53 protein-coding genes, 1 tRNA gene and 3 pseudogenes (1 of these 57 only partly in view) are annotated in these 57,671 nt (G+C 33.9%); 43 read left to right on the top strand and 14 right to left on the bottom strand.

Going from position 1 to position 57,671, the window contains the following annotated elements:
- Nucleotides 1–601: the 5' portion of a CPBP family intramembrane glutamic endopeptidase gene (locus FP435_RS08260; RefSeq protein WP_265483801.1), read on the bottom strand. Its footprint begins 59 nt before the window's first position; only the first 601 of its 660 coding nucleotides appear in the window; it begins with the start codon at nucleotides 599–601; the stop codon falls past the left edge of the window.
- Between the two features lie 95 nt (nucleotides 602–696).
- On the opposite strand from FP435_RS08260, the gene FP435_RS08255 reads away from it, so the two are divergent.
- The 26 genes and pseudogenes from FP435_RS08255 to FP435_RS08130 all read left to right on the top strand — a co-directional run bounded on the left by FP435_RS08255 (nucleotide 697) and on the right by FP435_RS08130 (nucleotide 25,525).
- A complete protein-coding gene (locus tag FP435_RS08255; RefSeq protein WP_416209749.1) occupies nucleotides 697–1,782 on the top strand; it encodes a YdcF family protein in 1,086 nt (361 codons plus the stop codon).
- Nucleotides 1,783–1,821: 39 nt separating this feature from the next.
- Nucleotides 1,822–4,153, top strand: a pseudogene (locus FP435_RS08250) (ATP-binding cassette domain-containing protein).
- A gap of 70 nt (nucleotides 4,154–4,223) precedes the next feature.
- On the top strand, nucleotides 4,224–5,261 hold the full coding sequence (locus FP435_RS08245; protein ID WP_265483799.1) for a BMP family ABC transporter substrate-binding protein: 1,038 nt from the start codon (nucleotides 4,224–4,226) through the stop codon (nucleotides 5,259–5,261).
- Between the two features lie 70 nt (nucleotides 5,262–5,331).
- A complete protein-coding gene (locus FP435_RS08240; protein ID WP_265484662.1) occupies nucleotides 5,332–6,054 on the top strand; it encodes a glucosamine-6-phosphate deaminase in 723 nt (240 codons plus the stop codon).
- A 148-nt stretch (nucleotides 6,055–6,202) separates the two neighbouring features.
- Nucleotides 6,203–6,850: a deoxynucleoside kinase gene (locus FP435_RS08235; protein ID WP_265483798.1), complete on the top strand. Its 648-nt coding sequence runs from the start codon at nucleotides 6,203–6,205 to the stop codon at nucleotides 6,848–6,850.
- A gap of 19 nt (nucleotides 6,851–6,869) precedes the next feature.
- Complete coding sequence (locus FP435_RS08230) at nucleotides 6,870–7,556, top strand: deoxynucleoside kinase (RefSeq protein ID WP_265483797.1); 687 nt, start codon at nucleotides 6,870–6,872, stop codon at nucleotides 7,554–7,556.
- Nucleotides 7,557–7,688: 132 nt separating this feature from the next.
- Nucleotides 7,689–8,999: an NCS2 family permease gene (locus FP435_RS08225; protein ID WP_265483796.1), complete on the top strand. Its 1,311-nt coding sequence runs from the start codon at nucleotides 7,689–7,691 to the stop codon at nucleotides 8,997–8,999.
- Between the two features lie 233 nt (nucleotides 9,000–9,232).
- Nucleotides 9,233–9,829 (top strand): annotated as a pseudogene (ribB, locus tag FP435_RS08220) (3,4-dihydroxy-2-butanone-4-phosphate synthase); the annotation flags it as partial.
- 166 nt (nucleotides 9,830–9,995) lie between these two features.
- Nucleotides 9,996–11,309, top strand: coding sequence for an NCS2 family permease (locus tag FP435_RS08215; RefSeq protein ID WP_265483795.1), 1,314 nt, complete (start codon nucleotides 9,996–9,998; stop codon nucleotides 11,307–11,309).
- A 17-nt stretch (nucleotides 11,310–11,326) separates the two neighbouring features.
- Entirely contained in the window at nucleotides 11,327–11,740 is a 414-nt protein-coding gene (locus FP435_RS08210; protein ID WP_265483794.1) for a peptide deformylase, read from the top strand.
- 263 nt (nucleotides 11,741–12,003) lie between these two features.
- Nucleotides 12,004–12,519, top strand: a complete 516-nt coding sequence (locus FP435_RS08205; RefSeq protein WP_265483793.1) for a hypothetical protein — start codon at nucleotides 12,004–12,006, stop codon at nucleotides 12,517–12,519.
- 28 nt (nucleotides 12,520–12,547) lie between these two features.
- The gene (locus tag FP435_RS08200; protein WP_265483792.1) at nucleotides 12,548–12,787 is read left to right on the top strand and encodes a hypothetical protein; all 240 of its coding nucleotides are present in this window, start codon (nucleotides 12,548–12,550) and stop codon (nucleotides 12,785–12,787) included.
- 321 nt (nucleotides 12,788–13,108) lie between these two features.
- Entirely contained in the window at nucleotides 13,109–14,365 is a 1,257-nt protein-coding gene (locus tag FP435_RS08195; RefSeq protein ID WP_265483791.1) for a GHKL domain-containing protein, read from the top strand.
- A 13-nt stretch (nucleotides 14,366–14,378) separates the two neighbouring features.
- On the top strand, nucleotides 14,379–15,134 hold the full coding sequence (locus FP435_RS08190) for a LytR/AlgR family response regulator transcription factor (protein ID WP_265483790.1): 756 nt from the start codon (nucleotides 14,379–14,381) through the stop codon (nucleotides 15,132–15,134).
- A 296-nt stretch (nucleotides 15,135–15,430) separates the two neighbouring features.
- Nucleotides 15,431–16,135, top strand: coding sequence for a hypothetical protein (locus tag FP435_RS08185; RefSeq protein ID WP_265483789.1), 705 nt, complete (start codon nucleotides 15,431–15,433; stop codon nucleotides 16,133–16,135).
- Nucleotides 16,122–16,691 carry a hypothetical protein gene (locus FP435_RS08180; protein ID WP_265483788.1) on the top strand — a complete coding sequence of 190 codons (570 nt, stop codon included), beginning with the start codon at nucleotides 16,122–16,124 and terminating at the stop codon, nucleotides 16,689–16,691. Before FP435_RS08185 ends, FP435_RS08180 begins: the two co-directional genes overlap by 14 nt.
- A 14-nt stretch (nucleotides 16,692–16,705) precedes the next feature.
- Nucleotides 16,706–17,296 (top strand): ATP-binding cassette domain-containing protein, encoded by a 591-nt coding sequence (locus FP435_RS08175; RefSeq protein ID WP_265483787.1) that lies wholly within the window; start codon nucleotides 16,706–16,708, stop codon nucleotides 17,294–17,296.
- Complete coding sequence (locus FP435_RS08170) at nucleotides 17,286–17,777, top strand: hypothetical protein (protein WP_265483786.1); 492 nt, start codon at nucleotides 17,286–17,288, stop codon at nucleotides 17,775–17,777. Before FP435_RS08175 ends, FP435_RS08170 begins: the two co-directional genes overlap by 11 nt.
- 286 nt (nucleotides 17,778–18,063) lie before the next feature.
- Entirely contained in the window at nucleotides 18,064–18,531 is a 468-nt protein-coding gene (locus FP435_RS08165; protein WP_265483785.1) for a hypothetical protein, read from the top strand.
- Between the two features lie 54 nt (nucleotides 18,532–18,585).
- Nucleotides 18,586–20,661, top strand: a complete 2,076-nt coding sequence (locus tag FP435_RS08160; protein ID WP_265483784.1) for a hypothetical protein — start codon at nucleotides 18,586–18,588, stop codon at nucleotides 20,659–20,661.
- Nucleotides 20,654–21,313: an ATP-binding cassette domain-containing protein gene (locus tag FP435_RS08155; protein ID WP_265483783.1), complete on the top strand. Its 660-nt coding sequence runs from the start codon at nucleotides 20,654–20,656 to the stop codon at nucleotides 21,311–21,313. Before FP435_RS08160 ends, FP435_RS08155 begins: the two co-directional genes overlap by 8 nt.
- Nucleotides 21,314–21,522: 209 nt before the next feature.
- A complete protein-coding gene (locus tag FP435_RS08150; protein ID WP_265483782.1) occupies nucleotides 21,523–21,939 on the top strand; it encodes a CopY/TcrY family copper transport repressor in 417 nt (138 codons plus the stop codon).
- A 10-nt stretch (nucleotides 21,940–21,949) separates the two neighbouring features.
- Nucleotides 21,950–22,327 carry a cupredoxin domain-containing protein gene (locus tag FP435_RS08145; protein ID WP_265483781.1) on the top strand — a complete coding sequence of 126 codons (378 nt, stop codon included), beginning with the start codon at nucleotides 21,950–21,952 and terminating at the stop codon, nucleotides 22,325–22,327.
- Entirely contained in the window at nucleotides 22,324–22,611 is a 288-nt protein-coding gene (locus FP435_RS08140; protein ID WP_265483780.1) for a cupredoxin domain-containing protein, read from the top strand. Before FP435_RS08145 ends, FP435_RS08140 begins: the two co-directional genes overlap by 4 nt.
- Nucleotides 22,611–24,530 carry a copper-translocating P-type ATPase gene (locus FP435_RS08135; RefSeq protein WP_265483779.1) on the top strand — a complete coding sequence of 640 codons (1,920 nt, stop codon included), beginning with the start codon at nucleotides 22,611–22,613 and terminating at the stop codon, nucleotides 24,528–24,530. The genes FP435_RS08140 and FP435_RS08135 overlap by 1 nt, the downstream gene beginning before the upstream one ends.
- 125 nt (nucleotides 24,531–24,655) lie before the next feature.
- On the top strand, nucleotides 24,656–25,525 hold the full coding sequence (locus tag FP435_RS08130) for an SLAP domain-containing protein (RefSeq protein WP_265483778.1): 870 nt from the start codon (nucleotides 24,656–24,658) through the stop codon (nucleotides 25,523–25,525).
- Between the two features lie 99 nt (nucleotides 25,526–25,624).
- Here the strand turns inward: FP435_RS08130 and FP435_RS08125 are convergent, their stop codons facing one another.
- The gene (locus FP435_RS08125; protein WP_265483777.1) at nucleotides 25,625–26,266 is read right to left on the bottom strand and encodes a Crp/Fnr family transcriptional regulator; all 642 of its coding nucleotides are present in this window, start codon (nucleotides 26,264–26,266) and stop codon (nucleotides 25,625–25,627) included.
- A 90-nt stretch (nucleotides 26,267–26,356) separates the two neighbouring features.
- Between FP435_RS08125 and FP435_RS08120 the strand changes: the two genes are divergently transcribed.
- Nucleotides 26,357–26,917 carry a hypothetical protein gene (locus FP435_RS08120; protein ID WP_265483776.1) on the top strand — a complete coding sequence of 187 codons (561 nt, stop codon included), beginning with the start codon at nucleotides 26,357–26,359 and terminating at the stop codon, nucleotides 26,915–26,917.
- A 148-nt stretch (nucleotides 26,918–27,065) separates the two neighbouring features.
- Here the strand turns inward: FP435_RS08120 and FP435_RS08115 are convergent, their stop codons facing one another.
- Nucleotides 27,066–27,209: a hypothetical protein gene (locus tag FP435_RS08115; protein ID WP_265483775.1), complete on the bottom strand. Its 144-nt coding sequence runs from the start codon at nucleotides 27,207–27,209 to the stop codon at nucleotides 27,066–27,068.
- A 125-nt stretch (nucleotides 27,210–27,334) separates the two neighbouring features.
- Nucleotides 27,335–28,972 carry a malolactic enzyme gene (locus FP435_RS08110; protein WP_265483774.1) on the bottom strand — a complete coding sequence of 546 codons (1,638 nt, stop codon included), beginning with the start codon at nucleotides 28,970–28,972 and terminating at the stop codon, nucleotides 27,335–27,337.
- Between the two features lie 154 nt (nucleotides 28,973–29,126).
- Between FP435_RS08110 and FP435_RS08105 the strand changes: the two genes are divergently transcribed.
- Entirely contained in the window at nucleotides 29,127–30,005 is an 879-nt protein-coding gene (locus tag FP435_RS08105; RefSeq protein ID WP_265483773.1) for a LysR family transcriptional regulator, read from the top strand.
- Nucleotides 30,006–30,047: 42 nt separating this feature from the next.
- Here FP435_RS08105 and FP435_RS08100 read toward each other — a convergent pair whose 3' ends face one another.
- The 8 genes from FP435_RS08100 to rpmH all read right to left on the bottom strand — a co-directional run bounded on the left by FP435_RS08100 (nucleotide 30,048) and on the right by rpmH (nucleotide 39,082).
- Complete coding sequence (locus FP435_RS08100; protein ID WP_265483772.1) at nucleotides 30,048–31,016, bottom strand: AEC family transporter; 969 nt, start codon at nucleotides 31,014–31,016, stop codon at nucleotides 30,048–30,050.
- 118 nt (nucleotides 31,017–31,134) lie between these two features.
- Nucleotides 31,135–32,688 carry a ClC family H(+)/Cl(-) exchange transporter gene (locus tag FP435_RS08095; RefSeq protein ID WP_265483771.1) on the bottom strand — a complete coding sequence of 518 codons (1,554 nt, stop codon included), beginning with the start codon at nucleotides 32,686–32,688 and terminating at the stop codon, nucleotides 31,135–31,137.
- A gap of 92 nt (nucleotides 32,689–32,780) precedes the next feature.
- Nucleotides 32,781–34,169: an NADP-dependent phosphogluconate dehydrogenase gene (gene gndA, locus FP435_RS08090; protein WP_265483770.1), complete on the bottom strand. Its 1,389-nt coding sequence runs from the start codon at nucleotides 34,167–34,169 to the stop codon at nucleotides 32,781–32,783.
- A 70-nt stretch (nucleotides 34,170–34,239) separates the two neighbouring features.
- Nucleotides 34,240–36,147 (bottom strand): tRNA uridine-5-carboxymethylaminomethyl(34) synthesis enzyme MnmG, encoded by a 1,908-nt coding sequence (gene mnmG / locus FP435_RS08085; protein WP_265483769.1) that lies wholly within the window; start codon nucleotides 36,145–36,147, stop codon nucleotides 34,240–34,242.
- Nucleotides 36,148–36,155: 8 nt separating this feature from the next.
- Nucleotides 36,156–37,541, bottom strand: a complete 1,386-nt coding sequence (gene mnmE / locus FP435_RS08080) for a tRNA uridine-5-carboxymethylaminomethyl(34) synthesis GTPase MnmE (RefSeq protein WP_265483768.1) — start codon at nucleotides 37,539–37,541, stop codon at nucleotides 36,156–36,158.
- Nucleotides 37,542–37,646: 105 nt separating this feature from the next.
- The gene (locus FP435_RS08075) at nucleotides 37,647–38,522 is read right to left on the bottom strand and encodes a YidC/Oxa1 family membrane protein insertase (protein WP_265483767.1); all 876 of its coding nucleotides are present in this window, start codon (nucleotides 38,520–38,522) and stop codon (nucleotides 37,647–37,649) included.
- A gap of 2 nt (nucleotides 38,523–38,524) precedes the next feature.
- Nucleotides 38,525–38,893, bottom strand: coding sequence for a ribonuclease P protein component (rnpA, locus tag FP435_RS08070; protein WP_265483766.1), 369 nt, complete (start codon nucleotides 38,891–38,893; stop codon nucleotides 38,525–38,527).
- Nucleotides 38,894–38,941: 48 nt separating this feature from the next.
- A complete protein-coding gene (gene rpmH, locus FP435_RS08065; RefSeq protein ID WP_117118249.1) occupies nucleotides 38,942–39,082 on the bottom strand; it encodes a 50S ribosomal protein L34 in 141 nt (46 codons plus the stop codon).
- 518 nt (nucleotides 39,083–39,600) lie between these two features.
- Between rpmH and dnaA the strand changes: the two genes are divergently transcribed.
- From dnaA to FP435_RS07995, 14 genes and pseudogenes are all read left to right on the top strand, one after another.
- A complete protein-coding gene (dnaA, locus tag FP435_RS08060) occupies nucleotides 39,601–40,926 on the top strand; it encodes a chromosomal replication initiator protein DnaA (RefSeq protein WP_265484661.1) in 1,326 nt (441 codons plus the stop codon).
- A 165-nt stretch (nucleotides 40,927–41,091) separates the two neighbouring features.
- Complete coding sequence (gene dnaN / locus FP435_RS08055; RefSeq protein WP_265483765.1) at nucleotides 41,092–42,222, top strand: DNA polymerase III subunit beta; 1,131 nt, start codon at nucleotides 41,092–41,094, stop codon at nucleotides 42,220–42,222.
- 164 nt (nucleotides 42,223–42,386) lie between these two features.
- Complete coding sequence (yaaA, locus tag FP435_RS08050) at nucleotides 42,387–42,605, top strand: S4 domain-containing protein YaaA (protein WP_265484660.1); 219 nt, start codon at nucleotides 42,387–42,389, stop codon at nucleotides 42,603–42,605.
- 3 nt (nucleotides 42,606–42,608) lie between these two features.
- Complete coding sequence (gene recF, locus FP435_RS08045) at nucleotides 42,609–43,739, top strand: DNA replication/repair protein RecF (RefSeq protein ID WP_265483764.1); 1,131 nt, start codon at nucleotides 42,609–42,611, stop codon at nucleotides 43,737–43,739.
- Nucleotides 43,740–45,701, top strand: coding sequence for a DNA topoisomerase (ATP-hydrolyzing) subunit B (gyrB, locus tag FP435_RS08040; RefSeq protein WP_265483763.1), 1,962 nt, complete (start codon nucleotides 43,740–43,742; stop codon nucleotides 45,699–45,701).
- Nucleotides 45,702–45,710: 9 nt separating this feature from the next.
- A complete protein-coding gene (gene gyrA / locus FP435_RS08035; protein WP_265483762.1) occupies nucleotides 45,711–48,173 on the top strand; it encodes a DNA gyrase subunit A in 2,463 nt (820 codons plus the stop codon).
- A gap of 174 nt (nucleotides 48,174–48,347) precedes the next feature.
- Nucleotides 48,348–48,644 carry a 30S ribosomal protein S6 gene (rpsF, locus tag FP435_RS08030; RefSeq protein WP_265483761.1) on the top strand — a complete coding sequence of 99 codons (297 nt, stop codon included), beginning with the start codon at nucleotides 48,348–48,350 and terminating at the stop codon, nucleotides 48,642–48,644.
- Nucleotides 48,645–48,677: 33 nt separating this feature from the next.
- A complete protein-coding gene (gene ssb / locus FP435_RS08025; protein ID WP_265483760.1) occupies nucleotides 48,678–49,196 on the top strand; it encodes a single-stranded DNA-binding protein in 519 nt (172 codons plus the stop codon).
- 23 nt (nucleotides 49,197–49,219) lie between these two features.
- A complete protein-coding gene (gene rpsR / locus FP435_RS08020; RefSeq protein ID WP_008471430.1) occupies nucleotides 49,220–49,456 on the top strand; it encodes a 30S ribosomal protein S18 in 237 nt (78 codons plus the stop codon).
- A gap of 101 nt (nucleotides 49,457–49,557) precedes the next feature.
- Nucleotides 49,558–50,475, top strand: coding sequence for a magnesium transporter CorA family protein (locus FP435_RS08015; protein ID WP_265483759.1), 918 nt, complete (start codon nucleotides 49,558–49,560; stop codon nucleotides 50,473–50,475).
- A gap of 72 nt (nucleotides 50,476–50,547) precedes the next feature.
- Nucleotides 50,548–52,577 (top strand): annotated as a pseudogene (locus FP435_RS08010) (DHH family phosphoesterase).
- 2 nt (nucleotides 52,578–52,579) lie between these two features.
- Nucleotides 52,580–53,035, top strand: coding sequence for a 50S ribosomal protein L9 (rplI, locus tag FP435_RS08005; RefSeq protein WP_265483758.1), 456 nt, complete (start codon nucleotides 52,580–52,582; stop codon nucleotides 53,033–53,035).
- 5 nt (nucleotides 53,036–53,040) lie between these two features.
- Complete coding sequence (dnaB, locus tag FP435_RS08000; RefSeq protein WP_265483757.1) at nucleotides 53,041–54,417, top strand: replicative DNA helicase; 1,377 nt, start codon at nucleotides 53,041–53,043, stop codon at nucleotides 54,415–54,417.
- 71 nt (nucleotides 54,418–54,488) lie between these two features.
- Nucleotides 54,489–55,367, top strand: coding sequence for an ROK family protein (locus FP435_RS07995; RefSeq protein WP_265483756.1), 879 nt, complete (start codon nucleotides 54,489–54,491; stop codon nucleotides 55,365–55,367).
- Nucleotides 55,368–55,417: 50 nt separating this feature from the next.
- On the opposite strand, the gene FP435_RS07990 is transcribed toward FP435_RS07995, so the two are convergent.
- Both FP435_RS07990 and FP435_RS07985 read right to left on the bottom strand, forming a co-directional pair.
- A complete protein-coding gene (locus tag FP435_RS07990; protein WP_265483755.1) occupies nucleotides 55,418–56,569 on the bottom strand; it encodes an Mbeg1-like protein in 1,152 nt (383 codons plus the stop codon).
- A 142-nt stretch (nucleotides 56,570–56,711) separates the two neighbouring features.
- Nucleotides 56,712–57,395, bottom strand: a complete 684-nt coding sequence (locus tag FP435_RS07985) for an MgtC/SapB family protein (protein ID WP_265484659.1) — start codon at nucleotides 57,393–57,395, stop codon at nucleotides 56,712–56,714.
- A gap of 189 nt (nucleotides 57,396–57,584) precedes the next feature.
- Here FP435_RS07985 and FP435_RS07980 point away from each other — a divergent pair.
- Nucleotides 57,585–57,657, top strand: a tRNA-Thr gene (locus FP435_RS07980).
- Nucleotides 57,658–57,671 lie beyond the last annotated feature (14 nt).

The raw sequence follows: 57,671 nt of genomic DNA, 5'->3' as shown, positions 1-57,671 counted from the left end.
TTGTTAAAACATAAGTCCACGCAAGTATTGAACCCATCATCCAGTATAAATAGATAAATTTTGAAAAAGTTGGATCATGCATAAACCCAAAAACAAATCCACTGGCTAAAACACCTAAAACCTTAGTCCATTTATTTTCGATCGGGAAAAATGTATTGAAAAACATCCCTCTAAAAATTATTTCTTCACAGATTGGGGCAACAATCACTAATAAAACATTATAAATCGGATTAGCTAAACTTGAAATTTTATTTAATTCCTGCTGGTTATGTGACGTTACTCCACCCTTAGCAAACAATTGAATAAAAGCGATTTGAAGAATCGTCATCAAAAAAAACATTCCAATTGCAATAAAAATTCTCTGAGCATTCCAGTGAGGCTTTTCATTAAAATCCCAGTTATTTTCTTGTTTTAATTGGTATTTATACAAAGCAAACATTGCCCAGATTGCCATAACGGTTATTATACCTATTCCAACCTCATTCCATATTGGTAAAGCAGTCTTATTCGGAATTACATACATCCATTGAATAAAACTGTAACCAATAAAAGCAATAATGATAATTCCTACATTTCCAAGAAATCGTAAAAAACTTTTCACAGATTTACACCACTTTTCTTAAAATATTCCAGCTAGTTACTTATAATTTATAATAAAGAAAAGAATGAAAATATACAAATGGAGTGAGTTTGTTGATAATCCGAATCCTTAATTTTAGTTTACATAATCAAGTTAGTCTACTAACTTTTTTAGTTTATTTAACTTTTGCAATTTTTATTATTTCCTGGCTAATAGAACCTCGTCGTTCTATTAATGCGGTTTTCTTTACCGCCTTTGTCCTTTCATTTGCTCTTTGGTGTGGGAAACTTTTATTTTCTCAAAAAAACACCTTTCTAACTTGGAGCTTTGGCTTAATTGTATTAGGGATGTTTATTTTAATATTTATCTTAGTAATTTTTTCTTGGGCATTTTTTCTTTGGAATGCTTATTTCGTTTGGAAGTATGAATCACATACCCTGCCTAACTTATTAACTCTATTTTCAGGAATTGGATTAATGCTAATCTGGATTTTAATTCGCCTCCATGTCTTTAAGAATGTGCCAGACTGGGTCAATATTCTCTTGTCTGGTATAGTCGTTTTAGCATTTTATTTGTTAATTATAATGTATAATTTTTTAATTAATTTGACCTTATATCAATTTGTTCCCCGTCACTACAAACAAGACTATTTAATTGTGCTAGGTGCAGGCTTAGTAAATGGTAAAAAAGTATCTCGCCTTTTAGGAGCGCGCATTGATCGTGCGATTGCTTTTTCATACACCCAATACGATAAGGGACATCCCCATCCTAAATTTATTATGTCTGGTGGAAAAGGAAGCGATGAAAAAGTTTCAGAAGCCAGTGCAATGCGTGATTATGCAATTAATCGTGGAATTGCTGCTGAAGACATTTTATTAGAAGATAGATCAAAAAATACCTATGAAAATATGCTCTATTCTAAAGAAGTTGCCATTAAAGACTTTGGTAGCAAAAAATTTCATGCAAAGTTTTTTACTAATAATTATCACCTCTTTCGCGCTGGACTCTATGCTAAAAAGGCGCATTTACATGCTAATGGCGTTGGTGCGCCAACACGCTTATACTATCTACCAAATGCGATTATTCGAGAATTTGTTGGCATCTTTGTCATGCACAAACAACGTCATTTTGTGATTATGGGAGTTATTACTTTAATTTTTGTTCTCTTGGCTATTTTATCTGGAATCGGATACATAAAATAAGTTATAATGGTATAACTATTATGTTAGAAAGGATCTTTTATGCTACAGCTAGAACATTTAATGAAGACATATCACATTGGTGGCGTTACAACCCATGCACTAGATGATGTCTCTATTAACTTCCGTAATCACGAATTTGTTGCTATTTTAGGACCTAGTGGCTCTGGGAAAACTACCTTATTAAATGTTATTGGAGGATTAGATCGTTATGATAGTGGTGACATAATCATTAACGGTAAATCGACCAAAAACTTTACCACTACCGACTGGGATGCATATCGTAATAATACAGTTGGTTTTATTTTTCAAAATTATAATCTAATTCCCCATCTTTCCATCATAGAAAATGTAGAACTAGGAATGATGCTCTCAGGAGTCGACAGCAAAACTCAACATGAAAAAGCAATTGCAGCCTTAAAACGTGTTGGACTTGGTGACCATCTCGCCAAAAAGCCAAATCAACTTTCTGGAGGACAAATGCAGCGTGTTGCAATTGCCCGGGCAATTGCAAATGACCCTGATATTTTACTCTGTGATGAACCTACAGGAGCATTAGATACTAAAACTAGTGAAAGTATCATGCAACTTATTAAAGAGCTAAGTAAAGATAAGTTAGTAATCATGGTTACTCACAATCCTGAATTAGCAAAAGAATACGCTAGTCGTATCGTCCATTTCCAAGACGGAAAAATCCTTAGCGACTCTAATCCTTTTACTCCTAAACATAAGGTCAAAGATACTTTTAAACTTATCAAAACTAAAATGTCTTACTGGAATGCCTTAAAGTTAAGTTTCACTAATATCATGACCAAAAAAGGGCGAACTTTTTTAACGGCCTTTGCTTCTAGTATTGGAATAATTGGAATTGCAATTGTTTTGGCACTTTCCCATGGTTTTCAGCATCAAATTGATGAAACCCAAACCAAAACATTGGCTCAATTTCCAATTTCTATTTCCAGTGTTGCAAATGATTTATCACCCACTACCAAAAAGACTCTGATACCAACCAAAAAAACAATGGATATTTAGTAGCTAGTAAGCCTGCAAATGAACAAAATACACACAATAATCATATCACTCAAAAATATGTGGATTATGTAAATAAAATTAATCCCACTTATGCTAATAACATTACCTATATCCGTGGAGCACAATTAAATCTTTTAACTAAAGCTAATAATAAATTAAGCAAGTTGAATTCTCAAATAATAATTCTAGTGGTAATTCTCTCGCCAACGCCCAAACTCAAGGAATGGCTACTATGGGAATTAACACCAATGTTTTCCCTACCACTTTGGATAAGAAAAAAGGAAACTTTTTAAGAACCAACTATCAACTTCTTGCTGGAACCTGGCCAACTTCAGAAAATCAAGTAGTTTTAGTCCTAAATAATAAAAATCAAGCTAATATCAATGCCCTTAAAAATATCGGCATTAATGTCAAAAATGGTCAAAAAATCAATTTAAAGTCCTTAATCGGGAAGAAATTTAAACTAATTTCAAATAATAATTACTATCAAGAACTTCCTACTGGAAACTTTGTTCCTAAGAGTCCGAGTTCTTCTATGTATAACTCTGGCAAAACCATTACTTTATCAGCAGTTATTCAAGGAAAAAATAATTCTCAAATGGCACTTTTAGACAATGGAATTGCTTATAGCGATGCTTTGAGTAAAGAAGTAGTTAACGAAAACCAAAACTCTGCAATTGTTAAGGCGCAAAAAGCAAGCTCTAAAAATGTTATGACAAATCAACCTTTAACCAGTACAGCTAAAACGCAGTTTTTAGCTACTCTTGGTGGGAGCACCCTTCCAACTGGTATCTTAATTTACCCAACTTCATTTGATTACAAGGACAAAGTTCTTGATTATCTAGCTCAATGGAATAAGGGTAAAACTAAATCTAATCAGATTCTCTATACCGATATGTCTGGTACAGTAACCAAATTAACTGGAGGCTTAATTGGAGGTATTACTGATGTTTTAGTAGCCTTTGCTGGAATTTCCTTGATTACATCAATGATTATGATTGGAATTCTTACTTACACATCTGTTTTGGAAAGAACTAAAGAAATCGGAATTTTAAAAGCTCTTGGTGCACGTAAACGTGATATTACCCGGGTATTTGATGCCGAAACTTTTATTCTAGGACTCTTCTCCGGAATTCTGGGAATTTTTATTGCCTACTTATGTACTTTCCCAATTAATTTTGTTTTATACAAAATTACTGATATGAGCAACTTGGCACAACTTGATCCAATGCAAGCACTTATCTTAGTAATTATTTCCACTATTTTAACTATGATTGGTGGGCACTTACCTGCTCGATTAGCTGCTAAAAAAGATGCTGCCATTGCTCTTCGAAGTGAATAAAAAAGACGGCTTTTAATGCCGTCTTTTTTAGTGCTAAAATTTAGGTAAACTCACTGTAAAGGAATTTTTTATGTTAAAAAAACTATTCTTAACTACTTTATTTACATTTTCACTTTTTTTAGGTGGGTGTAGACACTCTGACCACAAAACTGTTCATCATTCTGCTAATCCTAGCATTGCGCTAGTAACGAACGCCCCTGACGATGGAACTAATCCCTATATTGAAGCCGGTAAAGAAGGCCTTAAAAATTACGCTCAGCAACATCATTTAAGTACAGGAAAAAATGGCTATCAAATCTTTAGTCCCAATTACACTAAAGAAGACTACAGCTTAATTGACCAAGCAGCGCAAAAAAACTTTCATACTATTATTGCTTTAGGAGCTAGTTTTAAAAATGCTGTAGATGATACTGCCAGTCTTTATCCTCACAATAATTTTGTTTTAATCGATGGTAAAGCTAAATCGGCTGCAAACGTCACTAGCATTACTTTCAATAGCTGGCAGATGGGGTATTTAGCCGGTGTAGCGGCTGCAAGCTCTAGTAAAACGCACACTGTCGGAATTTTAAGCCAACCAGCTTCTTCTTTACTAAAGGGATATTTAGCTGGCATTAATTATTATTCCAAATATTATCATGTAAAAACCAAAATTTTAGCAAAAACAATTTCTTCTGCTCCTAACAAAGAACAAGCGCAAAACTTAACTCAACAAATTTATCTGAAGAGAGCCGATATTATTTTTTCTGCCGTCGGCCAAAATAGCCAAGGGGTCTTTTCAGCGGCTAAGGCAATCAATCAGACTCAACCTGTTAATCAAAAAGTTTGGGTAATTGGGGTTGATAATGATCAAAGCAGTGCTGGAAAATATCAAGCTAAAGGTGGGCAGCCCTCTAATTTTACTCTAACCTCAGTTATTAAAAATATTCCCCAGGCCATTGAAAACGTTAGTGAAGAAAGTTTCAACAATGCCTTCCCTGCTCGTCAGCTTCTAAATTATGATTTAAAAAATAATGGCGTCACCCTTATTCATTCTACTAATCTCTCTTATTCTAGCTGGATTGCTATTCAAAAAGCACGTACTTACCTTATTCAAAAAAATGCTAAGTGACTTTTCTTGACGGTCTATACCAGTTAATTATATAATGGACTAGACCAATAAGAGAGGGGTAATTATTATGATGAAAATTATTGTTACCAAAGATAATATTGAAGGTGGCACTAAAGCTTTTGAAATTATCAAAAATGGCATGGCTAATGGTGCTAAAGTATTGGGTTTAGCAACGGGTTCTTCCCCAATTTCCTTATATAGTGATATGTGCAATAGCGACCTTGATTTTAGTGAAATGACTAGTATCAATTTAGATGAATATTATGGCATCAGTCCTGAAAATCCCCAAAGCTACCATTACTTCATGCAAAAACATCTTTTTGATCAAAAACCTTTCAAAAAATCTTATATTCCAAATGGCTTAGCAAAGAATATTGATGAAGAAGTAGAAAATTATAATCAAATTATTCAAGAAAATCCTATCGATATTCAAATTTTAGGGATTGGACACAATGGCCACATCGCTTTTAATGAGCCCGGTACTCCTTTTGGAAGTTTAACTCATAAAGTCACTTTGGCAGAAAGTACGATCAAAGCAAATTCTAGATTTTTTAACAATGAAAAAGAAGTTCCACGCCAAGCAATTTGCATGGGAATTAGATCAATTATGCAAGGGAAAAAAATTGTACTTTTAGCTTACGGTGCTTCAAAACAAGACGCTTTAAAGGCATTAGTTGAAGGTCCTGTTATTGAAAAAGTACCTGCTTCAATTTTACAAGACCATCCAGATGTTACCATTATTTGTGATCAAATTGCTGCTAAAAAAATTAATCCTAAATACTTTACTATCTAGAGATATTAAGCTTTTACAGGATTTATTTCTCAAAAAAAGCCAAGCTACTGCTTGACTTTTTTGTGTGGAACATTTTTTAAAAACCACTTGCACAACCACAAGATATTGTTCTAAACTGGTAAAGCAAACAACATATTGTAGAAAGAATGTGATTCCAGTTATTGTTTTAAGCGGGCCTATTGGAGCCGGAAAATCCAGTTTAACCAGTATTTTATCTGAGCATTTAGGAAGTAAAGGTTTTTATGAAGGTGTAGATAATAATCCCATTCTTCCCCTTTACTATCAAGATATGGCACATTATACCTTTTTATTAAATATCTATCTTCTAAATCACCGTTTAGATCAAATTAACGAAGCTATTTTAGAGCCTAATAATGTTTCAGATCGCTCAATTTATGAAGATGCGCTCTTTTTCAAGATGAATGTAGACAGTGGGAAGGCCGATCCAACCGAGTTTAATATCTACAATAGTCTTTTACATAATATGATGGCTGATGCTCCAGGTAATCCAAGTAAAAAACCAGATTTATTGATCTATATTCACGTTTCATTGGATACAATGCTTAAACGAATCCAAAAGCGTGGTCGTTCTTTTGAACAACTCTCTACTGATCCTGAATTGAAGAACTACTATGCCCGTTTAATTCAATACTATGAACCATGGTTCGAAGCCTATGATGCTTCTCCAAAAATGAAAATTGATGGAGATAAATATGACTTTGTGGTTGATGAGAACGCACGCAAGGAAGTTATTGCACTTATCGACCAGAAGTTAAATGAAGTGGGTAATCTGTAAGAATTAAAGAAGGAATGTGATGACAGTTATTGTTTTAAGTGGACCTATTGGAGCCGGAAAGTCTAGTTTAACAGGAATTTTATCAGACTATTTAGAAACTAAGCCTTTTTATGAAAGTGTGGATGACAATCCTGTCCTTCCTCTCTTTTATGAAAATCCTAAAAAATATGCTTTTTTACTTCAAGTTTATTTTCTAAATACACGCTTTCAAAGTATCAAAAAAGCACTAACTGATGATAATAATGTGCTTGACCGTTCAATCTATGAAGATGCACTCTTTTTCCAAATGAATGCTGATATTGGACGAGCTACCCCTGAAGAAGTTGACACATATTACGATCTTTTAAATAATATGATGAATGAATTAGACCATATGCCAAAGAAAAATCCTGATTTACTTGTGCATATTAAAGTTTCTTATGACACTATGCTCAAGCGAATTCAAAAACGTGGTCGTAATTACGAACAACTCAGCTATGATCCAACTTTGGAAGACTACTACAAGCGTTTATTACGTTACTATGAACCTTGGTATGATCGTTACGACTATTCTCCAAAGATGATTATTGATGGCGATAAATACGATTTTATGGCAAATGATAATGACCGTAGTATTGTCTTAGCACAAATTGTAACTAAATTAAAAGAAGTAGGTAAATTGCCAGAAAATTGGGATAAATCTACTAATATTAGTCTTGAAGCTTAAGTCCTAAAATTAGGGCTTTTTATTTTTTGCTTTATTATTTATAATTCGGGTTTACAAGAATATAATTGCTTGATACACTATTAAAGTAATGCTTTTAATTGTTAAACACGAACATTCACAATGGAGGTTAAGATGAACTTCGTAAAACAATATTTTAAATTGGATAGCCTCGGGACCAATATTCAAACCGAGTTTTTGGCAGGACTCACCACTTTCATTAGTATGTCCTATATCCTTTTCGTTAATCCCTCTGTTTTAGGAGCAAGCGGCATGAATACCGGTGCCGTATTTACTGCTACTGCTCTTTCAGCAGCCTTAGGTACTGCAATCATGGGAATCGTTGCCAATTATCCTATTGGAGAAGCACCAGCTCTGGGAATTAACGCATTTTTTGCTTATACGGTTTGTATTGGAATGCACGTTTCTTGGCAAACAGCTTTAGCTAGTGTATTTGTCGCTTCCATAATTTTCATTTTAATTACCCTCTTTAAATTACGCGAAAAAATTATCGATTCAATTCCAGCTGATTTAAAATTTGCAATTTCTTCAGGTATTGGTCTTTTTATTGCCTTTCTAGGTTTTCAAAATGGTGGCTTAATTGTTGCTAATAAATCAACTTTAGTTGGGCTTGGTTCTCTTCATAACCCACTTGTTTGGATTACAATTGTTGGATTATTTATTACAATTATCCTAATGATTTTAGGAGTTCCAGGAGCAATTTTTATTGGAATGATTGGTGCTTCAATTTTCGGAATATGCACTGGACAAATTTCACTTCCTCATAAATTTATTTCTTTCGCTCCAAGCTTAGCGCCAACTTTTGGCCAAGCAATTTTTCACTTAAAAGATATTAATACTCTACAAATGTGGGTAGTTGTTTTAACCTTCCTATTAGTTACTTTCTTTGATACAGCTGGAACATTAATTGGGTTAGCACAACAAGCAGGCTTTATGAAAAATAATAAAATGCCTCGTGTGGGAAAAGCGTTGGCTGCTGATTCTACTGCAATGCTATTTGGATCAATTTTCGGAACTTCTCCTGTTGGCGCTTACGTTGAATCGAGTGCTGGGATTGCAATTGGAGGCCGTTCTGGTTTAACCGCTGTTTTCGTTGCTATCTTTTTCTTGATTTCAATGATTTTTAGTCCCCTACTTAGCGTCTTTACTGTTCAAGTAACTGCTCCTGCCTTAATTATTGTCGGTGTATTAATGGCTCAAAATACTGCTCATATTCATTGGAATAAATTAGAAATTGCTGTTCCTGCATTTTTAATTTTAATCGGAATGCCACTTAGTTATAGTATTTCTGATGGACTTGCCTGGGGAATGATAACTTATCCAATTTCGATGGTAGCTGCCCGCCGCTATAAAGAAGTCACACCAATGATGTGGGTACTATTTGTAATCTTCATTATCTTCTTGTGGGTACTAAATTTTAAATAGGAAATTTATGAGGAGAATTCCTCATTTTTTTCTATAAAAAATTGACAATAAAAATTAAAATAGTTAATATAATAATTGTAAATTTTATTTTAAGGAGCGATGAGATCCATATTACTTTACTTTATATTTAGCTAAATTTATGGTAATTTCATACTTTGATACGACATAATTTCCCACTTGTTGTTAACAATGTTTCGTTAGTTTAATTAAAGGAGATTTTGTCAATGTCAAAGATGATTAAAGAAAAAATTGAAAATGCACTTGAATGGTTAAAAAATGGCGGTTTGGTAATCGTAGCTGATGATGAAGATCGCGAAGCAGAAGGAGACATGATTGGTTTAGGTTCCAAGGTGACAGCAGATAATGTTAATTTCATTATCAAGAATGCTCGTGGCTTGTTATGTGCACCCGTTTCTCCTGCTATTGCGGATAAATTAGATTTATATCCAATGAACCAACATAACACTGACCCTTACGGAACAGCTTTTACTATTAGTGTTGACTATAAGGACACCACTACTGGTATTTCAGCGGCTGATCGTGCTTTAACTATCCAGAAACTTAGTGATCCTTCTTCAAAGGCAGAAGATTTCTATAAACCTGGTCATATTTTTCCATTACGTGCAAAGCAACACGGCGTCTTAGACCGAAATGGTCATACTGAAGCAGGTTTAACTCTTGCTCGTTTAGCCGGCGAACCTGAAGTAGCATATATTTGCGAAATGATTAAACCTGATGGTAGCATGGGACGTCGCCCATATCTCAAAGAGTTTGCCCAAACTCATGAAATGCCATATTTTACTATTGCGGAATTACAAGAGTATGTCCGTGAATTTCATCCTAACATTTAATCAATCTGCGTTATACCTAGAGGGTGTAACGCTTTTTGTTTGGAAAATTAAAAAAACTTAATTTTTTCTCTTCTCCCATAAAAATTCTGTGCTACACTAGTAACAATTAATCAATTTTATTAATTTATAATCGGAGGATATTTAAATGCAGACATTAAATAAGGTCTTTCATTTACAAGATGCTCATACCACTGTCAAAAAAGAGTTTATTGCAGCTCTTACTACTTTTGTCAGTCTCTCCTACATCTTATTTGTTAACCCTAATATTTTAAGTGCAGCTGGAATTAACAAAGGAGCTGCCTTTACTGTAACTGCTATCGCAACCGCTATTGGATGTGTTTTGATGGGATTAATTGCAAACTACCCGATTGCTCTAGCACCTACTTTGGGTAGTGCTGCCTTTTTCTCATACAATGTTGTCATTGGGATGCATATCAATTGGCAAACTGCCTTAGCTAGTGTCTTAGTAGCTTCAATTTTATTTATTTTAATTACAATTTTTAAACTAAGAGAAAAAGTTGTTGATGCCATCCCTCAAGACTTAAAATATGCCATTTCTGCTGGGATCGGTTTATTTATTGCCTTTATTGGGTTACAAAATGGTAAATTAATTGTTGATAACAAATCTTCTCTTGTTGGATTAGGTTCTTTTAGCAATCCAGCGGTTTGGATTACTTTATTTGGATTAGTACTTACAGTGATCTTATTAGCTGCTAGAGTACCTGGTTCTATTTTTATTGGAATGATTGTAACTGCTATTTTTGGAATTTTTATCGGTCAGATTGCTACACCACAAGGTATTATTTCTACTCCGCCTTCAATTGCACCAACTTTTGGCCAAGCAGTTTTTCATTTAAGTGATATCAATACCCCACAACTATTTATGGTTGTTTTAACCTTCCTATTAGTTACATTTTTTGATACAGCAGGTACTTTAATTGGAATGACCCAACAAGCTGGTTTAGTAGATAAAAATGGTAAAATTCCTCGTATTGGAAAAGCATTCTTATCTGATTCTCTAGCAATGGTTGAAGGATCTATTTTGGGTACTGCTCCCCTTGGAACTTCAGTAGAATCAAGTGCAGGAATTGCTATGGGTGGTAAAACAGGACTAACTGCTATCTTTGTGGGAATTTTATTTTTGATTTCAATGATTTTTAGTCCTTTACTTGCTGTCATCCCTACGACTGTTACCGCTCCCGCCTTAATTATTGTTGGGGTCTTAATGGCAGGTAATCTAAAAAGAATCGACTGGGATAAGTTTGAAGTTGCCTTCCCTGCTTTCTTAGTTGTGGTTGGAATGCCTCTTACTTACTCTATTTCTGATGGGTTAGCCTTGGGAATGATTGCTTATCCCATTACCATGATTGCTGCAAAGCGTTATAAAGAAATTTCCCCAATGATGTACATCTTATTTGTCTTATTCATCATCTTTTTCTTAATTACCAACATGGGATAACGAAAGGGGGGGACTTCATGAGTAAAAAATCAATTGTTAAAGATGTGATGTTTTTATCACAAAAAAGTACTCCTGCCACAACTGCGGACATCCAAGTGGCTCAAGATTTAACCGATACTTTGATTGCTAACAAAGAACGTGCAGTTGGACTAGCAGCTAATATGATTGGCGTGCAAAAGAATATTATTGCTTTTTTCGCTGGGCCACTTCCAATGGTGATGTTTAATCCAAGAATTATTAATAAATCAGGAGAATATCATACGCAAGAGGGATGCCTTTCACTAAGTGGGCAGCGACCAACAACACGTTACCGGGAAATAACTGTTGAATTTCAAAATCATAATTTCGAAAAGACAACTCAATCATTTACAGGATTTGTTGCAGAAGTGATTCAACATGAAATTGATCATACTAAGGGAATTATTATTTAAAGGTAGTTGAATAACTGCCTTTTTTTGAAGACCGATTTTTTGATTTTTTGATTTTTTTGATTTATATTTACTTTGAATATTTAATTAAAGGAGTAAAATTATAAAAAGAAAAAGCATACTAAACACTATTATCGCACTATCTCTTTTAGGAAGTACAGAGTACCTCGGCTTATTTAATACTACCCAAGTTCATGCAGCTACAACCTCTACCAAGACTGCAACTTCTTCTATTAATTCACTTAATACTTTTACAATTCAAAACATTGATCCCCTATATAAAAGTAGTTAACAATCAATACGTTCTTCAGTTACCCTCAACTGCCTCATTTTCTTCCAATGTTGTAAAAGCAGTTCAATCACAACTTCTCCTTACTAATACTACTATTAAAAAAAATCATAGTATGATCGATCCAACAACTAAAGAAATTGTTTCTAATACTGATGCTCCATTTTTTTCTTTAGCTCGTAGAAGATGTTGGGGCCATGTATACTGGTGGGGAATTCGAGTATACTTTGAATCTAATGCTGCTGTCTACCAAGAAGCTCATTACTTAGAAATATCTGGTACAGCAGTTGAATATATTGGCATGCTCTCAGTAGCTGTACCTGGTATTGGAGATGTATCTGGTGCACTATTAGGTGCTTGGGGTAAAGTGCTCTCTGATCATAATCATAATGTTGCTGAAGCGCTATTAAGATATAATCGTCGCCATAAGCACAGTTATATCTATATGGATTATAATTTTAATGGTAATTATTCTTTCCATACCTTTAAATAGTTCCATATGGAGGAGGGATTATTTACTTATGTTATATTATCTATTAATTCTTATTTTAGCTTTTATAAGCCAAAATTTGTCTCCCAGGCTATATCAAAAAATTGGACTCTGGTATCTTATTATTTATATTCCAATTTTATTCATTGCAGTTGGTTATATTTACTATGAAAATCAAAGCACTTTTTCCTTAGTCTTAGCAATTATCACCTTTATTCTAGGTGTCATTCTGAATATTTGGGGAATCAAAAAAGTAGCCAAAAATGACTAACTTTAGCGTCAAATCCGGTCATTTTACCACATATTCTTAAAAATCGACCACTTAGGAAAAGTTTTATAACTATTTCAATTTTCCTTTATAATAAGATTTCGTTAAACACAAACCAACCATTTGGAGCCTCATAATCACCAAATGGTAAAAGACCTCTCTTTACTGTTAGAAAGGTCTTTTTTGGTATTTCTATGTATGTTACACTAAAAAATATAATTTTTTGGAGGTTTCAATTATGAATATTTTTGAATTATTATTTTTTAATCCGTTTGTTTCTTTTGTAGTTAAAAGGGGGAAAGGAAATCGGAGACATTTTATTAAATGGTAGATTTATCACCTAAAGGACTAGAAGTGGGAGCCTATGAATTATGCGGTTTACTATTTGACTACATAATTTTCTATGCCTTAAACAATAAAAGAAAATTTTATCTTTCAGATATTATTTTCTTTTTTATTACTTTTCCCATTTTATTTATCTTACAAGATTTCGGGATGCCTATCACTCTCATAGTAACCCTCCTTGAAATTTTTATTTTCTGGCTTTTTTACCAAAAAAAGTTTGGCTCTTTACAAACTCTAACTACAGTTGTATTAACCAATTTTCTTTCGCTAGCAGTCGATTCAACTTTAGGCGAACTAAAAGATTATAAAATCTTTTCCTTCCCCTACTTTTCAGTACTTTTTTATCTTCTAGTAATTTTTATACTAGCTTGGGTAACATACCACTTTAAATTCACCAAATTCCTCACTAAAAATAATGACTATTATTTACTTTCTTTAATTATTTTTTCTTTTGTTACTTTACTTCTAGCAGAAAATTTTTCTAAATCTACTGTTTTAATTTTTATTCTTTTTCAATTTATCTTTTTAATATTTTTACTGCGCTACTATCAAAAAAAGGAGGCAGCTCAACAATTAGAAAGAGAAAACAAAAACTTAGATATTTACTTACAAACACTTCAGATAGAACAAGACAAGCTTCATGCCTTTAAACATGATTATCAAGATCTTCTCAAAAGTCTAACTCATAATGTAAATTCCAAGCAGCTTAAAGAAATATTGCCTAAATTAGACGTTTATTCAACTAAACAAATTTCTACAAATGAATTAAATATTTCTGAATTAAATAATATTTCAAATCCTTATCTTAAAAGTTTAATGATAGAGAAATTTAATCAAATTTATGAATACAAAATTCCATATACTTTTGAATGTACTATGCCAACAAACATTCCTTCCTCAATAAACATATTTGATTTAATTAGAATAATTGGTATTGGTTACAATAATGCAATTGAGGAAAGCTTAAAACTTCAAAAGATAAATAAAATTCCTGAAATTAGAACTATGATTCATCAACCTAATTCTGAAGAATTAGAAATTACCATTAAAAATAGAACTTCTCCTCAAAATAAAACTGACAATCTTACTCAACGCAGAGTTACAACTAAAGCTGGTCATTCAGGCTTAGGATTAGCAAATGTTGTAGAAATCATTACACACTATGATAGTCTTTCCTTTTATCATAGTCAGAAAAATGGTTGGTTTACTTTTACACTTACAATTTTTAATAAATAGGAGGAAAAAACAAATGATCCAATTTAATGTCTTTATTTGTGATGATAATCCTGCTTATCTTCAAGAAGTAACTGTTGCTGTTAAACAATCTACAATTATCTTATCTGATGAACAACGTACCTTTGACATTTTAAAGACTACAACCAATTATTCTGAACTGCTAAATTATATTTCTACACATAAAACCCAAAATAATATCTACTTTCTTGATATTGAACTTCAACAAGAAAAAAATGGTCTAGATTTAGCTGAGCAAATTCATCATCTTGATCCTAAAGGACAAATAATTTTTGTGACTTCCTATCAAAAGTTTGCCTTTTTAACCTATCAGCGTCGAATTGATGTATTAGATTATATCCTAAAGACTCTACCAAAAGTGGAGTTTCAACAACGTATTACTGATACTTTAACCCAAGCCATCGATAATCTTCTTAAATTTTCACAAGATAAAAAAGAAATTTTTACTTATAAAATTGGTAGCCATATCTATCAAATTAGCCTTGATAGTATCTATTATATTTCTACTATTAAAAATTCCCATAGCTTAGCTTTAATTACAAAAGAAGGCTCGTCTTACTTTAGAGAAAGTATAAAAAATATTACTAAGCAATATCCTACTTTAATTAAAGTTTCTCAATCATACCTCATCAATTATAAAAATATTTCTGATATAAATTTAAAAGATAGAATTATCATTTTTACAAACAATGATTCTATTCCTTATTCTCTTCGATACCAAAAAGTTATAAAAAAGCTCAAAAGTAACTAATTTTTACCCAAAACTTAACAAATATGCCAAAAAAATAGCAATTTATGCCAATTTTGTTTTTATAGATTTTTTTCAGATATATTTTTAAACGAAATATTTATTTGAAAGGAATTTATTTCCTTCTTTGATTACTCTAAAGGATTAACAACAATGCTCAAAAATACTAAAAGAATTTTAGCCCTTCTTTTTCTATTTATTTTATTACCCTTAATTTTTACCTATTCACTTACTGGCAAGAAGAACATTCTTTATTAGTTCAAATTAGAAAACTAAATAGAACTGATCCTTTTCAAGGATTGAATTCATTTGTACACATCCAACTTTCACAAGATCCTACCTACACTACTATCGGTTTTATTTTTACTATTGCTAGTTATATACTCATTCCTCTCATTGGCTCACTCTTTTATATTTATCAAAAAGACAACGCTACATTTAATTTTTTACCCCAAAGAATGTCCTATCCAAAATACTTAAAGAAAGGGTTTCTTTCTTCATTTCTAGGTGGATTTTTACTTTCCTTTTTTACCAGTATTTATGAAATTATTTTTGTTAAATTAACTCTTTCAGGAATTAACTATTCTGTTAATGGTTATTTTAAAGAAGTTGGTACCCCTTCTTTTTCAAATAATACATTAATCGAAGTAGTTTCTATTATCATTTTAAATGCGTTAGGTTGGGGAATTTATTCAATGTTTATTTTTGCTCTGAACTTATATATTCCAAAGATAATTTTTTCTATTCCTAGTGGATTTCTCTTTTTCTTAATTATTACCTTATTAATTTCAACTTTCGGAAATCGGAACTCTCTAGTTATGGTTATTAGCGGTACTCTCTTTCCAGAAGCATTAGTATCCCCTGGTTTTACCACCTTTTATGGTTTAGCATACCCAATAAATTATTATCTTCAATTCATCCTTTCGGCTGTATTTTATATTTGTTTAGCTCTTGTTCTAGCTGTTATCTGGAAAAAACGGAGACTTAAATATGGCAAAAATTAAAAGAACATTTATAATCTTTGCATTATTTTCATTAATATTAGGAACTATTTTTGGCTTTCTCATCTTTTTTACTAGAGCAAGTGATGATTTACCCTACTTATTTATTCATCAACATGGACTTTCAACTTATTATCAGACATTCTTCCTACTTTTAATTGCTTGGGAAATATTTTATTTCAAAAAAATTCGTTCCCTAATTATTATTCGCAAAATGAAATCCTTATTCCTCTATCAGCTTTGCTTATCTATAGGTGCAAATTTAATTTTATTTATACTGGGCCTGTTTTTACCGTTTATTTTCACAGGAACTTTTAGCTTTAAATATGGGAATCCCATTTATGGAAGTTTAATCATTTTACTTCATTTTATAATTTTAGCCATTTTAACTTGGTGTCTAATTTTGCTTTATAATTCAAAATATCCAGTTATTTGGCTCTTATTAATTCTCTTTATTAATATTTTCTATCATCAAACTCTTGAAACTAATTACTTAATTATTCACTATAGTAAGTATTTTGACCCTCTTTGGCGTGCTATGCACAATGTTTATATTTAGTAGAAAGGCTACTTATGCAAATTTCAAATCTCCAAAAATCATTTAAAAAGAAACAAGTTCTCAAAGATATTAATCTAACCACTAAGCCAGGACAGTTAATTCATATCGCCGGTCGTAACGGCTCAGGAAAATCTACCATTTTTAAAATTATTACTGGATTGCTTAAAGCAGATAGTGGCAGTATAACGTTTGATAATAATACCTATATTGGCGCTTTAATTGAAAATCCTGGCTTTTTAGAATATGAAACAGGACTCTCCAACCTACAATTCTTAGCTAATTTGCGCAATAATTATAATGAGGAAAAAGTTCTTCAACTTTTAAAATTTTTCTACTTAGATCCCAACGACCAACAAGCTATTCGGAAATATTCTATTGGAATGCGACAAAAAATTGGCATTATCCAAGCCGTTATGGAAGATCAAAATTTGATTTTATTTGATGAACCTACTCGCGGACTAGATCCTGATAGCATTCATCAATTTGTTTCTCTTCTTAATAGACTAAAAGAAGAAGGTAAAACAGTCATCGTTGCAAGCCACGATGAAATACCTTATACTCACTTTTATAAGTTAAGTGACGGAGTACTTGTAGATGAAAATTAATAAAGTTTATTTTTCTTTTACTCTTTTTTTGACCATCTTTTTGATTGAAGTAAAAATAACTCAATCTCTTTCAAATAGAACTTTATTTTTAATAACTTATGGTTGGTATAACAAAACTCTTCTCTTAAGATCTCTTAACGGTTTAATATTTATCTTTGACTGGTTAAGTATTTTGTTAGCAAGTACTACTTTTTCCTCAATAAATAATTTTATTATTTTTCGCAACTTAACTTTTAAAGAAAAACTTATTAAGCTTTCTCCTTATCTAATTCAATACTTTCTTGGAATTCTCTTAATTCATTTACTAAGTTTTACTTTGGCTTTTGAGATTATTTCAATTAGTTTGACACTTTTGCTTTTAATCTCCACGTTTTGCCTAAGCTATTTCCTATACAACTATCAACTTGAAAAAGCTATCTTTATCCCAATTTTTTTAATAATTATTAGAAGTATTGTTACTACAGTTTTTCAAAATCAATAACTCAACTATTCCTCTATCAAATATTCGTTAAAATCAACTAGTTAGAGAATTTTTCTAATTAAAACAATTTTCTTTTATAATTAAAGACGAATTAAACGTAAAACAAACATTTAGAACCAATCTATCCAATTAATTTATCTGATAGATTCTTTTTAAGCTTTAATTTTCTTAAAAATTTAACGAATAGGCCAAAAAAACGGCAACTTAGACCATTTTCGTTTTTAAAGATAATTTTAAGGTATACTTTCTACATCAATAAATTATTATTTTTGAAAGGATTTTAATTATGATGTTAAAAAAGAAATTAGTAGTATTTTCGACTCTTTTAGGGTTAACTGGAGTTTTGAGTTCTTCAATTTCCTCTGCCCATGCCGCCACAATCGATATCACTGATGATATGCCTTCTTCAGGATCTGTTGTTATCGAAGGGCAAAAGATTAAAGAGTCCTCTTCTCCTCTTTTTGTTGCTCCAAAGAAAAGAATCCAAACTTCTACTCCATGGTTTACAGTTTCTTTAGCACGGGATGTAGTTAATATGAAAAACGGTAGATGGGTTTCATACACCGATCATAATAATTACTTCAATCATTACAAATGGGCTCATTCTAACTTTTACTATACTCTGGGACGTCACCACTCATCAGCAAAAGTCGGTAGCGGAAAAATACGAACTGCTGTTGGCATTGAACGAGGATGGTCTTACGCAACTGCTAAAGGTTACGGAACAGCTAAAACATGGTACTCTGAAAATTAAAAATAGCGGTGCTTAAAAGCATCGCTATTTAATTATATTAGTCTGGTTTAAATAATGTATAAAAAAATTCTCAAATTATTTCTTATCTTTTTAAATGTTGCAGTGACTTTCACTGCATTACTCCTTTTCAGTCAAAAACTTAATAATCAAAGAATTTTAGAAATTACTGATTTAAGCAGTAACTACACTCAAATCGATTTGCCACAAGATCCTACTTCTCAAAATGAGTACACTAAAGTAATTCACGCACTTCAAAAAACAAGTTCAACTTTAGATATACCGTTTTTAAAAGAAGCAAACAGTCCTTCTAGCAATTTGAATTTCGCTAATTTTTCCTACAACAAGATCCTCACTCCTTCCTTAACCTATGAAGTAAGTAATCTTTCAACTAGTTCTCTTAAACAAAATTTTGGTATTAACTTTAAAAACAAGACTTACTACCAGAATTCTTTGCCTCATTATGGTAATTTAAATATTACTGTTAAACCTCTTACTACTTCTTCAAGTACCTTTGAAGGTCATTATTACATTGAAACGATCGATTCAGGATTAGTTAAGGATTTCAAAAAATTACTTGCAAAAAATATTAATGCAGAATTTCATTCTCATTGGAGCTGGCACAATTTTGATAGTGAAGAGATGTTACCACTAGATGATCGATTTATTGCCGATAATGATTATCTCTATCCCTTATTAGGATTACTAATTTTTCAAATTATTTTCTTTATTATCTTTTGTTTTTCATTCTCCCACACAATTGGTGTATTACGCTTAGAAGGTAAGAATATCTTTACTATTTTCCATCAACTTTTTCTTTATCCTTTTATCATCAGCTATTTACTTTCTATCATCTTTATTATTCTATATCTGACACACTACAGTCTTTTAAATCATCTGCTTATGCTTCTTGGAATAATTTCCCTCTTTTTTGGAGGAGAAATTTTGCTATCTTTGATTATCCTTTTAATTTTTAGTAAATTTTCTTTGCCTACTTTACTAGATGGCTTTACCTATACAAAGAAATTTTTCTTTGGATTAGCTACTCTTAAAGGGGTGGTACTAACTTTATTATTACTGTCAGCAGCACCAGTAGGAGATTTTTTAATTCAATATTATCACTCCTTTATTCCACAACCAACCATCTATCACTCATACGGAACTTTTTATCCCAAGTATGATGGCTATAATGACAATAATGTCGTCTATTTTAAAAAGAACGATAAAATCATAAAGAAATTGTATTCTTTTGCCAACTCTCAGGACGCCCTCTATATTGATAGCAGCGGCGCAGAAGGCCCTAATGCAACTCTCAAATATCCTACTATTGCTATCAATAATAACTATCTCAAAAAGTTTCCTTTAAAGAATTCAGAAAATAAGCCTATTGTTATTTCAGAAAAAGAAAAACATCTAGTACTTTTAGTACCTCAAAAATATAAAACTCAGATTTCTAATATTCAACAAAACGCTAGAACGGCACTTCAAGAAAAACTATCTTTTTCAGTTATTTACATCAAAAATAATCAACCTATTTTTTCTTCTTCAGGAAAAAAATTAACTAACTACAAGTATATTTATACTCTTACTAGTAAAAATTATCATTATTACCCTACTCTCAATATTGGTACTGGTGATGTTAACGATCCCCTAAAAATTCCATTGGTTAATAATTCCCCAGGAAATACTTATCATTTTTATTTCGCATTTCTAAAGAAAAATAACTTGCTGGATAACTATCCTCATTTAGCTGCCACTTCAAACGCTGCTTATGAAGATTTACTTGGAAGTTTTGACGGAATTACTGGCTTATTCAAAGAAAACCTACTAGTATTTACCCTATTTTTGTTAGTTGTCTTTTCAACTATTTATCTCTACTTTACTGTCTACGGCAAAAGCAGCGCTTTAAAACAAACTCTGGGGTATTCAAGAATCTACAGTACTCGTTTTTACTGGATAATCTGGGTAATCCAATTTTTCGTAATTTTAGCTTTACTAAAATTTTATTTTCACAGATTTACGCCACCATATCTCGTAACCTTTGCCCTAGCCGAAATTCTCGAAGCACTCATCGCAATTATTTCCATTACTATTTTTTCAAAATATTCGCTCAGGAGGGCAATCAATGACTAACCCAATTCTTTCTGTCAAAAATCTTTCTAAAAAGTATCGTAAAAAAATCATTTTTCAAAATCTCAATCTTGATATTTTCCCTAATACCATTACAACTATCTATGGCGAAAGTGGGAGTGGCAAATCCACTTTAATTCATATTATGGGCTTATTAGAAAAACCATCTAAAGGTAAGATTTATTTTAAAGAACAACAAGCTCCTCGTCCAAATACTTTTCGGGCTCGTAAAATTTTAAAAAATGAAATTAGTTTTCTTTTTCAAAATTTTGCTTTGATTAATGATAAATCTGTTAATTACAATCTAAACTTAGCATATAATCATAAAATTAATCACCAAGAATTTGAACAAGAAAAAGCAAGACTATTGCAGCAATTTTTACCCCAAGTTTCTTTAAAACAAAAAGTTGCTATCTTATCAGGTGGTGAGCAACAGCGCTTAGCTTTAATCAGAGCATTACTTAAACCAGGTGAGATTATCTTTGGAGATGAACCTACAGGCTCTGTTGATCCTAAGAATCGGGAGAAGATTTTTAAAATTTTTCAGTATGCAAAAGAAAATGGAAAAACTGTTATCTTAGTTTCCCATGATCCTTATATCATTAATAAAAGCGACTACAAGTATCAGCTGCAAGATTTAACTTCTCAGATATGACATCAGACCAACAAGCTTTATTTTTGTTTTTTATTTTTTTATCTAATTGTACTATAATTGGATTAGGTGATTGATACTCTTAATCATCTTTATAACAAATTCAACAAACAAGAAAAGTCCTTTTAGAAAATTCTAAGAGGGCTTTTTTTGTTGACAAATGTAAATTTATATTTTAAGATTACAAATGTAAACGAAAGGAGATAACTTAAATGTATCAAGAAATATCAGATGCTGAATGGGAAATGATGCGTATTGTTTGGACTCTTCAAGAAGCTTATACGAGTGATATTTTAGCGGCTTTAGAAGATAAAAAGTCTTGGTCTCAATCAACTATCAAGACTTTAATTCGCAGACTAATTACTAAAGGACTTCTATCTTCTAAAAAGGATGGCCGTAAATTTATTTATTCTCCTCTTGTCACAGAAAATCAGATGATTAACCAGTCCTCTGAAAAATTACTTGCAAAAATGTGCGATATGCATAAAGGGGGTGCCATCTTGAAGCTTCTTCAAGACTCTCCCATCTCAAAAAGTGATTTAATTAAGATAGAAAAAGAAGTACAAAGCAAATTAAAGACTGCTCCAGATGTAGTAGCTTGCAATTGCATTGATAAAAAGATGTGCTAGGAGGATTATTATGGGCATCACTCAAATTATTACAATTATTATTGCCTTGGTAATAATTGCATTTATTTTATGGTGGTTCTTTGCACCACATAAGCAACAAGCAGAAGCTGCTACTATTGTAGAAGATGAGCAAACCGCTAATATTGTTGTTAACGGTGGCTACAGCCCTGCAACAGTGGTACTCAAGAAAGGGATTCCTGCTCAAATCAACTTTGATTTAAAAGATTCCACTGCTTGTTTATCTCATGTGGTTTTTGAACAACTAGGTGTCAACAAGGACTTAACTAAGCAACCAATTACTACTGTTACCATCCCAACCGACAAAGCTGGTACTTACAACTTCGCTTGTGGAATGGATATGTTTCATGGAAAGGTTATTGTAAAATGAGTATTTTTTCTAAAAATCAAGTTAAAAAAGTTGTTGTTTCAGCTGACAATCATGGCTACAAACCAGATGTCATTGAATTTAAAGAAGGCAAACCTGCTCAGATTAAGTTTATTCCAAAGGGTAATCTTGGCTGTCTAGATGAATTGAATTTTAAAGAATTAGACATTCATGACGATCTTAAAAATAAAAAAGAAGTTACTGTCAACATTCCTACTGATAAACCAGCCACTTATAACTTTGCTTGTGGCATGGATATGTTTCATGGAAAGGTTATTGTAAAATAATGAAACTCTCAAATATTCAACGATTTTGGATTTCTTTTATTCTATCAATTCCAATGTTGATCCAAATGTTTGCGATGCCTTTTGGCTGGATGATGCCTGGTTATAACTGGATTGCTTTAATTACTACTACCGTTATTATGGCAATTTCTGCCCTTCCCTACTGGAAGAGTGCCTGGGCTGCTTTTAAAAAGCACGATGCAAACATGAATACTCTTGTTGCTACGGGAACAGCTGTAGCGTATTTTTACAGTATTTTTGCCATGTTTACTGATCGACCTGTTTACTTTGAAAGTGCTGCCTTTGTAACGGTATTTGTTTTACTAGGGGATGCAATGGAGGAAAAGATGCATAACAATGCCTCCAATGCTTTAGGTAAACTAATGGGTCTCCAAGCAAAAGATGCAGAAGTACTACGTAATGGACAATATACTAAGATTCCATTGGATCAAGTACAAATTGGTGATTTAATTCGCGTTAAGCCTGGAGAAAAAATTCCAGTAGACGGAGTTATTACCGAAGGGAAAACTAACTTAGATGAATCAATGGTAACTGGTGAAAGCATGCCAGTAATGAAGCAGGTTGGTGATACCGTTATTGGTTCAACCATGAATACTAATAGCGTTATAACTTTTAAAGCAACAAAAATTGGTAATGATACCATGTTAGCTCAAATTGTTGACTTAGTTAAAAAAGCTCAAACTAGCCATACTCCTATTCAAAATCTAACTGATAAAATTTCCAATATTTTTGTACCTACTGTGATGATTATTGCAATTGTTACTTTTGTAATTTGGTACGCTATAATTGGTGCCACGGCAGTTGAAGCTATGTTATTCGCAGTTGCTGTAATTGTTATTGCTTGCCCATGTGCTTTAGGTCTTGCTACCCCAACAGCTTTGATGGTAGGAACTGCTCGTAGTGCTAAAATGGGAGTTTTGATCAAAAACGGTGAAGTTTTACAAGAAGTTAGCAAGTTAAATACAGTTGTTTTTGATAAAACTGGTACAATCACTGTTGGTAAACCTGAAGTCACTGATATTATTGGTGACTCAAATCTTGTCTTAGCTGTTGCGGCTAGTTTAGAAGAATCTTCAGAACACCCTTTAGCTACCGCTATTTTAAAGAAGGCCAAAGAAGAAAATATTTCAATTACGCCTAGTCGTGAATTTGAGGCAATTGAAGGAAAAGGAGTTAAAGCCGACTATAATGGCCAAACTGCTTTTGTTGGAAGCAATCGTCTTTTAGCTGATGGGGAAATTTCTGACGATCTAAAACAACAAGCTACTAAGCTTCAAAAAGAAGCTAAGACGGTTGTTTATGTCGGTTTAGATGGCAAAATCATTGGATTAATTGCTATCCAAGATGTTCCTAAAAAAACTTCAAAACAAGCAATCCACGAGCTTAAAGATCGTGGTCTAAAAACTGTGATGCTTACTGGGGACAATGAAGATGTCGCTCAAGCAATTGCAAAAGAAGTAGGAATCGATCAAGTAATAGCTGGCGTTTTACCAAATGAAAAAGCACTTCAGATTAAAAAACTTCAACAACAAGGTAATATAGTGGCATTTGTAGGTGATGGAATTAATGATGCACCTGCCCTTTCCACAGCAGATGTTGGGATTGCAATGGGATCTGGAACAGATATTGCAATTGACTCTGGTGGAATTGTCTTAGTTCAAAACGATCTGCGTGGCGTTGTGCGAGCTTTAGAAATGTCTAAAAAAACCTTTAATCGCATTAAGCTTAATCTCTTTTGGGCTCTTATTTACAATACTATTGGTATTCCTATTGCAGCAGGATTATTTGCTGGATTAGGCTTTAGTTTAAGCCCAGAATTGGCAGGATTAGCAATGGCCTTTTCATCAGTTTCTGTTGTTACAAGCTCATTATTACTAAATAAAGTTAAAATTAGAGCATAGTAAAAGCATCCCTAATTAATGGGATGCTTTTTCTTACCTTAGGTCCATACAATATATTTGTCTTCAACCTACTAGACAAATATATTCTATTATGAGACACTAACTTCGATGAAAGGAACAATTTTATGAAGAAAAAATTATCTTTACTTTTAACTCTTATTCTACTTTGTAGTCTTTTATTTCCTGCAACTACCACCTCAGCAGCTAGTAAACATTCACTTCAACTCTTCTTTAACAGTGGTGCCAAAGTTTATGATAAAAATGGACACTTATTAAAAACTTATAACAATAGGGAACCCCACTTTTCAAAAGGAGCAAAAATTAATTATTATGGAAATGTAGTTTATATTAAAAATAAACCTTATTTTTATATTGGAAATGGTGGCTACATTCTTGCGGTTAATGTTGCTGTTCTAAATAATAAGACCACTCTTAGGTTAAATCACAACAGCTACGTTTATGATAAAAATGGTAAACGAATTATTCACTTTAATAATGACAAACAAAAGACGGTTTTAAGATACGAAATTCCAATTAACGTTCCCGGAAAATTAAAAAAAGCTACTTCTCAAAATCCCTTTTATTATGTAATTAAGAATAATGAAAAATATTATCTTCCTGCGAAAAAAATAAAAGGAAAATATTTCTATGCCATCGGTCATGGTGGCTATGTACGCGCATATAACGTTGCTACCATTGACAATAATTTCAATTATCCTAAGTATCTTTCAGTTCCTTTAGTTAAAAGAGAGGGAATCACAGATTCATTCCCACTTTTTGATAAAAACCAAAAATTAATAAAAAAACGTTACCCTCTTTCTCCTAAAGTAAAAGTTAATTCTATTATTAACGAAGCAGATAGATTCTACTTTAGAATCCAAGGAACAGATACTTTCATTCCTGGTGATTACCTTAAAGGTTCTTATAAGCAAATGGTAACTAACTATGCTTTGAGACTTCCTTTATACGCTGATCTAGTTAGCTTAAAGAACTAATAAAGTGCAGAAAAAATAAAATTATAACAATTAATCTATCCTGCTTTAGCATCCCTAATTAATGGGATGCTTTTTTTACTCTTCCACTTCCAAACACATCTATCTTAATTTTACTTTTTTACCTCTTACTTCTATTACTCCCTCTTTTTCCAACTCTTTCAATTTTCGGCTAAATGTTTCTGGAGACATTCCTAAATAAGCAGCAATATCTTTCTTTTTTAATCTTAAAGAAAACTCTTTTTTACCGCTTTTTATACTTATATCTTTTAAATATTCCCAAATTCGCTTTTTCGCATCTAGAACTGACTTTAATAGCTCATGCCGTTGTGTCTGCACAATTTTTTGACCAAAATTATTCAATAACTTTAAAGCAACCTCAGGATTTTCTTTTAAAAATATCTGAAACTTATTCCTATCAATTCCACATATTTGCGTATCTTCAAGCGCTTCAATGAAAGTATTTGACTTACTATCTCTAAATAGATCCCCTTCTCCTTCTATCTCTCCTTCTTGCAAGATATTCAATACTACTTCATTACCCTCTTCATCTAAATTGAATACTTTGGCACACCCTCTATCAATTACTAATAATCCTCCTGCTTCTCCCATACTCCTTATTAATCTACCCTTTTTATAAAGAATTTGGTGTGTTGAAATAGTACTCAATTTTTCTTTAACTTCTTGAGGCAATGTTTTAAAGATCTCTACCTTAGTTAAACATTTTTCTGGATTATGTTTCATTTTTCTTCTTTCTTGATCTAGATCAATTTTTTTACTTAGTGATTTTATTATACTAAAAACATAAATTAAGAATAAACGGAGGATAATAAAATGACAAAGTATATTGCAGATATTAAACCTTTAAACGAGGATAAAATTGGCTCTGTTTCACATGGAACAGCAGAATTTACCGAAACTGACAACACCCTACACATTCATGTGGAAATGTTTGATACTCCTAAAAATATTGAACACTGGGAACATTTTCATGGCTTTCCAGATGGAAAAGATGCCAGCGTACCTACAAGTGCTGCTGATACAAATCATGATGGTTATATCGATTTACCAGAAACTGAACCATTTTCTGGTACAACAATGGTTCCTTTAGATAATGCACCACATAAAATGAATATTCCCCATGATGGATATCCTGTAGCTGATGAAAATGGTCATTACGAATATGAAGTTGATGTCCCACTTTCAGAACTAAAAGTTTCTTTTAAAAAGGCATTTAATACCGACAATCTTGATTTAGACAAAAGAGTTGTCTATGTTCACGGAGTTCCTGAATCGATGCCACTTCCTGATACTGTTAAAGGGACTGTTATGTCTTATGATCCTCACACTACTCTTCCAATTGCTGCAGGTAAAATTAGAAAGGTAGAAGACTAATCTTTTTGGTGCCAACTTTACTTTTAATGACCAACTGAGGCATGCTTCTAAAAGTAGCAAGTTTTCTTATTGGAATTATTAATAAAAAACTAATTAACACAAAAAAGATAGATTATAACTACAGAAAGTTATAATCTATCTTTTTACTTTAACGTTCAATATCACTATCATTTAAGCGACTGTCTTGCACATGATGAATAGTTTTTTGCAAATCTGTATTTACCTTTTTATCATCATTTTTTTCTAAAAAATCAGCTGCTCTTTCAAAAAGATTCTCTTTCTTTTTATTCATTATCATCACCCTTTCCTTTTTATCTTAGTATAATCTCTTTTTTTAATTACACAAGGAAAAAGCTAGTACTCTGCAGTACTAGCTTTTTGAGATTTTGGTATATATCTATAAGTAGTAGAAATCAATTAGTCTTCGTTAGTGTATTCAGCAGTCCATTGGATTTCTTCAGTAACTTTAGCAGGATCAGTAATACCTTCACCAGCTAAGCCTTGATCAATAGCAGATTGTACAACTGCACGAGCTTCAGTCTTAGTAAATGATTGAAGCATAGAAATTGGAGGAAGTACAGCTGCACCTGGTTTAGAAGTATCAACAATACCACCCAGTGAGTGAGCAGCTGCTGATAAAATTTCATCGTCAACAAGTCTAGTCTTACTTGCTAAAACCCCTAAACCTAAACCTGGGTAAATCAAGGCATTATTAGCTTGACCAATGTGGTAAGTTACACCCTTATATTCAACTGGAGCTGATGGAATACCAGTAGCAACCAAAGCACGGCCTTCAGTCCATTTAATAATGTCTGCAGGGTGAGCTTCAATTAACTTAGTTGGATTTGAAATTGGGAAAATAATTGGACGTTCAGTACCAGCTGCCATAGCTTTTACAACTCCTTCAGTAAAGGCACCTGGATTAGTTGAAGTACCAATCATAACGCTTGGATGAACAGCTTTAACTACTGCTTCTAAGTTAGTTAATTCATCCGCATTTTCAAATTCACTTCTCTTACGTACAAATGGCTTTTGTTCTGGAGTTAAGCCTGGAGTATCTTCAAATAAAAGACCTTGCTTATCTACTAAGTAGAAGTGTTTCTTAGCTTCTTCTTCACTTAAACCTTCCATCCGCATTTCACGGTACATCATGTTGGCAATACCCATCCCTGCGGTACCAGCACCATAAGTTAAAAAGATTTGATCAGTGAACTTTTGTTTAGAAATATTTAAGGCACCTAAAACACCAGCTAAACATACGATACCAGTACCTTGAACATCATCATTAAAGACTGGAATCTTATCTTGGTATTTCTTTAAAATCTTAGTAGCATTATCACGACCAAAGTCTTCAAAGTGTAAGTAAACATCTGGGAAGACTTCACGTGCAGTTTGCACAAACTTATCAACAAAGTCGTAGTACTTATCACCATATACACGCTTGTGACGTACACCCAAATAAAGGGGATCATTTAGTAAAGTTTCATTGTTAGTACCAACATCTAAAGAAACTGGTAATACTTCACTTGGATCGATACCAGCAGCTGCAGTATAAACCATCAATTTACCAATAGCAATATTTACACCATTAGTTCCCCAATCACCAATACCTAAGATACCTTCTGCATCAGTAGCAACGATTAATTTTACATTGCGGCCTGCGGCAGCGTTACGCAAACTTTCTTCAATTGAACCTTCATCATCAATTGATAAGAAAGCAGCTTCTTGAGGTCTTTGGAAAATTTCACTGTATTTTTCAATTGCAGGTGCAATCACAGGATCATAAATAATTGGCATCAATTCTTCGATATGATGTTGCATTACGTAGTAGAATAAAGTACGGTTAGTATCAAATACTTCCATTAAGTATTGACGTTGTTGCAAACCTTCAGGACGAGTCTTGTATTCATCATAAACACGTTTTGCTTGTTCTTCAATAGTTTCAACACGTACTGGTAAAGTACCTACTAAACCTAATTTTTTTCTTTCTTCATCTGTAAATGCTGTACCTTTATTTTTAAAAGGATTATTTAAAATACTCCATGCATTACTCATTGTGTAGGCCTCCTATTCGGCAATTGCCTTTAATCTTATTTCAAGAAAAGTATAACGTCAAAATAATTTTATAGTCAAAAGATAGACTTTACCAAAGGTTTATTTATATGAAGGCAGAAATTACTTAGACCATCCATTAGAAAGGAAATAGATAGTGAATACACAAGATTTACGATATTTTCATACTCTAGTTCAACTCAAAAGTTATACAAAAACAGCTGAGCATTATAATGTGAGTCAGCCAACTATTACTGCTGCGGTTAAACGATTAGAAAAAAAGCTGGGTGGGCAGTTCATTATCCGGGACCAATCTCATAAGAGTATTATCATCACTCACTTAGGGATGCAATTTGATGAGCATGCTCAAGCAATTTTAAATGAAATTTCCGTTGCCAAGGCCGAAATTGCCTCTGAACCAGATAATGATATTCCCTTTGGCTTACCTCCAATTATTGGACGTAATTATCTTCCCAAAATTGCTCCAGCGCTTTTTTCAAGAGGTCTTCTTCCTCGTTTGAATGTCATTGAACATGGCTCTTACGACTTACGTAAAATGCTTTTACAAGGCGACATTAATCTTACTTTACTAGGATTGACTTCCCTAGAAATAGAGCCCGCAATCAAGCTTCATCCGATTTCGCATTATCCAATCGAAATTATTGTTTCCAAAAAACATCCTCTTGCTCAGAAAAAGGGAGTTTACTTTAAAGATATTGCCCAGGAAAACTTTATTGGCATGACCCAAGATTACATCCATACTCAAGCGCTTGATACATTAATGCAACGTAATCACCTTCATTTAAATACTATTTACCGTAGTCCTGACGTTATGGTAATTAAGTCTTTAGTTGCCCAAAACTTAGGTGTTTCATATGTAACAAATTTGTCGATCAATGAAAATGATAATGTTATTCCAATTCCTTTACTTGATAAAGGGCAACCCGAATTTATTTTGGCAGCTGCTACAAGAAAAAATCATATCTTTAGTACTCAAGAAAAAGAATTATGGGAAATTCTAACAAAAGATAATTAAGCATGAAAAAAGAGATTTGTGTTAACCACAAACCTCTTTTAATTAACCAATAATTAACATTAAAACTGGTACAACGATGATGAAGAGCAAAGTACTTAAAACAACAACGTTGGTTGCATAATCAACGTCACCATGAGCTTCACCAGCCAAGATTGGAAGCACAGCAAGTGCTGGCGTTGCAGATTGAACGATGAAAGTCTTACCCATTAAGCTTGCAATATCTAGGTGAAGTACTGAAGGTCCAAACCACTTAACTAATAAAATCATAACTACTGGTGCTAAGATGAAACGTCCAAGTAACGCAAAGATTGTATCTTTGTCAAAGTGAATACTCTTAAGACCAGCATTGGCTAATACAATACCAATATAAATTAATGATAATGGTGTTACCAGATTACCAACATATTCAAAAGTGTTATCAAGGAATTTTGGTAATTGAATACCAGTTAATAGCCAAATAACAGCTACAAAGAAACCAACTAATGGCATTGGTAAAATCTTCTTCCAATTAATCTTGTTATGCTGTTTTTCAGCTTTAACTAGAGTTGGATCATCATTCTTGATCAAGAATACACCAAAGGCCCAAGTGGAAACCGTATTAATGATGTAGTAGATCAAGAAATATGAAGTTGCTGCACTACCAAAAAGTGCCAAGTTCAAAGGCATTCCAATAAAGATAGTGTTGGCGTTAGCGATCGTGTTGATAAATACCCCACGACGGCCAACCTTAACTTTAAGCACCTTAACCAAAATAAAGGCTACAATGTAAGAAATAACTACTCCAATAAATGGTAAGAGCAAGCCCGCAAATAAGTTAAATAGCTTTCCACGAGTTAAGTTATTTTGAACAGACATAAAAATGGAAGCAGGCAAGGCAATTTGTGTAATTAATTTAGAAACATTACCACCAAATGAGTCTGCTAACCATCCTTGTTTGCGAAGAATATATCCTAAAAGCATAATCAAAACAATAACGATTACACTTTGGATAGACGATAGAAATGCTGCCATCTAATCCCCTTTCATATAAATCAAATTTATTATCCCCATAAAAATAATTATATGGTTAATCTATTAACAATCATTTATACCATATTTTTAAAGAAATTCCTATATTTTTTGAAATTCACTAACCATCTAGTTCTACTCCCTGCAGCTTTTTCATAGCTGTATAAACATTTCCCCGCTGACTAGCATCTACTTCCAATACTAAAATATCCCCAGGCAGAATTTTTGTTTTCCCATCAGGAATAATCATTTCATTATCACGTTGAATAGTTTTGACTAAAGTATTCTTGGGCCAAGAAATTTCTCTAATGGTCTTATCTACTAATTGACTATTTTCATAAACTGGCAGGACCAATTGGTCTGCTTCACCACTCAATTGGTGATCTGCTTGTGGTTTTTCCATAGCGGCAGCTAATTGACCATAGATTGGACGTCCACCTAATAATTGATCAACTAACAAGGCCACAAAAGCCACAACTGCTAAGGGCATCAAATGTAAGAGCGAACCCACCATTTCTGTTATTAAGACAATAGCAGTAAATGGTGCTCTGATAATTGCTGCAAAATAACCAGCCATTGAAAAAATAATCAAATTAATTACTAATTTCTCAGGTAATAGTCCAAGTTGCACCATCAACAAACCGTAGCATCCCCCAATTAGGGCTCCCATGGTTAAAATTGGCAAAAAAATACCACTTGGTAGTCCCGAATCATACGAAACAATTGAGAAAGCAATTCTAATTATATAGTATGCTCCCAACATTCCCACCAAGCTCCAGCTACTTGCAGTAATCATCTTGGGAAGTGAGAGAATTAAATGATTACCTGGTCCTGTAATCAAAGGCAAATAATACATGATAGGAATTAAGATAGCTAACGGAATTAACCCATACAACCAAGAAGGTAGAATATGAATTTTCGCATAAATCTTTTTTAAACCAAAAAGTCCTTTTTTATATAAATGACCTAATAACCCTAAAATTATCCCCAAGATAAGCAAATGCCAATACAAGTAAGTAGGAAACATGTGATTATAAGGTAAAGCTAATGATGGTTTTTGCCCAAAAATATTAGACACAACAAAGTCAGAAGCAATTGCTCCAATTAGGGCATTCATCCACACACTTGGAGAAAAATTGTGGAAAACTTCTTCTAAAACAAACAGAGCACCACTCAATGGAGCACCAAATGCAGCTGATAAGCCGCTAGCTGCCCCTGCTGCTAGCAAAATCCTAGTGTTAGATTTATTTTGTTTAAAAGCTCCTGCCACTCCTTGCCCAATGGACGATCCTAACTGTAAAGAAGGCCCTTCTGGTCCAAGAAATAACCCCGTACCAATTACTAGAATACCTCCAATTAATTTTCTCCATAAAATTGACCACCACGGCAAGTGGAGCTTACCTTGCATCTGCAATTTAACTTCTGGGATTCCTGAGCCTCCCACATGAGGATATTGCTTAACAAAAAAGCCTGAAATTAATCCTACTAAGAATAAGCCCAAAATTATTGCTACAAACCACCAAAGATTTTGATGAGCTTTTTGAAATAGACCTAACCAAAATTGTGATGTTAATTCAATTCCAAATCTAAAAAGGCCAACTATTGCCCCGGCAATAACTCCTACTATTAGAGCTTGGAATAAAATCTTTAACTTACTTTTTTCCTCTTTTTCCACCTTGATCTTCTTTCCTAATATCCAAATTACTTTTTTATTATAACCTACTTACCACACAAAAAAAGAAGACACTTTCTGTCTTCTTCTTGTTTTTACTTTTCTTCATACCATTCCGTATGGAAGACTCCCTCACGATCGTTACGCAAGTAAGTATGGGCTCCAAAATAATCACGTTGTCCTTGAAGTAAGTTTTGAGGAAGATTTGGATTAAAGATAGATTCCAAATAGTTCAAGGCCGCACTTAAAGTTGGAGTTGGAATGCCAGCATCAGTTGCCAACTTAAGTACTTCACGCAAAGCATCAATATCTTCTTTTTTTACTTTATCAAAAAATGGAGCTTTAAAAAGATTTTGTAACTCTGGGTTTGCACGATAAGCAGACTTAATGTCTTGAAGCATTGCTGATCTAATGATACATCCTGCTTCCCAGTTTTGGGCAATAGTATCGTAATGAAGCTTCCAATTATAAGCCTTGGCAGCTGCTGTCATTTGCTCAAATCCTTGGCCATATGAAACTGCCATTGCTAGATAAAGGGCTTTAGCAAGTTTATCTACTAAATCACTTGGAACTTTCCCGGGTAATTTTTCAGGTTCAGGATCATCTCTAAAAGTAGCTTTTGACATAAACCGAGCCATGACTGCTTCAGCAATTACTGTAATTGGAACACCTAACTTAATTGCATCTTCAAGCATCCAATTTCCAGTTCCTTTATAAGAAGCCTCATTTAAAATATGATCAATTACATAATCAGAAGTTAAAGTATCTTTTTGCTTTAATACTTTTGAGGTAATTTCTACTAAATAGCTTTGCAATGCGCCTTGATCCCATTTAGCAAAAATATCACTCATTTCTTCATTTGAATAACCGCCAACATTTCGCATTATGTCATAGATTTCACAAATAATTTGCATAATTCCATATTCAATTCCATTGTGAACCATCTTGACATAGTGGCCACTACCTTCCGGCCCAATGTAGCCTACACAAGCTTGTCCAGTAGGTGTTTTAGCGGCAATTGCTTCTAATATTGGTGCTACTTCTTTATAAGCTTCTTCATCACCACCTGGCATCAAAGCAGGACCATTTAGGGCACCTTCTTCCCCACCAGAAACTCCCATTCCGATGAAATGAATTCCCTTTTCTTTGAGAGCTTTTACACGGCGGTTTGTATCATGAAAATTAGAATTACCACCATCAATGATGATATCTCCCTTATCAAGTAATTTCTCTAACTTTGCTAAGGTTTGATCAACAGGTTCACCTGCACGAATCATCACTAAAATTTTACGTGGGCGTTCTAAAGAGTTAACAAATTCTTCCCAAGTATATGTTGGCTTTAATTTATCATCTTCATATTTTGCAAGTGCATCTACTTCAGGCTTATCAATACTAAATCCTGAGACAGAATATCCATGATTTTTAACATTCAAGGCTAAGTTCTTTCCCATAACAGAAAGTCCAACCACACCAAATTGTTGCATTTTTTTGCCTCCCGTTCTAAATTCTTCTTTTATTTTATCATGCTTGTACTAGTTATTACCCGGAAATAAATTATTTTTCCGCAGGTAATTTTGCAATTCTTCCTTGTTGAATATAAGCACTTAAAATCGCTAAATCCGCAGGGTTTACTCCTGAAATTCTTTCTGCTTGTGCCAAAGTTTCTGGACGAATTTTTTCAAATTTTTGACGTGCTTCAGTTGCTAAACTATCAATTGCAGAATAATCGATTCGATCAGGTATCTTCTTGGATTCTAGACGATGAAGACGTTCTACTAACTTCTTTTCTTTCTTGATATAACCTTCATACTTCAAGGCAATCTCAACTTGTTCTTTTACATAACGATCATCAGCTAAAGGATGACCAACGATTTTTTCAATTCCTTCAAAAGTAACTCTTGGACGCTTCAAGAAATCTGCCGCACTTACTCCATTATTTAATGGATCTTGATTGATACTTGCTAAATACTCTTGCACCTCTGGTGTTGGGTGAATCATAACTTCTTGCATAGTCTTCATCGCTTGAGCAATTGCCTGCTTTTTATCAAGGAAATCTTGGTACCGTTCTTCATCAATTAAGCCTAATTCATGTCCCTTTTCAGTTAATCGCAAGTCTGCATTATCATGACGAAGCAATAAGCGATACTCTGCACGACTAGTCAATAAACGATAAGGCTCATTAGTACCCTTTGTTACCAAGTCATCAATTAAAACTCCAATATAAGCTTCATCACGTTGCAAAGTGAAACCAGGTTTACCTTCTGCATTTAAAGCCGCATTAATCCCAGCAATTAAGCCTTGTCCTGCTGCTTCTTCATAGCCAGATGTTCCATTCATTTGACCAGCAGTAAAAAGTCCTTTAATATTTTTCGTTTCAAGTGTGTGTTTTAATTGCCATGGTTCAATGACATCATATTCAATTGCATAACCTGGACGCATTAATTCAGCTTTTTCTAATCCGACTACGGAATGCAACATCTTCAATTGAACTTCCTCAGGCATTGAGGTAGAAAAGTCCCCAACATAAACTTCCTTGGTATCACGACCTTCAGGCTCTAAGAAAATTTGATGACGATCTTTATCAGCAAAGCGAACAACCTTATCCTCAATTGAAGGACAATATCTTGGCCCTACACCCTTAATTACCCCCGAAAACATTGGAGCACGATCAAGGTTTTGACGAATAATATCATGGGTTCCTTCATTGGTATAAGTCATATAACATGATAACTGCTCTTCAACTGGAATATAGTCTTCATCTTTACTTGTATAAGAAAAATGACGTGGTTCCTCATCCCCTGGTTCTTCTTGAGTCCGAGAATAATCAATAGTATTACCATCTACTCGTGGAGGAGTACCTGTTTTAAAGCGACGCATCTTAAAGCCAAGCTTCTCCAAATTTTCTGGTAATTTAATTGATGGAAGTGAATTATTTGGACCTGAGGAATACTTTAATTCCCCAATAATAATTTGTCCACGAGCCGCTGTTCCAGTAGTTAAAACTACACTTTTGGCATGGTAACGAGCTCCTGTATTAGTGATAATTCCTTTGCAGACACCATCTTCCACTACCAATTCATCAGCAACTCCTTGACGCAAAGTAACCAATGGATTGGTTTCCAATACATCTTTCATTGTTGCATGATATTGCCATTTGTCTGCTTGAGCGCGAAGAGCACGCACGGCAGGCCCTTTTCCAGTATTTAGCATTCTCATTTGGATATAAGTGGCATCAATGTTTTTACCCATTTGGCCACCTAGTGCATCAATTTCGCGAACAACTGTTCCTTTTGCTGGTCCTCCTACAGATGGATTACATGGCATAAAAGCTACCATATCTAAATTAATAGTTAAAAGTAAAGTTTTTTGACCCATATTTGCTGCGGCTAATGCTGCCTCACAACCAGCATGTCCTGCTCCAACAACTATTACATCAAATTCTTTTGAATCATATGTCTTCATTTTTTCACCTATTTTCCTAAACAAAATTGACTAAATAATTCTGTAATCAGTTCATCAGGGGTACTTTCACCAGTAATTTCTCCCAAAGTATCCCATGCGTCTTTTAAATCAATTTGTACTAAATCGAGTGGCATTGAACTATCCACACCTGTAATTACTTCTTGAAGAGACTGGCGTGCTTTTTGTAATAATCCAGCCTGACGTTGATTAGTAACCATAACCTGATTGGCAGAATTTTCTAAACCACTAAAGAACATCTTTTCAATTTCAGTTGCTAAAGAATCTAAGTTATTTCTTTCTAAGATAGAGGTCATAATTACCGGTGAATCAGTAATCTTTTGTATCATTTCCCGGGTAATCTTACTTCCAAGATCACTTTTATTTAAAATGATAATTCGCTTCTTAAACTTGGTAAAGTCAAGTAACTCTTTATCTTCATCTGAAAGTTCTCTACTTCCATCTAATAGCAATAAGACTAAATCTGCATCTTGAACAGCCTTTTTTGACCGTTCAACACCAATTTTCTCTACTTTATCTTCTGTCTCGTGAATTCCAGCAGTATCGATTAATTTTAAAGGAATATTTTTAATAGAAACATATTCTTCCAAAGTATCACGGGTGGTCCCGGCAATATCAGTGACAATTGCTTTTTCATCTTGTGTTAAGTAGTTTAACAGAGAAGATTTTCCAACATTTGGACGGCCAACAATCGCTGTCGCTAAACCATTGCGCATAATTTTTCCTTCTTGCGCCGTAAGTAAAAGCTTTTCGATTTTCTTTGAGACCTGCTGGGCTACTTCTTTCATTTGATTGCCAGTCATATCATCCATATCGTATTCTGGATAGTCAATATTTACTTCTTCTTGAGCCATTGTATCAAGTAAATTTTGACGTAATTCTCTAATTTGGCCTAATAAACCACCTTTTAATTGATTCATGGCTATTTCCCGGGATTTATCAGTTTTTGCGCGAATGATATCCATCACAGATTCAGCCTGGGTTAAGTCAATTCGCCCATTCATAAAAGCACGCTTTGTATACTCTCCTGGATCTGCCATTCGAGCTCCATTAGCTAAAAGAAGTTGTAAAATTTCATTGGTAACGACCATTCCACCATGACAATTAATTTCTACAACATCTTCACGTGTAAAGGTCTTTGGACCTTTCATTACGCTCACCATTGCTTCATCTACTACTTTTTTTGTTTCTGGATCAATGATATGACCATAATGAATGGTATGCGTTGCAACTTGCTCTAAATCTTTACCTTTAAATACCTTATTTGCAATTTCAATTGCATCTTCTCCTGATAATCTAACAATCGAAATACCTCCTTCACCAATAGGTGTAGAGATAGCAGCGATTGTATCAAATTGAGTTAAAACTTGTGCCATTTTTACCTCTTCTATAAAAATTAAATAAAAAAAGCGCCACTCCACCCTTGTTCATAACAAATAAGGTGGATAAAGCACTTTGACTACTTTATCTTTACCAGATAATTATTTACTTTTTTTTCGACCTAATCGCTTATAGGTTCTTCGCAATCGTCGTTGACGTTCTTTCTCAGCTTCTTGTTTTTCTTGTTGCTCTTTTCGATACTTAAACGGATTTTGCAAGAAGAAAGTTTGAACTACTTGGAATAAGTTAGAAACTACCCAATACAGAGAAATAGCAGATTGAAGTCCCATTGCTGTAATCCCAATAAAAATTGGCATAATATATGTCATTGATTTTGTCATTCCATTTTGAGATGACTTTGGTTGAGATAGCTGACTTATATATGAGGATAAGAAGGTAAACAAAGCAGCTAACAATGGCATGATAAAGTAAGGATCAGGACGACCTAAGTCCATCCATAAAAAGCGACCATTTTGCAGCTGTGGAGTTCGAGAAATTGCTTGATAAAGAGCCCACATAACTGGTAATTGGATCAAAAGTGGTAAACACCCAATATATGGGTTTACCCCTGCCTCTTTGTAAAGCTTACTTGTCTCTTCTTGTAATTTTTGTCGACTTTCAACATCTTTGCCAGAATACTTTTTACGTAAAGCATCCATTTGTGGTTGCAACTGTTGTTGCTTACCCATGCTCTTAATTTGAAAAGCATTTAGTGGTAATAAAACGATTCGTACAATAACTGTAAAGATGATAATAGCCCATCCATAAGAATTATGTACTAAACTTGCAATCCACAAAATAAACTCAGAGACATAATACAAAACATAGCGGTCCCACCAGCCTCCACTATTATGAGAAATAGCATGAGCTTGTGAATTTGGACTAACTCCACAACCTGTAAGTGTTAGAGTTAATGCAACGAGACCTAATACTAATATTAATCTCTTTACCTTTTTATTTGTTAAAAAGTCTTTCACCTTTAATTTTCCTCTGCTTCCGTCTTTCTGGTAGGTATCACATGTGCCAAGCTCAGCGCATGGATAAGATTTTTCCGTGTTTGAACCATATTAAAATTACGCGCATATGGCCTTGCAATAACTAAAAAATCTAAATCAGGGCTTACTTCGGCCTTTAACTCTGTCAAGGTAGCTCGAATATATCTTTTTAATCGATTTCGTGCAACAGCAGTATGCCCCACTTTTTTCCCCACAGAAATACCAACACGAAAGTGTTTTTGATCTTCTCTGGGTAACCAGTAAATTACAAAAGCTCGATTGGCCTTAGATTGCCCTTGTTTGAAAACTCTTTGAAAATCTTTTTCAGTTTTTACACGATAGGATTTTCTCAATTTGACTCATCCTAACTTAGATTAAAAAATCCACTGGGGCTCAGTGGATTAAGCAGATAAGACTTTTCTACCCTTTTTACGACGTCTTGCTAAAACTTTACGGCCGTTTGAAGTAGCCATACGCTTCATAAAACCGTGAACACGTGAACGGTGACGTTTCTTAGGTTGATAAGTTCTCTTTGTGGTCATATAGATTGCACCTCCATTTTTAATGCCTTCATGCACAATATTCTAAGTTAGAATACCATATTTATTACTAAAAACCAAGGCTTTCTCATAAAAAAAAACCATTATTCTTTCTACACTTTTTAATGATAAACTTGTGTATAAGTTGTGCATAAGTCGTTTCTATAATTATTAAATTTACCTTTTCCACAATCTTTTCCACAATCTTTTCCACAATTAACAGGGTGTTATTAACTTTTTCCACACCCTGTGTAAAAGTGGCATTTAATTAATAAGATTATTGATATTAAAGCAATTATTATACACAGTGACCCTGTTGATAAGTTACTTTTTTATTTTTAAAACTTTCTTTTTTGTGGATAAATAAAAAATATATTAACAAGCTGTTAATTTGTGGAAACTAGTTTTCAACAGGCTGTGGAAAACCAGCCTTTTTAATGCTAAAATTGTTATGACTTATTTTCTTTTTGGAGGAATTATACGTGGACTTAGAAAAATTTTGGCGTTTCTTCATCGAAGAGATGAAAAAAACTTATAACGAAGTCACCTATAATGCCTGGTTTAAAAATACGAAGCCTATTTCATTTGATCCTGAAACAAATGATATCGTTATCGGTGTAGAGTCATCCGTTTCAAAGGGATACTGGGAAAACAATCTAGGATCAGAATTAATTCAAGCAGCCTATGCTTATGCCAATATTGAACTTGTACCCCACTTTCAAGTCATACAAGAACATTCTGAATTTGCTCCTCTTTCTTCCCAAAATCATCTACGCGAAAAACGTCCCCGTAGACGTCCAAATCCTTTTATGGACGGACTACCTTTAAACAATAAATATACTTTTGACACTTTTGTTCAAGGAGAGGGGAATAAGCTAGCAGCCGGTGCAGCTTTAGCTGCAGCTGATAATCCAGGGAGTTTCTATAACCCTTTATTTATTTTTGGGGGTGTAGGATTAGGTAAGACCCATTTGATGCAAGCTATTGGACACCATATGCTTGCCCGAAATCCTGACGCAAAGGTTCTCTACATTCAAAGTGAAACTTTTGTAAATGACTTTGTTAATTCGTTAAAAAATCAGACTCAAGCTGCTTTTAGAGAAAAGTATCGAACTTGCGATCTACTTTTAGTAGACGATGTCCAATTTTTTGCAAATAAAGAAGGGATTCAAGATGAATTTTTCCACACCTTTGAAACCCTTTATAACAATCAAAAGCAAATTGTAATGACAAGCGATCGGTTGCCTAATGAAATACCTGCACTTTCAGAACGTCTCTTGTCGAGATTTGCTTGGGGATTACAGGTTGAAATTACTCGACCAGATCTTGAAACACGAATTGCAATTTTACGAAAAAAAGCTGAAGCCGACGGCTTACTAATAGATGATCGCACTTTAAATTATATTGCGTCACATGTTAATACAAATATTCGTGAACTAGAAGGGGCGCTCGTAAAGGTACAAGCCCATGCAACTATTGAAAAAGCCGATATTAATATTCAATTAGCCCATGAAGCATTGGACGACCTAAAATTAAATCAACATCGAAGTGGACTGCAAATCTCTAAAATTCAAGAAGTGGTTGCCAATTATTTTCAACTTTCAACTGATGACCTTAAAGGTAAAAAACGAGTAAAATATATTGTGGTACCACGTCAAATTGCGATGTATCTTGCAAGAGAACTGACTGAAATCAGTCTACCGAAAATTGGAAGAGAATTTGGTGGAAAAGATCACACCACAGTTATGCATGCTTACGATAAAATTGAGCAAGGAATTCGATCTAATAATGAGCTTAAAAAGCAAGTCTCTGATCTCAAAACTATGCTGGAACACGCAAATCCTTAATTTTTATCCTCAAAGTTATCCACAACTTTTCCACAGGATATCCACAGACAATTTAGCTTAATAACAGCACATAGACCTACTTTTCCACAGAATCCACAAGACCTACTACTACTAAGTAATATATAATATAAATATATAAAAGATTTTCTCATCTAGGAGGACACAATGAAATTTACTATCAATCGAAATATGTTTTTAGAAAACTTAAATAATGCTATGCGAGCAATTTCTTCACGTACACCTCTTCCAATCTTAAATGGTATTAAATTAAATTTAACTTCTGAAGGCTTGGTATTAACTGGTAGCGATACTAATGTATCAATTGAAATTACAATTCCAGCTAATGAAGATTTGCAAATTGATACAGTTGGAGCAATTATTCTACCTGCACGTTTCTTTAGCGAAATTGTTAAAAAATTACCTGGGAAGGAATTTACTCTTGAAGTTCAAGATGGGTTACAAACTAAAATAACATCTGAAAATACAGAATTTGTTATTAACGGTTTAGATGCAAGTGCTTATCCTACACTTCCAGAAATTCCTGAGGATAATTCTTTTGAAATCTCTGGCAAGCTTTTGCGTAATGTAATTAATGAAACTGTTTTTGCAGTTGCTTCGCAAGAAAACCGTCCAACCTTAAATGGAGTTAACTTTACTTTTAAAGATAACAAGATTAAAGCTGTGGCAACTGATAGCCACCGTCTTTCTCAGCGTGAAGTTGCTCTTAAAGATGATTCACAAGTAGATGCAACCCTTTTAATTCCTGGAACAAGTTTAGTAGAACTAGCTAGAATTATTGGGGAAAATAATCCACAAGTTCAAGTAACACCTGGGGATAACCAAGTACTTTTCACCGTGGGTAACCTTTCTTTTTACACTCGTTTACTTGAAGGTTCATATCCTGATACTGATCGTTTAATACCTACTAACTCTACAACTAGTGTGGAGTTCGATCTCTTAGAGTTAGCTAAGTCATTAGAACGTGCTAGTTTACTTACTCATGAAAGTCGCAACAATGTGGTTAAAATGTCACTTGATGTGGATAACCAAAGTGTAAAACTTCAAGGTGATTCACCAGAAATTGGTAATGTTGAAGAAGAGTTATCATTTAAGAATTTACAAGGTGATAACTTAGAAATTTCATTTAATCCTGATTATTTGCGTGATGCACTGCGCGCTTCTATTACTGAGGGTGTAGTAATGAACTTTACTCAACCATTGCGTCCATTTACTATTATCCCTGACAAGGAAGAAGTAAGTTTTGTTCAATTAATTACACCGGTAAGAACATATTAAATTCCAATCTTCATAAAAAGCCTTATTTTGAGTTATAAGGCTTTTTTTATGTTTTTAGTATAAGGATATTAGGAAGAGGTAAAGCATGCTTAAAACAGGCTAAAATTGTGTTTTCTCTCAAAAAAAGTTATACTTATAGAGTATAATAGAGGTAAAATGGGGTGATGATTATCAAGAATTTTAGTGTAAAAGGTGAATATATTACTTTGGCGCAATTTTTAAAAGAAGAAAGTATCATTTCTTCTGGGGGACAGGCCAAATGGTACTTAAAAGATAATCCCGTCAAGTTGAATAATAAGTTAGAAGATCGGCGAGGAAAAAAGTTATACCCTGGTGATCGTCTAGTTGTGGAAAACCAAACATATAATTTTATTGCAGGCTAGAAGATGTACCTAGAAAATTTAGCACTGAAGAATTTTCGTAATTTTTCCCAGGAAATTGTTTCATTTAGCCCTGATGTGAACATTTTTTTAGGAGCAAATGCGCAAGGCAAAACTAACTTGCTAGAAGCAATTTATTTTTTGGGACTAACTCGGTCTCATCGCACAAGTAACGACAAGGAATTAATTAAATTTGATGAAAAATTTGCAGTACTAAATGGGAATCTCAGAAAAAATTCTGGCCAAATTTTGACAAATTTACGGCTTAATCTTTCCTCAAAAGGTAAGACAGCATTTATTAATCGCCTTGAACAAAAGAAGCTTTCGCGATATGTGGGAGAAATGAATGCAATTTTATTTTCTCCCGAAGACCTATCATTGGTAAAGGGCGGACCAGGGTTAAGACGCAAATTTATGGACTTAGAATTTAGTCAGATTAATCGCGAATACTTGTATTTTTCAACTCAGTATCAAAAAGTATTACATCAAAAAAATAATTACTTAAAACAGCTAGCTCTTGGGAAAACTAAAGATAAGGTTTTCCTCAATGTTTTATCAGAGCAATTAGCAACTATTGCCGGGGAAATAATTTGGCGCAGAATAAATTATTTGAAAAGGTTAAACAGTTATGCTCAGGTTGCTCATCAGGCAATTAGTAATGCACAAGAAAAGCTAGAAATTGTCTATCAGCCATCAATTAATGAAATTTTAGATGATGATTCTGTGGAAAACATTGTGGATAAAGTAAAGGCTCAGTTTAAAAAGCTTGAACAAAGTGAACTAAAATCAGGTTTAACTCAAGTTGGTCCCCATCGTGATGATATTTATTTTTTGATAAATGGTAAAAATGCCCGTGAGTATGGGTCACAAGGGCAGCAAAGAACAGTTGCCTTAAGTTTAAAGTTGGCAGAAATCCAATTTATTTATGAACTAACAGGAGAATATCCAATTTTATTATTAGATGATGTAATGAGTGAGTTAGATCATACAAGGCAAAGTAAATTATTAAATTATATTCATGGTAAAACCCAAACTTTTATTACCACAACGGATTTAGAAGGTATTTCCTGGGAAAAGATAAAACAACCTCGAATTTTTAAACTTAACTCTGGAAAAATTAGTAAAGAGGAGAATTAAATGGCTGAAGAAACACATACTAATGAACAGGCTCAAGAATTTGAGAAGCGCGCTGATGCGTATGATGCTAGTCAAATTCAAGTATTAGGTGGTCTTGAAGCAGTTAGAAAAAGACCTGGAATGTACATTGGATCAACTAGTGCGCAAGGTCTTCACCACCTAGTTTGGGAAATTATTGATAACAGTATCGATGAACGTCTAGCAGGATTTGCGACTAAAATTGAAATTACTGTTAATGAAGATGGTAGTGTAACTGTGCAAGATGATGGACGCGGAATCCCAGTTGACATCCAAGAAAAAACTGGTCGTCCAGCTCTTGAGACTGTTTTTACTGTTTTACACGCAGGAGGAAAATTTGGCGGTGGCGGTTACAAAGTTTCTGGGGGTCTACACGGTGTAGGGGCTTCAGTTGTTAATGCACTTTCTACCAAACTTGATGCTACTGTTATGCGTGATGGTAAAAAATATAGAATTGCTTTTGATCATGGACGTGTAGTAGAAGAAATGCATGAAGTAGGAACTGTCGATTTAGGTGAACACGGAACTATCGTGCATTTTTACCCAGATGGAGATATTTTTACTGAAACAACTACCTTTGATGATAAAATTTTAAAAAACCGTATTCGTGAACTTGCCTTTTTAAATAAGGGCTTAAAACTGACTTTTAGTGATAAGCGTAAGGAAACTGCTGAGACAGATGTTTACCACTATGAAGGTGGGATTAAGGAATATGTGTCTTACCTTGATCGCAACAGTGAAGTCTTATTTGATGAGCCAGTATATGTTGAAGGAGACTATGATGGGATTAATGTAGAAGTCTCTCTTCAATATACTAAAGGTTATAAAACTACATTAATGACTTTTGCTAATAATATTCACACTTATGAAGGTGGAAGTCATGAAGCAGGATTTAAGAGCGCTTTAACAAGAGTAGTAAATGACTATGCACGCCGTGCAAAAATTTTGAAAGACAATGACGACAATCTTTCTGGTGAAGATATCCGTGAAGGAATGACGGCAGTAATTTCTATTAAACACCCAGCACCTCAGTTTGAAGGTCAAACTAAAACTAAGCTAGGTAATTCAGATGCAAGAGCAGCTGTGGATAAAGCTTTTTCTGAAACATTTAGTAAGTTTTTAATGGAAAATCCACAGGTTGGACGCAAAATTGTGGAAAAAGGGCAATTAGCTGCTCGAGCTCGCGTAGCTGCTAAGCGTGCACGTGAAGTTACCCGGAAAAAATCTGGATTAGAAATAGCAAACTTACCTGGGAAATTAGCTGATAATACAAGTAATGATCCAAGTATTTCGGAATTGTTTATTGTCGAAGGAAACTCAGCAGGTGGCTCAGCTAAGCAAGGACGTTCTCGTTTAACGCAAGCAATCTTACCAATTCGTGGGAAAATTTTAAATGTGGAAAAAGCATCAATGGATAGAATTTTAGCCAATCAAGAAATTCGTTCATTATTTACTGCTTTAGGGACAGGATTTGGGTCAGACTTTGATGTTTCAAAGGCGAGATACCATAAGTTAATTATTATGACTGATGCGGATGTCGACGGCGCCCATATTAGAACTTTATTATTGACGCTCTTCTACAATTACATGCGCCCAATGATTGAAAAGGGATATGTATATATTGCTCGACCACCTTTGTATCAAGTACGTCAAGGAAAAGTAGAAAAATACTTGGATACTGATGAAGAATTACGTGAATATTTAGGTACTCTTCAGCCTAGTCCTAAGCCAGTTGTTCAACGTTACAAAGGACTTGGAGAAATGGATCCAGAACAGTTATGGGAAACAACTATGAATCCGGAAAATCGACGCTTAGATCGAGTAAGCCCTGAAATGGCAGAGGATGCAGATGAAGTTTTCCAATTGTTAATGGGTAATGAAGTTGGCCCAAGAAGAGATTTTATTGAAAAGAACGCTAAATACGTTGAAAACTTAGATGCATAGGAGGTTTAGATGGATAACGAGAATCAAACTCAAGATCGACGCATAAGGAATGTTGATCTTACACAAACCATGCGTAGCTCTTTCTTAGATTATGCAATGTCAGTTATTGTAGCTCGTGCATTACCAGATGTAAGAGATGGAATGAAGCCCGTACAACGACGTATTCTTTATGGAATGAATGAACTGGGTGTCTCACCAGATAAGCCTTACAAAAAGAGTGCGAGAATTGTTGGGGAAGTAATGGGTAAATTTCACCCCCACGGTGATTCTTCAATTTATTTAGCTATGGCGCATATGGCCCAGGACTTTAGTTATCGTTATCTTTTGGTAGATGGACACGGAAACTTTGGTTCTGTCGATGGTGATGAACCAGCTGCCATGCGTTATACGGAAGCTAGAATGAGTAAAATCGCCGTTGAAATGCTTCGTGATATTAACAAAGAAACCATTGATTGGCAACGTAACTATGATGACACTGAAAATGAACCAGTAGTTTTGCCAGCAAGAATTCCAAATTTATTAGTTAACGGTGCTAACGGAATTGCAGTAGGGATGACTACAAATATCCCTCCACATAATCTTTCCGAAGTTATTGCAGGATTACATATGTTAATGAAAAATCCAGATGTAACTACTAAGGATTTAATGCAGGCTATTCCTGGACCTGATTTTCCAACTGGTGGAATTGTAATGGGACGTAGTGGGATCTATCGTGCCTATGAAACTGGTAAAGGAAATATAATTGTTCGAGCAAAAACTAGTATTGAAGTACAAAAAAATGGTAAAGAACAAATTATCATTACTGAATTACCGTTTATGGTAAATAAAGCAGAACTTGTTAAAAAGATTGCTGATCTTGCACGTAACAAAGTGATTGATGGAATTACAGGTGTAAGGGATGAATCCGATCAAACAGGGATGCGGGTTACCATTGATGTTCGGCGTGATGCTAGTGCAAGTGTTGTCTTAAATAATCTTTTTAAAGAAACACAAATGCAAGCTAACTTTGGGATGAATATGGTAGCGATTGTAAATGGTGCGCCACACTTTTTGACATTAAAGCAAATGTTGCAGTACTACCTTGATCACCAAGAAGATGTAGTACGTAGGAGAGTTCAGTTTGATTTAAAGAAAGCTCAAAATCGTGCTCATATCCTTGAAGGATTAAGAATTGCGCTTGATCACATTGATGAAATCATTAAAATTATTCGTTCTTCAAAAACTAGTGATATTGCTAAAGCACAATTAATTCAAAATTACGGTTTAGATGATCGTCAATCACAAGCAATTTTGGATATGCGTTTAGTGCGTTTGACTGGATTAGAACGTGATAAGATTGAATCAGAATATAATGATTTACAAGCAAAGATTGCTGATTATAAAGATATTTTAGCCAAGCAAGAACGTTTAGATGATTTGATTTATAACGAATTAATCGAAATTCAAAAACGCTTTGGTGATGATAGAAGAACAGAAATTGCAGCTGGGGAAGTTGTTTCTATTGAAGATGAAGATCTTATTGAACAACAAGATGTACTATTAACTATTACTCATAATGGTTATGTAAAAAGAATGCCAGCTAGTGAATTTAAAGTACAAAATCGTGGTGGACGAGGAATTAAAGGAATGGGAGTCCAAGATGACGACTTCATTAACCATTTAATTTTTACTAGCACCCATGATTACCTCTTATTCTTTACCAATAAGGGTAAGGTATATTCAAAGAAAGCTTATGAGATTCCTGAATTTGGACGTAATGCTAAGGGACTTCCAATTATTAACCTTTTGCAACTAGAAAAAGGTGAAAACGTTCAAGCAGTAATTAATGTAGCAGCAGATGCAGATGATAATTATCTATTCTTTGTTACAAAATATGGTACAGTTAAGAGAACTAAAGTTAGTGAATTTGAAAACATTAGACGTAGTGGATTAATTGCTTTAACACTAAAAGATAACGATGAGTTAATCAATGTGTTAACTACTGATGGACAACAAAATATCTTAATTGGAACGCATTTAGGTTATGCAGTAACTTTTAATGAAAATGATGTCCGTGCTATGGGACGAAGTGCTGCTGGAGTTCGCGGAATTAATTTAAGAGAAAATGACTATGTCGTAGGAGCAGAAGTTTTACAACCAGATGATGAAGTTCTAGTAATTTCTGAAAAAGGTTACGGAAAGAGAACAGCTGCTAGCGAATATCCAGTAAAGGGACGTGGCGGAAAAGGTATTAAAACAGCTAATATCACTGAAAAGAACGGCCCACTTGCTGGAGTAACAGTAGTAAAAGGAAATGAAGATATCATGGCAATTACTGATGCAGGAGTCATGATTCGTTTCCAACTTTCTGATGTTTCTCAAACAGGACGTAGTACTTTGGGAGTAAGATTAATCAAGGTAGACGATGATGCAAAAGTTGCTAGTTTAACCAAAGTGATTGATCAAGATGACGAAGAAAATAGTGAAGAATAATTAAAAAAATTACCAAATATTTACGTAAGAAATTATGAAAAATTTCAGGATCACGTGAATTTATTTGGTAATTTTTTATTTATTATGTTAAAATCAAACAATGTGAGTAATCCAATTACTCCTTGTTCTTGATTAAGACAAGAACCATTGAGTCCAAGAGGAGGTGCAATAATAATGGAAAAGACTAAGTACGAAGTTACTTACATCATCAAGCCTGATATTGATGAAGATTCAAAGAAAGCATTAATCGAACGTTTTGATAAGGTTGTTACCGATAACGGTGCAGAAAACCTTGAATCAAAAGATTGGGGTAAGAAACGTTTCGCTTATGAAATGGATAAATACCGTGAAGGTACTTACCACATCATGACTTTTGATGCAGCAAACGCAGATGCTGTGAACGAATTTGGTCGTCTTTCACGTATTGATAACCAAATTTTACGTTCAATGACTGTAAAATTAGACAAGTAATAATTTTTCGTGAATTAGGAAGGAGCAAACTGTATGATTAATAATGTTGTACTAGTTGGCCGATTAACACGTGACCCTGATTTACGTACTACTGGAAGTGGAATATCAGTAGCTACGTTTACTTTGGCTGTAGATAGAAATTATACTAATAGTCAGGGTGAACGCCAAACTGACTTTATCAACTGTGTTATTTGGCGTAAAGCAGCAGAAACTTTTGCTAACTTTACTTCAAAGGGTTCATTAGTTGGTGTTGAAGGTAGTATTCAAACTAGAAGTTATGATGATAAAGATGGAAAAAGAGTTTATGTTACTGAGGTAATTGTAAGTGATTTTTCATTCTTAGAATCACGTCGTGAACGTGAAAATCGTCAAGCAAATGGTGGTGGGTATCCACAACCAACTCCAAGCACAAACCAACCAAATACAAATAATTTTGGTGGTAACACTGCTCCGGGAACTGGAAATAATGGAGCATCGGCTCCACAACCACAAGATCCATTTGCTGATTCTAATGAATCTATTGATATTTCAGATAATGATCTTCCATTTTAATTTAAAAAGAAAGGATCTTTGATATGGCTCAACAAAGAAGAGGTGGCCGTCGTCGTCGTAAGGTTGACTACATTGCTGCTAACCACATCGATTACATCGACTACAAAGACGTAGATTTGTTGAAACGTTTTATCTCTGAAAGAGGTAAGATTTTACCACGTCGTGTCACTGGCACTAGCGCAAAGAATCAACGTAAGTTGACTGTTGCTATTAAGAGAGCTCGTGTAATGGGCTTATTGCCATTTGTCGCAGAAGACTAATAATCAACAAATAAAAAGCATTAATTTCACCTTGGAATTAATGCTTTTTTTGTCTTTAAGGTGTATAAAGAAAATACAAGTCAGTTCAAGGGGGAAAAGCAGTGATTATTAAAGAAACTTTACCTGGTCAATATAATTTTGATTATCGTTGGTATGATATTTACAATTTAGATGAAAGAGATATTAAGGTATTACAATCTCAATTTAAATTAACCAATGAGATTATTCAATATATTACTGACTTGCATGAACGTCCTCACTTTGATCATGATTATATTACCAATAGTGATTTATTTGTTTATGATGTGCCGATTTGGCCAACTTCTGATGCAGACCATTTTACTACTTTGCCAATCAAATTTTTAATGGTGGATCATACGCTCTTTACTATCCATACGCCTGATACCACGTATATGATTGAAGAGTTTCGCCAAAAAGGTGACGAGGATATTCATAGCCAAAAAGAATTAGTTTTTGCCATTATTTTTTCAGTGACAAAGTATTTTCAACGAGCATTAAATCAATTAAATAGCCAACGAATGGTATTGGATAATCATTTAAGTAAAGCAATTCATAATCGAGATTTACAAGAATTATCGCAGGTTGAAAAAAGTTTGGTATATCTTTCAAGTTCTATTAGAACAAACTTATTAATGCTTGAAAGCTTAAAGCACACAAAATCTGGCCTTCATATGAATAAAGCAGAAGAAGAAATGTGTGATGATATTATTATTGAAGTTCAACAATCTTCTCAAATGGTTAAAATTTATAACGAAGTTACGGAAGAGATTTCAAAAACTTCCAATAATATGTTGAATAACAATCTAAACAACACAATGCAATTTTTAACTGTTTGGTCGCTTCTTTTAACAGTGCCCACAATTGTAACAGGTTTTTTTGGAATGAATGTTGATTTACCTGTTTTTCACAATTCTTTTGATTGGGTCTTAATTATTGTCGGCTCGATTATCATCATGGCAATTCTGCTCTGGTATTTGAAAAAGCATAATATGATGTAGACACGAGGAAAACAATTCTGCGGTATAATAAAAGATAGATTGTTAGATGTTAATGTTTTGGAAAGGATCTTTATGAAAAATTGGTTTAGTAAGTTGGAATTGCCTGCTTTTATTAAAGATTCAAGATTGACAGCATCTGTTGTGATAATTAATGTTTTATCATTAATTGGTGCAATTATTGGTTTTATCTTAAGTCCGTTATATGGATTTGGAATGTTAGCACTATTTTTTTTGATAGCAGTTTTTTGTATCTATGGGACTTCTGTTTTAGCAAGAAATGCTAATAATTATGCAGCTAATCTTTCCTATCGAATTAAACGTGGTGAGCAAGAAGCCATGATTAAAATGCCCTTGGGAATTCTACTTTATGATAAAGATCGGCAAATTCAATGGGTTAATCCTTACTTACAACTTTATTTAAAGAATAAAGATGTCATTGGAATGTCCATTAAAGCGATTGATCCAGAATTAGCAGAATTAATCAATCAAGCCATTGAAAGTGATGCTAAGAAGAATCAAGTTGTAACTTGGGGTCATCATAAATTTGAAATGGTTGTTCAAAATAATCTTGGTGTCGTCTATCTTTTGGATATTACAAAATATGCTAATATCGAAGAAAAATATAAAGAACAACGCTTGGCAATTGGATTAATTTTTATTGATAATTATGATGAGCTGAGTCAATCCTTAGGTGATCAACGTGTAACTATGATGAATGGTTATATTCAAAATGCGTTGAGCGAATATACTAAAAAATACAATGTTTATTTAAAGCGGATTGATGAAGATCACTTCATCTGGTTGATGCACATGCAAGATCTAGATGAAATGGAAAAAGATAAATTCTCTATTTTGGATAAGATTCGAAAAGAAAGTAATCGTAACAATACTCCACTAACCCTATCAGTAGGAATTGCCTTTGGATCGGAAAGTTTAAATGAAATTGCCAAACAGGCTCAATCAAACTTGGACCTAGCTTTAGGGCGAGGAGGAGATCAAGTAGTAGTTAAGCAACCTGGTCAAGAAGCTCGTTTTTATGGTGGAAAATCTAATCCAATGGAAAAACGAACCCGTGTACGTGCTCGAATGGTTTCTCAGGCCCTTGAAGAGCTCTTTAAGGGGTAGACCAGGTATTTATCCAGGGACACCGTAATCCTGATTTAGATGCAATTGGTTCTGCGATCGGTATTGCCAAAATTGCCCAAGTGCATGGCGTTAAAGCAAATGTGGTCTTAGAAGATAAAAATTTAAATTATGATGTCAAGAAGTTAATTGCTAAAATGAAAGAGGCACAAATTGATAAAGATTTATTTGTTACTCCAAGTCAAGCAATTGATCAGGCCACAAAGGATTCACTCTTGGTATTAACTGATCACTCAAAGTATTCCATTACTTATTCACCTGAAGTTTATGATGCCTTGAAAAATCGCTTAATTATTGTGGATCACCACCGGCGTGGAGAAGAATTTCCAGAAAATCCAATGTTGGTATACATTGAACCTTATGCCTCTTCAACCTGTGAGTTAGTTACTGAAATGATTGAGTATCAACCACAAGGAGGAGAAGGTGTGTTGAATCCTTTGGAAGCTTCTGCAATGTTAGCAGGGATTACGGTAGATTCAAAGGAATTTTCATTGCGAACAGGAACACGAACTTTTGATGCTGCAAGTTATTTGCGATCAATTGGAGCAGATACGAAAGTAGTTTCTGAGATCTTAAAAGAGAGTGTGGAGAGCTTTTTACAAAGAAGTCAATTGATTTCCACAATCGAAATGATAAAACCAGACATTGCCGTGATGACTGGAGCAAATGATCGAATTTATGATTCTATTGTCACTGCACAGGCAGCTGATACAGCTTTATCACTTGAAAATGTAGAAGCAAGTTTTGCAATTACGCGCAGAAGTAAAGATGTAGTGGGTATTTCGGCTCGTTCCACTGGTAACTTCAATGTACAAGTAATTATGGAAAAACTTGGTGGTGGAGGCCATTTATCTAATGCAGCTACACAATTAAATGATGTAACTGTTGAAGAAGCATTTGACAAAACGGTAGCAGCTATTGAAGAATATATTAAAGAGAATACAGAAGAGGAAGATTAATTATGAAAGTCATTTTTACAAAAGATATGAAGGGCAAAGGCAAGCGTGGACAAGTTAAAGAAGTTCCAACTGGTTATGCTCAAAACTTTTTAATAAAAAATGGATATGCAAAAGAAGCAACTAGCGCAAACTTAAATACCTTAAAACGTGTTGAAAAAGCAGAAAAAGATGCTTATGAAGCAGAAAAAGCTGAAGCTGAAAGAATTAAGGGAATTCTTGAAAAAGATGAAACTGTTGTTTCATTTAAGTCTAAAGCAGGAACTGACTCACGGTTGTTTGGCTCGATTTCAGGTAAAAAGATTGTTGAAGGTTTAGAAAAACAATATGGAATTAAAATCGACAAGCGAAAGCTTGAATTACCTGAACCCATTAAATCACTTGGTTATACTAACGTTAAAGTCAAATTATTTAAAGGTGTAGAATCTACAATTAGTGTACATATTACGGAGCAAAATTAATATTTATGGATAATGTTGTATCACAACAAGTTCCTCACGATAGTGTAGCCGAAAAAGCGGTCCTTGGGGCCGCTTTTTTAGACCCTAGTACTTTAGGAGAAGTTAGTGGGATTATCTCAGCAGACGACTTCTATACAAGGGCAAATCAATTAGTTTTTGCAGCAATGCTTGAATTATTTGAAAATGGTGAGGGAATTGACCCGATTACTTTAAAAAATAAATTAGAACAAGAAGATCATTTAGAAGATATTGGTGGGATAAAGTATATCACGGATGTGTTAGTCACAAAGACTACCACAGTTCATAGTAACTACTATGCTAAAATTATTAAAAATAAATCCCTCCTGAGAAAGTTGATTGATACTAGCCAAACAATCATTCAAACTGCTATGGATGAAAAAGATGAAGTTGGAGATATTTTAGATGAGGCCGAAAGTTCAATCCTTAAAATATCCCAAGAAAAAAGTACTACTGACTTCAAAAAAATTGGTGAAGTAGTTAAAGAGACAATTACGCAAATTAATGAACTCTCAGAAGCAGAGGGAGGAGTAACAGGACTGCCAACTGGGTTTACAGAACTAGACAGAATGACAACAGGTTTTCATAATGATGAATTAATTATTTTGGCGGCTCGTCCAGGGGTAGGTAAAACTGCTTTTGCCTTAAATGTGGCCCAGTATGTTGGGTTGCATGCTAATAAGACAGTAGGGATGTTTTCGCTAGAAATGGGTGCTGATCAATTGGTGCAAAGAATGATTGCTTCAACTGGATTGATTGATTCCCAACATTTAAGAACTGGTAATTTATCTCAGGAAGAATATCAGAACTTTTTTTTGGCAACTGATAAATTAGCTCAAACGAACATCTACATTGATGATACTCCCGGTATAAAAATTAGTGAATTGAGTGCTAAAGCAAGAAATTTAGCTAATAAAAGTAAAGGGAACTTGGGCTTAATCGTCATTGACTATTTACAGTTAATTGAGGGTCCAAGAAGTGAAAGCCGTCAGCAAGAAGTATCAGCAATTTCGCGTCAATTAAAAAAACTTGCTAAAGAGTTACATATTCCAATTATTGCTCTTTCCCAGTTATCCCGTTCAGTGGAGCAGCGGCAAGATAAAAGACCGGTTTTGTCAGATATTCGTGAGTCTGGATCAATTGAACAAGATGCAGATATTGTTGCATTTTTATATCGTGACGATTATTATCGGGATGAACGAGAAGATGGAGAAAGCGACCCAGCACAAGAAAAAGATAGTGGTGAAGTAGAAGTAATTATTGAAAAAAACCGTTCTGGTAGTCGTGGAACGGTTAAGCTGATGTTTTCTAAGCCGTTTAATCGTTTTTCAAATCTAGATACGCATCATCAACTAAATGAATAAAGTGTTGTAAGCGGTTAAATTATAGGATATAATAATTTTTTAGAAAGAAAAATAAAGCGAGGTACAGGAAAATGGCAGAAGAATTTTTATTAGGAAGCATTGAAGCGGGTGGAACAAAGTTTATTTTAGCGGTTGCTGATACTGAAGGAAATATTAAGGCACAAAAGCGAATTCCTACCGAAGATCCAGAAACAACTATCAAAAATACAATTGAATTTTTTAAGCAATATCCAATTAAAGCATTAGGAATTGGAACGTTTGGTCCAATAGATATTGATAAAAATTCTAAAACTTATGGTTACATTTTATCGACGCCAAAACCTGGTTGGTCAAATTTTGACTTAAAGGGTAGTTTAGAACGTGGCTTAGATGTACCTGCTTATATTACAACTGATGTGAATTCTTCTGCTTATGGTGAGTATATCGCTCGTGGAAAAGATAATAACAAAACAATTGTTTATGTAACAATTGGAACAGGTGTAGGTGGTGGAATTATTCAAAATGGCCACTTTATCGGAAAAAATGCTCACCCAGAAATGGGACATATGATTGTAAAACGTCATCCAAAAGATACTTATGAAGGTTACTGCTTATTCCATGGGAGTGCTTGTGTTGAAGGGATGGCTGCTGGTCCAACTTTAAAGGCCCGGACAGGAATTCCTGGCGAAGAGTTGAAGCGGGACAATGAAGTATTCGACTTTGTTGCATATTATGTTGCTCAAATGCTTTATAACGTATATATGAGTACTAGAGCTGATGTAATGGTTGTTGGAGGCTCTGTTTTAAATGAAGAGGATTTAAAACGAGTAAGAAAATACTTTAAAGAATTTAATCATGATTATGTTGAAACTCCCGACTTAGAAAAATTAATTGTGCGTCCAGCAGTTGAAAATAATGGTTCAGCTACTTTGGGGAATTTTGCCTTAGCTAAAAAAGCATTAGAAGACTAATAAAATAAGACTCTTGAGAATTCTCAAGAGTCTTTTTGTTACACGTGAAACTATGAACCATCATAAGAGTCAAGAACAATGGGACCATTGGCAGAGTCATTAGATAAAGTTTGTAAAGCTTCAACTTTATGTACAAAGGGAATATGAACACGTGTCCGAGCAATCGCAACAACATCAGAAATGATTTTGTTGGCAATTAAACGAATTTTAGGATCTAAGGTTAAATAAGCATGGCTAAATTGAATGGCTCCCCGTAATTTATTAGCGGTTAATTGATTAAATTCAGTAATGTGTTGATCTTCTAGTGCTGAAAAAAGAGCAAGCCAGAGTGATTCACGTTGCTGACGTGGAATTTGAGTATTCCAACTAATAAAACTATGACGAATAACCCGACTAGCGGTTGTTAAGCCAGGAGCTAATACAAAACCATTTCTAGCAATTTCCCAGCGTCTAGGATCATGTTGGCTCATCATATGGGCCTTACTTTTAACTACAATCGTTCTTTCAGGGTGATCAAGCATCATACCAAAGATAGATCCTTCTGGAACATAAGTAATCATTTTAGGAATAACACGTTGAAATTCAGGCAGAGAGTATGTCTCTTTCATAAATCCAGGCCCATCAAAGCTATAAGCTTTAATTACTCGATCTTGATCTTTAATTGATAGGTTAGTAATAGAGTAACTAGCAAAATTACCACCTTTTGAGTGACCAGTAGTAATAATTTTACTATTAGGATAAAGGGAAGCGATATGGTTCAGATATTCTCCAGCAGTAGATTGACCACCGACTTCAGGTTTGTAACTCATATCAATATCTTCTGTAATTCCAATCATACTTCCATCGGTACCGCGGAAGCTGACTAAAATAACATGCGGAGCAATACGTAAGGTAGCGGCAGTGAATTGGATAGGTGGATTTTTTTGCATTTTATCTGACCAATCTAGAAAGGTAATATCCTTATAGCGATTACTAATTGGAAGAAGTTGCAGTGCTAGGTTATCATTATTACTAAATTGGTAAGGTTTAGCTCTTTTATAGTAGAGACGTTCAGCTGCTTCGCCAAGAGTGTGACCGGCAACTGATTTATCAAAAGGAAGATAGGCTAGTGTTGCAAAAAAAGCAGCATCAAGGCTATTAAATGGATCTACATCAAAAGAGAGATCCCCACGCCAGCGAACGTAGTCTAGTAGTTTTGCCATCAAACCATCCTTTCTTTAAATTTAGACTATTTATATTTAGGTCATGTCTTAATTGTATAATGCAATCGGTTGAAAAAACATCAAAAGGGCTTGTGATTTTCAATACAAAAGACCCATAACAATTGTCATGGATCTTTTGAGTTTATTTTCCGCCTCGATTATAAGTAATTTGTTCAATTGCAGGATTTTGTTCGAGGGCTAAAATGATGTTGTTTTCATCCTTTCGATTCTTAATTACTCCATCAACATGTACTACAATATTTTCTGAATTTAAATTAAGAATTTTGATAGAAACTTGTTCGACTTCGTTTTCTTCGAGTTGTTTTTTTAGATCCTCTAAAAATGTCTCGCTGTATTTTGCTTCAATTTGAACATTGAATCTAACATGAAGAATGATGAAGTTGATGAAATTATCATCGTGAAAAATAATTTGAATTACAAATAAGAAGAATGTAGTTACAACACCTAGAATATATAATCCAGCACCAATTGCCATTCCGATAGCAGCAGTAGCTAAAATACCAGCTGCTGTGGTCAAACCTGAAACTTGCTGTTTACGAACTAAAATTGTTCCGGCACAAATAAATGAGATACCAGTAACAATTTGTGCTGCAATTCTTGAGGGATTTAAGATAATGTTTTGCGTAGAAAGCAAATCATAAAATCCATATTTAGATAAAATCATGAATAAAGCAGCAGCTACAGCAACTACAATGTGGGTTCTCATCCCAGCACTTTTTCTTAAAGTGGCACGCTCATAACCAATTGCGCCTCCACAAAGGGCAGCCACAAGCAAGCGGAGTAACCAGTCTAGCTGTGTGGCCATAGGAATTAATTTATCCAAAAAATCTCACTCCTTTTCTTAGAATACTCTCTATATTGTATCCTATTTTGGAAAGTAAAAACGATTAAATTTAAAAATGGTTGTTATATAATTAAGATTTTAACAATAAAATTTAAAATTATATCTTGCAAATAATTTGGCCTTTAGATATAATATTAAATGTAAAATGTTGCTGACTTAGCTCAGTTGGCAGAGCACGTCACTAGTAATGATGAGGTCGAAGGTTCGAATCCTTTAGTCAGCACTATATAAATTAAA

The organism is Lactobacillus sp. PV037, from assembly GCF_014522345.1.
In the GTDB taxonomy this organism is placed as follows: Bacteria; Bacillota; Bacilli; order Lactobacillales; family Lactobacillaceae; genus Lactobacillus.
The sequence above is the reverse complement of the archived record's forward strand: the minus strand, read 5'-3'. Positions and strand labels throughout refer to the sequence as shown.

Bases quoted from the DNA above. Each gene is read 5' to 3' on its own strand.
- FP435_RS08245 (WP_265483799.1), top strand. From the start codon at position 4,224: ATGTTAAAAAAACTATTCTTAACTACTTTATTTACATTTTCACTTTTT.
- FP435_RS08240 (WP_265484662.1), top strand. From the start codon at position 5,332: ATGAAAATTATTGTTACCAAAGATAATATTGAAGGTGGCACTAAAGCT.
- FP435_RS08230 (WP_265483797.1), top strand. From the start codon at position 6,870: ATGACAGTTATTGTTTTAAGTGGACCTATTGGAGCCGGAAAGTCTAGT.
- FP435_RS08225 (WP_265483796.1), top strand. From the start codon at position 7,689: ATGAACTTCGTAAAACAATATTTTAAATTGGATAGCCTCGGGACCAAT.
- FP435_RS08215 (WP_265483795.1), top strand. From the start codon at position 9,996: ATGCAGACATTAAATAAGGTCTTTCATTTACAAGATGCTCATACCACT.
- FP435_RS08210 (WP_265483794.1), top strand. From the start codon at position 11,327: ATGAGTAAAAAATCAATTGTTAAAGATGTGATGTTTTTATCACAAAAA.
- FP435_RS08200 (WP_265483792.1), top strand. From the start codon at position 12,548: ATGTTATATTATCTATTAATTCTTATTTTAGCTTTTATAAGCCAAAAT.
- FP435_RS08195 (WP_265483791.1), top strand. From the start codon at position 13,109: ATGGTAGATTTATCACCTAAAGGACTAGAAGTGGGAGCCTATGAATTA.
- FP435_RS08190 (WP_265483790.1), top strand. From the start codon at position 14,379: ATGATCCAATTTAATGTCTTTATTTGTGATGATAATCCTGCTTATCTT.
- FP435_RS08180 (WP_265483788.1), top strand. From the start codon at position 16,122: ATGGCAAAAATTAAAAGAACATTTATAATCTTTGCATTATTTTCATTA.
- FP435_RS08175 (WP_265483787.1), top strand. From the start codon at position 16,706: ATGCAAATTTCAAATCTCCAAAAATCATTTAAAAAGAAACAAGTTCTC.
- FP435_RS08170 (WP_265483786.1), top strand. From the start codon at position 17,286: ATGAAAATTAATAAAGTTTATTTTTCTTTTACTCTTTTTTTGACCATC.
- FP435_RS08165 (WP_265483785.1), top strand. From the start codon at position 18,064: ATGATGTTAAAAAAGAAATTAGTAGTATTTTCGACTCTTTTAGGGTTA.
- FP435_RS08160 (WP_265483784.1), top strand. From the start codon at position 18,586: ATGTATAAAAAAATTCTCAAATTATTTCTTATCTTTTTAAATGTTGCA.
- FP435_RS08155 (WP_265483783.1), top strand. From the start codon at position 20,654: ATGACTAACCCAATTCTTTCTGTCAAAAATCTTTCTAAAAAGTATCGT.
- FP435_RS08150 (WP_265483782.1), top strand. From the start codon at position 21,523: ATGTATCAAGAAATATCAGATGCTGAATGGGAAATGATGCGTATTGTT.
- FP435_RS08145 (WP_265483781.1), top strand. From the start codon at position 21,950: ATGGGCATCACTCAAATTATTACAATTATTATTGCCTTGGTAATAATT.
- FP435_RS08140 (WP_265483780.1), top strand. From the start codon at position 22,324: ATGAGTATTTTTTCTAAAAATCAAGTTAAAAAAGTTGTTGTTTCAGCT.
- FP435_RS08135 (WP_265483779.1), top strand. From the start codon at position 22,611: ATGAAACTCTCAAATATTCAACGATTTTGGATTTCTTTTATTCTATCA.
- FP435_RS08130 (WP_265483778.1), top strand. From the start codon at position 24,656: ATGAAGAAAAAATTATCTTTACTTTTAACTCTTATTCTACTTTGTAGT.
- FP435_RS08125 (WP_265483777.1), bottom strand. From the start codon at position 26,266: ATGAAACATAATCCAGAAAAATGTTTAACTAAGGTAGAGATCTTTAAA.
- FP435_RS08120 (WP_265483776.1), top strand. From the start codon at position 26,357: ATGACAAAGTATATTGCAGATATTAAACCTTTAAACGAGGATAAAATT.
- FP435_RS08115 (WP_265483775.1), bottom strand. From the start codon at position 27,209: ATGAATAAAAAGAAAGAGAATCTTTTTGAAAGAGCAGCTGATTTTTTA.
- FP435_RS08110 (WP_265483774.1), bottom strand. From the start codon at position 28,972: ATGAGTAATGCATGGAGTATTTTAAATAATCCTTTTAAAAATAAAGGT.
- FP435_RS08100 (WP_265483772.1), bottom strand. From the start codon at position 31,016: ATGGCAGCATTTCTATCGTCTATCCAAAGTGTAATCGTTATTGTTTTG.
- gndA (WP_265483770.1), bottom strand. From the start codon at position 34,169: ATGCAACAATTTGGTGTGGTTGGACTTTCTGTTATGGGAAAGAACTTA.
- mnmG (WP_265483769.1), bottom strand. From the start codon at position 36,147: ATGAAGACATATGATTCAAAAGAATTTGATGTAATAGTTGTTGGAGCA.
- mnmE (WP_265483768.1), bottom strand. From the start codon at position 37,541: ATGGCACAAGTTTTAACTCAATTTGATACAATCGCTGCTATCTCTACA.
- rpmH (WP_117118249.1), bottom strand. From the start codon at position 39,082: ATGACCACAAAGAGAACTTATCAACCTAAGAAACGTCACCGTTCACGT.
- dnaA (WP_265484661.1), top strand. From the start codon at position 39,601: ATGAAAAAAACTTATAACGAAGTCACCTATAATGCCTGGTTTAAAAAT.
- dnaN (WP_265483765.1), top strand. From the start codon at position 41,092: ATGAAATTTACTATCAATCGAAATATGTTTTTAGAAAACTTAAATAAT.
- yaaA (WP_265484660.1), top strand. From the start codon at position 42,387: ATGATTATCAAGAATTTTAGTGTAAAAGGTGAATATATTACTTTGGCG.
- recF (WP_265483764.1), top strand. From the start codon at position 42,609: ATGTACCTAGAAAATTTAGCACTGAAGAATTTTCGTAATTTTTCCCAG.
- gyrB (WP_265483763.1), top strand. From the start codon at position 43,740: ATGGCTGAAGAAACACATACTAATGAACAGGCTCAAGAATTTGAGAAG.
- gyrA (WP_265483762.1), top strand. From the start codon at position 45,711: ATGGATAACGAGAATCAAACTCAAGATCGACGCATAAGGAATGTTGAT.
- rpsF (WP_265483761.1), top strand. From the start codon at position 48,348: ATGGAAAAGACTAAGTACGAAGTTACTTACATCATCAAGCCTGATATT.
- ssb (WP_265483760.1), top strand. From the start codon at position 48,678: ATGATTAATAATGTTGTACTAGTTGGCCGATTAACACGTGACCCTGAT.
- rpsR (WP_008471430.1), top strand. From the start codon at position 49,220: ATGGCTCAACAAAGAAGAGGTGGCCGTCGTCGTCGTAAGGTTGACTAC.
- rplI (WP_265483758.1), top strand. From the start codon at position 52,580: ATGAAAGTCATTTTTACAAAAGATATGAAGGGCAAAGGCAAGCGTGGA.
- dnaB (WP_265483757.1), top strand. From the start codon at position 53,041: ATGGATAATGTTGTATCACAACAAGTTCCTCACGATAGTGTAGCCGAA.
- FP435_RS07995 (WP_265483756.1), top strand. From the start codon at position 54,489: ATGGCAGAAGAATTTTTATTAGGAAGCATTGAAGCGGGTGGAACAAAG.
- FP435_RS07990 (WP_265483755.1), bottom strand. From the start codon at position 56,569: ATGGCAAAACTACTAGACTACGTTCGCTGGCGTGGGGATCTCTCTTTT.
- FP435_RS07985 (WP_265484659.1), bottom strand. From the start codon at position 57,395: ATGGCCACACAGCTAGACTGGTTACTCCGCTTGCTTGTGGCTGCCCTT.